Annotated in this window: 54 protein-coding genes and 2 tRNA genes; 22 read left to right on the forward strand and 34 right to left on the reverse strand. The window is 62.4% G+C overall.

The window, feature by feature from the left end; all coding sequences use genetic code 11:
- Positions 1–227: 227 nt before the first annotated feature.
- Positions 228–304: transfer RNA gene (locus ACGYLA_RS05395), tRNA-Asp, on the forward strand.
- Positions 305–429: 125 nt separating this feature from the next.
- On the opposite strand, the gene ACGYLA_RS05400 is transcribed toward ACGYLA_RS05395, so the two are convergent.
- Both ACGYLA_RS05400 and ACGYLA_RS05405 read right to left on the reverse strand, forming a co-directional pair.
- The gene (locus ACGYLA_RS05400; RefSeq protein WP_394430917.1) at positions 430–1,800 is read right to left on the reverse strand and encodes a M20/M25/M40 family metallo-hydrolase; all 1,371 of its coding nucleotides are present in this window, start codon (positions 1,798–1,800) and stop codon (positions 430–432) included.
- Positions 1,801–1,881: 81 nt separating this feature from the next.
- Positions 1,882–2,958, reverse strand: a complete 1,077-nt coding sequence (locus ACGYLA_RS05405; RefSeq protein WP_394430919.1) for a sensor histidine kinase — start codon at positions 2,956–2,958, stop codon at positions 1,882–1,884.
- Positions 2,959–3,180: 222 nt separating this feature from the next.
- Here ACGYLA_RS05405 and hemA point away from each other — a divergent pair, with 222 nt between their 5' ends.
- From hemA to ispG, 3 genes are all read left to right on the forward strand, one after another.
- On the forward strand, positions 3,181–4,404 hold the full coding sequence (gene hemA / locus ACGYLA_RS05410) for a 5-aminolevulinate synthase (protein WP_067265045.1): 1,224 nt from the start codon (positions 3,181–3,183) through the stop codon (positions 4,402–4,404).
- Between the two features lie 120 nt (positions 4,405–4,524).
- The gene (locus tag ACGYLA_RS05415; protein WP_394430921.1) at positions 4,525–5,826 is read left to right on the forward strand and encodes a helix-turn-helix domain-containing protein; all 1,302 of its coding nucleotides are present in this window, start codon (positions 4,525–4,527) and stop codon (positions 5,824–5,826) included.
- 88 nt (positions 5,827–5,914) lie between these two features.
- Positions 5,915–7,039 carry a flavodoxin-dependent (E)-4-hydroxy-3-methylbut-2-enyl-diphosphate synthase gene (ispG, locus tag ACGYLA_RS05420; protein ID WP_394430923.1) on the forward strand — a complete coding sequence of 375 codons (1,125 nt, stop codon included), beginning with the start codon at positions 5,915–5,917 and terminating at the stop codon, positions 7,037–7,039.
- Positions 7,040–7,168: 129 nt separating this feature from the next.
- On the opposite strand, the gene ACGYLA_RS05425 is transcribed toward ispG, so the two are convergent.
- Positions 7,169–7,660: a disulfide bond formation protein DsbA gene (locus ACGYLA_RS05425; RefSeq protein WP_394430925.1), complete on the reverse strand. Its 492-nt coding sequence runs from the start codon at positions 7,658–7,660 to the stop codon at positions 7,169–7,171.
- 2 nt (positions 7,661–7,662) lie between these two features.
- The gene (locus ACGYLA_RS05430; protein ID WP_394430927.1) at positions 7,663–8,412 is read right to left on the reverse strand and encodes a DsbA family protein; all 750 of its coding nucleotides are present in this window, start codon (positions 8,410–8,412) and stop codon (positions 7,663–7,665) included.
- Between the two features lie 96 nt (positions 8,413–8,508).
- Between ACGYLA_RS05430 and ACGYLA_RS05435 the strand changes: the two genes are divergently transcribed.
- The 5 genes from ACGYLA_RS05435 to ACGYLA_RS05455 all read left to right on the forward strand — a co-directional run bounded on the left by ACGYLA_RS05435 (position 8,509) and on the right by ACGYLA_RS05455 (position 16,325).
- Positions 8,509–9,651 carry a pyridoxal phosphate-dependent aminotransferase gene (locus tag ACGYLA_RS05435; protein WP_394430929.1) on the forward strand — a complete coding sequence of 381 codons (1,143 nt, stop codon included), beginning with the start codon at positions 8,509–8,511 and terminating at the stop codon, positions 9,649–9,651.
- Positions 9,652–9,710: 59 nt separating this feature from the next.
- Positions 9,711–10,931, forward strand: a complete 1,221-nt coding sequence (locus tag ACGYLA_RS05440; protein WP_394430931.1) for an N-acetylmuramoyl-L-alanine amidase — start codon at positions 9,711–9,713, stop codon at positions 10,929–10,931.
- A gap of 128 nt (positions 10,932–11,059) precedes the next feature.
- Positions 11,060–13,615, forward strand: coding sequence for a penicillin-binding protein 1A (locus ACGYLA_RS05445; protein WP_394430933.1), 2,556 nt, complete (start codon positions 11,060–11,062; stop codon positions 13,613–13,615).
- Between the two features lie 126 nt (positions 13,616–13,741).
- On the forward strand, positions 13,742–14,866 hold the full coding sequence (prfB, locus tag ACGYLA_RS05450; RefSeq protein ID WP_067268656.1) for a peptide chain release factor 2: 1,125 nt from the start codon (positions 13,742–13,744) through the stop codon (positions 14,864–14,866).
- A gap of 49 nt (positions 14,867–14,915) precedes the next feature.
- The gene (locus tag ACGYLA_RS05455) at positions 14,916–16,325 is read left to right on the forward strand and encodes an amidase (protein ID WP_394430935.1); all 1,410 of its coding nucleotides are present in this window, start codon (positions 14,916–14,918) and stop codon (positions 16,323–16,325) included.
- A gap of 6 nt (positions 16,326–16,331) precedes the next feature.
- On the opposite strand, the gene ACGYLA_RS05460 is transcribed toward ACGYLA_RS05455, so the two are convergent.
- Positions 16,332–17,129 carry a helix-turn-helix domain-containing protein gene (locus ACGYLA_RS05460; RefSeq protein ID WP_271693498.1) on the reverse strand — a complete coding sequence of 266 codons (798 nt, stop codon included), beginning with the start codon at positions 17,127–17,129 and terminating at the stop codon, positions 16,332–16,334.
- Between the two features lie 217 nt (positions 17,130–17,346).
- Here ACGYLA_RS05460 and ACGYLA_RS05465 point away from each other — a divergent pair, with 217 nt between their 5' ends.
- Positions 17,347–17,706, forward strand: a complete 360-nt coding sequence (locus ACGYLA_RS05465) for a hypothetical protein (RefSeq protein ID WP_394430938.1) — start codon at positions 17,347–17,349, stop codon at positions 17,704–17,706.
- A gap of 12 nt (positions 17,707–17,718) precedes the next feature.
- Here the strand turns inward: ACGYLA_RS05465 and ilvN are convergent, their stop codons facing one another.
- From ilvN to ACGYLA_RS05495, 6 genes are all read right to left on the reverse strand, one after another.
- On the reverse strand, positions 17,719–18,279 hold the full coding sequence (ilvN, locus tag ACGYLA_RS05470; RefSeq protein WP_067268661.1) for an acetolactate synthase small subunit: 561 nt from the start codon (positions 18,277–18,279) through the stop codon (positions 17,719–17,721).
- A gap of 71 nt (positions 18,280–18,350) precedes the next feature.
- Positions 18,351–20,105 (reverse strand): acetolactate synthase 3 large subunit, encoded by a 1,755-nt coding sequence (locus ACGYLA_RS05475; RefSeq protein ID WP_394430940.1) that lies wholly within the window; start codon positions 20,103–20,105, stop codon positions 18,351–18,353.
- Positions 20,106–20,494: 389 nt separating this feature from the next.
- On the reverse strand, positions 20,495–21,313 hold the full coding sequence (locus ACGYLA_RS05480; RefSeq protein ID WP_394430942.1) for an arginyltransferase: 819 nt from the start codon (positions 21,311–21,313) through the stop codon (positions 20,495–20,497).
- Positions 21,314–21,385: 72 nt separating this feature from the next.
- Entirely contained in the window at positions 21,386–21,823 is a 438-nt protein-coding gene (locus ACGYLA_RS05485; protein ID WP_067268666.1) for an RDD family protein, read from the reverse strand.
- 60 nt (positions 21,824–21,883) lie between these two features.
- A complete protein-coding gene (locus tag ACGYLA_RS05490) occupies positions 21,884–22,291 on the reverse strand; it encodes a DUF2852 domain-containing protein (protein WP_394430944.1) in 408 nt (135 codons plus the stop codon).
- A gap of 133 nt (positions 22,292–22,424) precedes the next feature.
- A complete protein-coding gene (locus ACGYLA_RS05495) occupies positions 22,425–22,898 on the reverse strand; it encodes a YbaK/EbsC family protein (protein WP_394430946.1) in 474 nt (157 codons plus the stop codon).
- A gap of 115 nt (positions 22,899–23,013) precedes the next feature.
- On the opposite strand from ACGYLA_RS05495, the gene ACGYLA_RS05500 reads away from it, so the two are divergent.
- The 4 genes from ACGYLA_RS05500 (at position 23,014) to ACGYLA_RS05515 (ending at position 27,915) form a co-directional block, all read left to right on the forward strand.
- Positions 23,014–25,815, forward strand: a complete 2,802-nt coding sequence (locus ACGYLA_RS05500) for a glutamine-synthetase adenylyltransferase (RefSeq protein WP_394430948.1) — start codon at positions 23,014–23,016, stop codon at positions 25,813–25,815.
- Positions 25,812–26,075, forward strand: a complete 264-nt coding sequence (locus ACGYLA_RS05505; RefSeq protein WP_394430950.1) for a hypothetical protein — start codon at positions 25,812–25,814, stop codon at positions 26,073–26,075. The genes ACGYLA_RS05500 and ACGYLA_RS05505 overlap by 4 nt, the downstream gene beginning before the upstream one ends.
- A 62-nt stretch (positions 26,076–26,137) precedes the next feature.
- Positions 26,138–27,364 (forward strand): RSP_2647 family RNA methyltransferase, encoded by a 1,227-nt coding sequence (locus tag ACGYLA_RS05510; RefSeq protein ID WP_394430952.1) that lies wholly within the window; start codon positions 26,138–26,140, stop codon positions 27,362–27,364.
- Positions 27,364–27,915, forward strand: coding sequence for an RSP_2648 family PIN domain-containing protein (locus tag ACGYLA_RS05515; RefSeq protein WP_394430954.1), 552 nt, complete (start codon positions 27,364–27,366; stop codon positions 27,913–27,915). Before ACGYLA_RS05510 ends, ACGYLA_RS05515 begins: the two co-directional genes overlap by 1 nt.
- 1 nt (position 27,916) lies before the next feature.
- On the opposite strand, the gene ACGYLA_RS05520 is transcribed toward ACGYLA_RS05515, so the two are convergent.
- The 6 genes from ACGYLA_RS05520 to ACGYLA_RS05545 form a co-directional block, all read right to left on the reverse strand.
- On the reverse strand, positions 27,917–28,600 hold the full coding sequence (locus tag ACGYLA_RS05520; protein ID WP_271693509.1) for a M48 family metalloprotease: 684 nt from the start codon (positions 28,598–28,600) through the stop codon (positions 27,917–27,919).
- Positions 28,601–28,672: 72 nt separating this feature from the next.
- On the reverse strand, positions 28,673–29,104 hold the full coding sequence (locus ACGYLA_RS05525) for an OsmC family protein (RefSeq protein ID WP_394407430.1): 432 nt from the start codon (positions 29,102–29,104) through the stop codon (positions 28,673–28,675).
- Positions 29,105–29,175: 71 nt separating this feature from the next.
- Complete coding sequence (locus ACGYLA_RS05530) at positions 29,176–30,363, reverse strand: VWA domain-containing protein (protein WP_394430956.1); 1,188 nt, start codon at positions 30,361–30,363, stop codon at positions 29,176–29,178.
- Positions 30,363–30,533 (reverse strand): apolipoprotein acyltransferase, encoded by a 171-nt coding sequence (locus ACGYLA_RS05535; protein WP_067262001.1) that lies wholly within the window; start codon positions 30,531–30,533, stop codon positions 30,363–30,365. Before ACGYLA_RS05535 ends, ACGYLA_RS05530 begins: the two co-directional genes overlap by 1 nt.
- Positions 30,534–30,560: 27 nt before the next feature.
- The gene (locus ACGYLA_RS05540; protein WP_394430958.1) at positions 30,561–31,931 is read right to left on the reverse strand and encodes a DUF2927 domain-containing protein; all 1,371 of its coding nucleotides are present in this window, start codon (positions 31,929–31,931) and stop codon (positions 30,561–30,563) included.
- Between the two features lie 223 nt (positions 31,932–32,154).
- A complete protein-coding gene (locus tag ACGYLA_RS05545; RefSeq protein ID WP_394430960.1) occupies positions 32,155–32,994 on the reverse strand; it encodes an AAA family ATPase in 840 nt (279 codons plus the stop codon).
- Between the two features lie 169 nt (positions 32,995–33,163).
- Here ACGYLA_RS05545 and dksA point away from each other — a divergent pair, with 169 nt between their 5' ends.
- Complete coding sequence (gene dksA, locus ACGYLA_RS05550; protein ID WP_067262021.1) at positions 33,164–33,586, forward strand: RNA polymerase-binding protein DksA; 423 nt, start codon at positions 33,164–33,166, stop codon at positions 33,584–33,586.
- 59 nt (positions 33,587–33,645) lie between these two features.
- The gene (locus ACGYLA_RS05555) at positions 33,646–34,812 is read left to right on the forward strand and encodes an FAD-dependent monooxygenase (RefSeq protein WP_394430962.1); all 1,167 of its coding nucleotides are present in this window, start codon (positions 33,646–33,648) and stop codon (positions 34,810–34,812) included.
- Positions 34,813–34,845: 33 nt separating this feature from the next.
- On the opposite strand, the gene ACGYLA_RS05560 is transcribed toward ACGYLA_RS05555, so the two are convergent.
- From ACGYLA_RS05560 to ACGYLA_RS05575, 4 genes are all read right to left on the reverse strand, one after another.
- On the reverse strand, positions 34,846–35,895 hold the full coding sequence (locus ACGYLA_RS05560; protein ID WP_394430964.1) for an ornithine cyclodeaminase: 1,050 nt from the start codon (positions 35,893–35,895) through the stop codon (positions 34,846–34,848).
- A 14-nt stretch (positions 35,896–35,909) separates the two neighbouring features.
- Complete coding sequence (gene rocF / locus ACGYLA_RS05565) at positions 35,910–36,833, reverse strand: arginase (RefSeq protein WP_394430966.1); 924 nt, start codon at positions 36,831–36,833, stop codon at positions 35,910–35,912.
- A 132-nt stretch (positions 36,834–36,965) separates the two neighbouring features.
- Positions 36,966–37,433: a disulfide bond formation protein B gene (locus tag ACGYLA_RS05570; RefSeq protein WP_394430968.1), complete on the reverse strand. Its 468-nt coding sequence runs from the start codon at positions 37,431–37,433 to the stop codon at positions 36,966–36,968.
- Complete coding sequence (locus ACGYLA_RS05575; RefSeq protein ID WP_209218107.1) at positions 37,430–38,008, reverse strand: YqaA family protein; 579 nt, start codon at positions 38,006–38,008, stop codon at positions 37,430–37,432. The genes ACGYLA_RS05570 and ACGYLA_RS05575 overlap by 4 nt, the downstream gene beginning before the upstream one ends.
- Positions 38,009–38,134: 126 nt before the next feature.
- Between ACGYLA_RS05575 and ACGYLA_RS05580 the strand changes: the two genes are divergently transcribed.
- Positions 38,135–38,218, forward strand: a tRNA-Leu gene (locus tag ACGYLA_RS05580).
- 70 nt (positions 38,219–38,288) lie between these two features.
- Here ACGYLA_RS05580 and ACGYLA_RS05585 read toward each other — a convergent pair.
- A complete protein-coding gene (locus tag ACGYLA_RS05585; protein ID WP_394430970.1) occupies positions 38,289–39,230 on the reverse strand; it encodes a glycoside hydrolase family 113 in 942 nt (313 codons plus the stop codon).
- 270 nt (positions 39,231–39,500) lie between these two features.
- On the opposite strand from ACGYLA_RS05585, the gene ACGYLA_RS05590 reads away from it, so the two are divergent.
- Positions 39,501–40,046, forward strand: coding sequence for a YaeQ family protein (locus ACGYLA_RS05590; RefSeq protein WP_394407444.1), 546 nt, complete (start codon positions 39,501–39,503; stop codon positions 40,044–40,046).
- Between the two features lie 60 nt (positions 40,047–40,106).
- Here ACGYLA_RS05590 and ACGYLA_RS05595 read toward each other — a convergent pair whose 3' ends face one another.
- The gene (locus ACGYLA_RS05595; RefSeq protein WP_394430972.1) at positions 40,107–40,673 is read right to left on the reverse strand and encodes a carboxymuconolactone decarboxylase family protein; all 567 of its coding nucleotides are present in this window, start codon (positions 40,671–40,673) and stop codon (positions 40,107–40,109) included.
- A gap of 99 nt (positions 40,674–40,772) precedes the next feature.
- Between ACGYLA_RS05595 and ACGYLA_RS05600 the strand changes: the two genes are divergently transcribed.
- Complete coding sequence (locus ACGYLA_RS05600; RefSeq protein WP_394430974.1) at positions 40,773–41,345, forward strand: TetR/AcrR family transcriptional regulator; 573 nt, start codon at positions 40,773–40,775, stop codon at positions 41,343–41,345.
- 13 nt (positions 41,346–41,358) lie between these two features.
- Here ACGYLA_RS05600 and ACGYLA_RS05605 read toward each other — a convergent pair whose 3' ends face one another.
- Positions 41,359–41,973, reverse strand: coding sequence for a hypothetical protein (locus ACGYLA_RS05605; RefSeq protein WP_394430976.1), 615 nt, complete (start codon positions 41,971–41,973; stop codon positions 41,359–41,361).
- Positions 41,974–42,095: 122 nt separating this feature from the next.
- Here ACGYLA_RS05605 and ACGYLA_RS05610 point away from each other — a divergent pair, with 122 nt between their 5' ends.
- The 3 genes from ACGYLA_RS05610 to arsH are packed head-to-tail and all read left to right on the forward strand — an operon-like array spanning position 42,096 to position 44,263.
- Complete coding sequence (locus ACGYLA_RS05610) at positions 42,096–42,425, forward strand: helix-turn-helix transcriptional regulator (RefSeq protein WP_209218923.1); 330 nt, start codon at positions 42,096–42,098, stop codon at positions 42,423–42,425.
- Between the two features lie 29 nt (positions 42,426–42,454).
- Complete coding sequence (gene arsB, locus ACGYLA_RS05615) at positions 42,455–43,513, forward strand: ACR3 family arsenite efflux transporter (RefSeq protein ID WP_394430978.1); 1,059 nt, start codon at positions 42,455–42,457, stop codon at positions 43,511–43,513.
- Positions 43,514–43,552: 39 nt separating this feature from the next.
- Positions 43,553–44,263, forward strand: coding sequence for an arsenical resistance protein ArsH (arsH, locus tag ACGYLA_RS05620; RefSeq protein WP_394430980.1), 711 nt, complete (start codon positions 43,553–43,555; stop codon positions 44,261–44,263).
- 65 nt (positions 44,264–44,328) lie between these two features.
- On the opposite strand, the gene ACGYLA_RS05625 is transcribed toward arsH, so the two are convergent.
- From ACGYLA_RS05625 to ACGYLA_RS05670, 10 genes are all read right to left on the reverse strand, one after another.
- The gene (locus tag ACGYLA_RS05625) at positions 44,329–45,768 is read right to left on the reverse strand and encodes an aldehyde dehydrogenase family protein (RefSeq protein WP_271693590.1); all 1,440 of its coding nucleotides are present in this window, start codon (positions 45,766–45,768) and stop codon (positions 44,329–44,331) included.
- 174 nt (positions 45,769–45,942) lie between these two features.
- Positions 45,943–47,079, reverse strand: coding sequence for a sensor histidine kinase (locus ACGYLA_RS05630; protein ID WP_394430982.1), 1,137 nt, complete (start codon positions 47,077–47,079; stop codon positions 45,943–45,945).
- Complete coding sequence (locus tag ACGYLA_RS05635) at positions 47,079–48,089, reverse strand: ATP-binding protein (RefSeq protein WP_394430984.1); 1,011 nt, start codon at positions 48,087–48,089, stop codon at positions 47,079–47,081. Before ACGYLA_RS05635 ends, ACGYLA_RS05630 begins: the two co-directional genes overlap by 1 nt.
- Positions 48,086–48,526 (reverse strand): ATP-binding protein, encoded by a 441-nt coding sequence (locus tag ACGYLA_RS05640; protein ID WP_394417941.1) that lies wholly within the window; start codon positions 48,524–48,526, stop codon positions 48,086–48,088. Before ACGYLA_RS05640 ends, ACGYLA_RS05635 begins: the two co-directional genes overlap by 4 nt.
- Positions 48,498–48,851: an STAS domain-containing protein gene (locus ACGYLA_RS05645; RefSeq protein ID WP_271687493.1), complete on the reverse strand. Its 354-nt coding sequence runs from the start codon at positions 48,849–48,851 to the stop codon at positions 48,498–48,500. The genes ACGYLA_RS05640 and ACGYLA_RS05645 overlap by 29 nt, the downstream gene beginning before the upstream one ends.
- Before the next feature lies 1 nt (position 48,852).
- Entirely contained in the window at positions 48,853–49,728 is an 876-nt protein-coding gene (locus tag ACGYLA_RS05650; RefSeq protein ID WP_271687490.1) for an STAS domain-containing protein, read from the reverse strand.
- A 249-nt stretch (positions 49,729–49,977) separates the two neighbouring features.
- The gene (locus ACGYLA_RS05655) at positions 49,978–51,021 is read right to left on the reverse strand and encodes a glycine betaine/L-proline ABC transporter ATP-binding protein (RefSeq protein ID WP_394430987.1); all 1,044 of its coding nucleotides are present in this window, start codon (positions 51,019–51,021) and stop codon (positions 49,978–49,980) included.
- An 8-nt stretch (positions 51,022–51,029) separates the two neighbouring features.
- Positions 51,030–52,055, reverse strand: coding sequence for a proline/glycine betaine ABC transporter permease (locus tag ACGYLA_RS05660; RefSeq protein ID WP_271693596.1), 1,026 nt, complete (start codon positions 52,053–52,055; stop codon positions 51,030–51,032).
- A gap of 256 nt (positions 52,056–52,311) precedes the next feature.
- Complete coding sequence (locus tag ACGYLA_RS05665; RefSeq protein ID WP_067268365.1) at positions 52,312–53,280, reverse strand: ABC transporter substrate-binding protein; 969 nt, start codon at positions 53,278–53,280, stop codon at positions 52,312–52,314.
- 298 nt (positions 53,281–53,578) lie between these two features.
- Positions 53,579–53,851, reverse strand: coding sequence for a DUF1127 domain-containing protein (locus tag ACGYLA_RS05670; protein ID WP_169306066.1), 273 nt, complete (start codon positions 53,849–53,851; stop codon positions 53,579–53,581).
- Positions 53,852–55,106: the final 1,255 nt, after the last annotated feature.

The raw sequence follows: 55,106 nt of genomic DNA on the forward strand, positions 1-55,106 counted from the left end.
CGGTTGTAGCTCAGTTGGTTAGAGTACCGGCCTGTCACGCCGGGGGTCGCGGGTTCGAGCCCCGTCAACCGCGCCACCGCTGCCTGAAAAGGGGACCTCTTTGAGGTCCCTTTTTTCGTTTCAAATCCCCCTAAAATGCCGCGCAAAAACTTCTGTTCAGAAAGCGCATTTTCTCGCGCGAATGCGCTTGACGCCCCGCGCCCCGTGGCCTATTCCGCCCACATCGCGCGGTTGTAGCTCAGTTGGTTAGAGTACCGGCCTGTCACGCCGGGGGTCGCGGGTTCGAGCCCCGTCAACCGCGCCACTTTCCCCCTCACTACAGTAGACATACACTGCGGCCAAAGTTGCTGCTCCGATGGCGCGTGCCGAGGGTTTTGCCTTGTCCAAGGCGGTATAGTGGCGACCGGGCAGGCCCGATCGCCAGCAGGGTTAGGTCAGCGCATCAATGATGCGCGCCCAAGACCGGATGCCTTTGTGAAAGCTCTCCATGTCGTATTTCTCGTTCGGGGAGTGGATCTGGTCGTCGTCCTTGCCGAAGCCGATCAGCATCGGCTCAGTGCCCAAAATCTTCTGGAAATGCCCTGCGATCGGGATCGACCCGCCGCAGCCGATATAGGCCGCAGGCACCTGCCATTCGTCGCTGAGCGCTTGGCGGGCGGGTTCGAACATCGCATGGCCAATGTCCACCCCCGAGGCTTGGCTGGCGCCATGGCCTGAGAACTCTACCGTGCAGTCTTCGGGCAGCATCTCAGCCACCATCTTGCGGAAGTTCTCGCGGATAGCGAGCGGGTCTTGCGTGCCGACGAGGCGGAAGCTGATCTTGGCATGCGCCTCGGAGGGCAGCACCGTTTTAAAGCCATCGCCGGTATAGCCGCCCCAGATGCCGTTGACCTCACAAGTCGGGCGCGACCAGATCATCTCAAGCGGGGTGCGGTCCTGCTCACCCGCCGGTTTGCTGAGCCCCACGTCGCCGAGGAAGGCGCTATGGTCAAAGGCGAGGCCCTGCCACTGCGCTTCCAAATCCTCGGGCAGGTCCGGCACGCCGTCATAGAAGCCGGGGATGGTGATGCGGCCCTCGTCGTCATGCAGTGCGGCGATCACCTTGCTCAGCGCGCGGATCGGGTTCATCGAAATGCCGCCATACATGCCCGAATGCAGGTCTTTCGACGGGGCGGTGACGGTCAGCTCTTCGCCCAAGAGCCCGCGCAGCATGGTGACGATGGCAGGGGTCTTGCTCTCGAACAGTCCGGTGTCGCAGATCATCGCCACATCGGCTTTCAACTCCTCCGCGTTCTCCTCCATAAATGGGACGAGGGAGGGGGAGCCGGATTCCTCTTCGCCTTCGAGGAAGAAGGTGATGCGGCAGGGCCAATCGCCTTTCACCTCTTTCCACGCGCGCAGGGCTTCGATGATGGTCATCAACTGGCCCTTGTCATCGGCGGCCCCGCGGCCCCGGATCACGCGGCCCTTCTTCGTCTCCTCAACCGCCGGATCGAAGGGGTCGCGGTCCCAAAGGTTCAGGGGGTCGACCGGCTGCACGTCATAATGGCCATAGAACAGTAGATGCGGCTTACCTTCGCCGACATGGCCCACGACCATCGGATGCCCCGGCGTGGCGCGTTTTTCGGCTTCCACGCCCATGGATGTAAGGTCGGCCACCAGCCAATCGGCGGCGCGGTCGCAATCGGCCTTATAGGCCGGATCGGTCGAGATTGACGGGATGCGCAGTAGGTCCAACAGACGGTCGGTGGCGGCGGGCAGATCGTTGTCGATCCGGGCGAGAACATCGTCGAGGGACATGGGCATAATTCCTTGCGCTTGTGAATTTGGCGCGAAGGTATCAGGCGGGCAGGGCGTGTCCAGTGGCCGCAGGGCCCGCGTTCAGAAGGTGAGCGAGAGGCGGCTGCCCTCGGCGGTAAGCTGGCTGTCGACCTGCGCATTGAGCTGCGAGGCCGCCGCCGCCATCAAGGTCTGCCCAATGCTGTCGGCTCGCCCTTTGCCTTCGTTCGCGGCCCCGATGCCATCGTCTTTGCACTCAAGGTGGAAATGCCCGTCCCGCAGGCTGAGGTCGATTTCGATATGGCCGGGCGCGCCATTCGGGAAGGCGTGTTTGATCGAATTGGCGGCAAACTCGCTAATGATCAGCCCCAAGGATGAAGCCGCGCTGGAGCGCAGGGTCACAGGGTCCGACCGGTAGCTGATTTTGACATGCCCCGGTGCGGTTTCCTGCAAAAGCTCCAGGACCCTGTCGAGGTATTTGCCCGCATCGACCTCATCGCGCCCGTGCCCGGATTGCAGTTCACCATGGAGCGTTGCCATCGCGTTGACGCGGCGCTGGATGTCGTTCAACACATTGACCGTGTTCATATCGTCCAACTGGCGGCTGTGCAGCCGCACCATGGCCGACAATGTCTGAAGCGAGTTCTTGACCCGGTGGTCGGCCTCGCTCATCAGCGTCGCTTGGCTGCGCAGGGAAAGGCGCAGGTCGAGCTGTTTCATCACCTGACGGGACAAGACAGAGATCGCCTTGCGTTGCAGCGCGGTCAGCCTGCGGGGTTTGGTGTCGAGGATGCACAGCGTGCCAAGCGGCAGCCCGTTGGACGCAATCAGCAGCGCACCTGCATAAAACCGCAGCCCGTCGCCTGCGGTGCACAGCGGGTTGTCGGCCATGCGCGGGTCTTTCAGCGTGTCGGGAATCTCAACGAAGCGCTCTTCCAGAATCGCGTGAGAGCAGAGCGAGGTTTCGAGCGGCGTCTCGCGCGCACCCAGACCCACTTCGGCCTTGAACCACTGTCTGTCCTTGTCGATCAGGTTGATCACTGAAATCGGCGCGTCACAGATCTCAGCCGCCAGTTCGACGATCTCGTCGAACTCCTCCTCGCGCGGGGTGTCGAGAATATCGTAATTATAAAGCGTCCGCAGGCGCTGGTCCTGCTGGGGATGTGGAGTGGCGCGCAAAACAAACTGCCCTTTCTGGGTTGGTCCTTTGGAAACATGAAAGCGGCTGGCAATACAAGCGAACAATCTTAAATCGAGCGTAGAACGCGCAGCGCCTGCGACAGTTCGCCCCGCAAAGGGGCCGGGATAAGAGATTGAAGCTTCGGCTTTGGATCTGTAATCATTCTAAAAGCTGAATATGGAGGGGCCCCCTCCTGTTCGCGCCAAAAGATGGAGACGCGCATGGACTATAACGAGAAGCTCGACGCGGCGATTGCGCGCCTGCATGACGAAGGACGCTACCGGACCTTCATCGACATCGAGCGTCGCAATGGTCAGTTCCCCCATGCCGTCTGGACCAAACCCGACGGGTCGCAGCAGGATATCACCGTTTGGTGCGGCAACGACTATTTGGGCATGGGGCAGAACCCCGTGGTGATCGAAGCCATGGAAGAAGCGCTGCGCGCCACCGGCGCAGGCTCTGGCGGGACGCGCAACATCTCGGGCACGACGGTCTATCACAAGCAGCTAGAGGCCGAACTGGCCGATCTGCATGGCAAGGAAGCGGCGCTGCTGTTCACCTCGGCCTATATCGCCAATGACGCCACGCTCTCGACCCTGCCCAAACTCTTTCCCGGGCTGATCATCTATTCCGACGCGCTGAACCATGCCTCCATGATCGAAGGTGTGCGCCGCAATGGCGGGGCCAAGCGTATCTTCCGCCACAATGATGTCGCCCATCTGCGCGAGTTGATGGAGGCGGATGACCCTGCCGCGCCCAAGCTGATCGCCTTTGAATCGATCTATTCGATGGATGGCGATTTCGGCCCCATCGAAGAGATCTGCGATCTCGCAGATGAATTCGGCGCGCTCACCTATATCGACGAGGTGCACGCGGTTGGCATGTATGGCCCGCGCGGGGCAGGGGTGGCGGAACGCGACCGGCTGATGCACCGGCTCGACATCATCAACGGCACGCTGGCCAAAGCCTACGGCGTGATGGGCGGCTATATCGCCGCCTCGGCCAAGATGTGCGACGCGATCCGTTCCTATGCACCGGGGTTCATCTTTACCACCTCGCTGCCGCCTGCCGTCGCTGCGGGGGCCGCCGCTTCGGTCGCCTATCTCAAACGCGCGCCCGAGCTGCGAGAGAAACACCAGCAGCAGGCCAAGGCGTTGAAATTGCGGCTGAAGGGGCTAGGCTTGCCGATCATCGACCATGGCAGTCACATCGTGCCCGTCATGGTGGGCAACCCGGTGCACACCAAGCTTCTGTCGGACATGCTGCTCGAAGATCACGGGATCTATGTTCAGCCCATCAACTTCCCCACCGTGCCGCGCGGCACGGAGCGGTTGCGCTTCACGCCCTCGCCGGTACATGGGCCTAAAGAGATGGATGCACTTGTCCGGGGGATGGACGTGCTCTGGTCGCATTGTGCGCTGAATCGTGCCGAAGCTGCGGGCTAACGCAGCGCTATTCGTGTTTTCCGTTGTCTTGTGGTAGCCTTTTGTCAAGAAAAGGCTACATCCGAATCGTTGGGGCGTGTTTGGATCAAAGCTACAGGCTAACAGGGACAGGGCATATTGATGATCGGGCGATGGGCCTCCAGAACCGCTGAGGACGAAACAGTCGAACCCAAAGGGTTCGATGCATTCGAATTGCGGTTGGGAGATGTCATGCGCGGCGAACGGGCCACGCTTGGTAAATCCCTGCTCGACGTGCAGCGCGAATTGCGCATCAAAGCCTCCTATATCGCCGCAATCGAAAACTGTGATCCCGGCGCATTTGACACGCCCGGCTTCATCGCGGGCTATGTGCGCTCCTACGCGCGCTACCTCAATATGGACCCCGATCAGGCCTTTGCCGCCTTCTGCAAGGAATCCGGTTTTGCCGTGGCCCATGGCATGTCCGCCGAAGCCTCTGTGGTCAAAAAGCCGAGCTTTGAGGAGCGCCGCAAGTCCCCGAAAGAAGACGATCTTTTCGCCCGGCCCAACACGCCCTTCGTGCCCACGGGCGACGGGTTGCTCAGCCGGATTGAGCCGGGGGCGGTTGGCTCTTCGCTGGTGCTAATCGCGCTGATCTCGGCCATTGGTTTTGGCGGCTGGACCGTGCTGAAAGAGGTGCAGCGCGTGCAGGTGGCCCCGGTGGATCAGACCCCGATCGTGCTTTCCGATCTCGACCCGCTGGATGGGGCACTGGCCAGCGCGCCTGACGCAGAAGACGATTCCGCCGCGCCGCAAAGCGTGGAAAGCCCCCGGGGCGAGGCGCTGGACCGGCTTTATCGCCCACAAGCGCTCGACGTGCCGGTGCTGGTGGCGCGTGACGCGCCGATTGCTTCTATCGACCCGCGCTCTGTCAGCAATTTCCCGACGCCGGACCGCCCCGATACCGCCGCGCAAGGCACCGTGGTGGCCGAGGCGACGGAGGGCGATGACAGCATCACCAGCGCCATCGACGAGGCGGTGATGCTCGCCAATGCCGATACCGACCTGCCCAAACCGCAGGTTGTGGAGCCTTTGGGCGAGAAAGTGCGCATGGTCGCCGCTTACCCCTCTTGGGTCCGAGTGCGCGCGGCTGACGGCACAGTGATTTTCGAAGGCGTGATGAACAAGGGCGACACATGGGATGTCCCCGTCACTGAAGAGCCGCCCTCCCTTCGGACGGGCGAATCCGGTGCGCTATATTTCGCCATGGCGGATGGCTGTTTCGGCCCCGTTGGGCCGCGCGGAGCAGTGACCTCCAACGTGCCGCTCCACGCGCAGGCTCTGGCTGAGCTTTATGAGCCGGTCGATCCGACGGCGGAGCAATCGCTCAGCCGGATGTTTGCCGATCTCGAAGGCTCGCTCGACCCCTCCGCTCTGGCGGCGATGCCCTGTCAGGGCAGCTAAACGCGCGGGCCGCCGCTTCCCATTGCACATGAGGCCCCGGCTGAATAGGTAGGGGGCCAAAGCCCCTGATCCCGCGAAAGGTGTCTTCATGTCGCTTCATTCCATTCGCCCTTGGCGTGATATTCCGCGTCGCAAGTCCCGGCAGATCATGGTGGGCAATGTGCCGGTGGGCGGTGACGCGCCGATCACCGTGCAGACCATGACCAACACGCTGACCACTGATGTCTCCGCCACCATCGCACAGGTCCAAGCCGCCGCTGACGCAGGCGCCGATATCGTGCGCGTCTCGGTCCCAGATGAGGACTCGTCCAAAGCCCTGCGTGAGATCGTGCCCGAAGTGTCGGTGCCCATCGTTGCGGACATCCACTTTCACTACAAGCGCGGGATCGAAGCCGCCGAGGCCGGTGCCGCCTGTCTGCGCATCAACCCGGGCAATATCGGCGATGAAAAGCGGGTGCGTGAGGTCATCAAAGCCGCGCGGGACCACAATTGCTCGATCCGCATCGGCGTGAACGCGGGCTCGCTGGAGCGGCATCTGCTGGAGAAATACGGCGAGCCATGCCCCGATGCGATGGTCGAAAGCGGGCTGGATCACATCAAAATCCTGCAAGACAACGATTTCCACGAGTTCAAGATTTCCTGTAAAGCCTCGGACGTTTTCATGGCCGCGGCGGCCTACCAACAGCTCGCCGATGCCACCGACGCGCCCATCCACCTCGGCATCACCGAGGCGGGCGGGCTTATGTCGGGCACGATTAAATCGGCCATCGGACTGGGCAACCTTTTGTGGAGTGGCATCGGCGATACCATCCGCGTCTCCCTCTCCGCCGATCCGGTGGAAGAGGTGAAGGTTGGCTATGAAATTCTCAAATCCCTCGGGCTGCGGCACCGAGGGGTGAACATCATCTCCTGCCCCTCCTGCGCGCGGCAGGGGTTCGATGTGATCAAAACCGTCGAGACCTTGGAGAAACGGCTGGAGCATATCAAGACGCCGATGAGCCTGTCGATCATCGGTTGCGTGGTGAACGGCCCCGGCGAGGCGCTGATGACCGACGTGGGCTTTACCGGTGGCGGGGCCGGGTCTGGCATGGTCTATCTGGCGGGCAAACAGAGCCATAAGCTCGGCAATGAAGGTATGATTGACCATATCGTCGAGCAGGTCGAGGAACGCGCGGCGCAGATTGAGGCTGAGGCGGTAAAGGCGGCTGAGTAGGTTGGGGGCTGGGCCGCTGGCGCTGTGTTGGTTGAGAGGCTGGGCAGAGGTATTTTTAAAAGGATGAAGATGATGGGAAGCGCGTGAGCCGGGAGGTTGGCGCGCTTTATCTGTTGTTGGAATGGGTTATTAATCAGTGGGTTGGGGAGTGGTCTTCAGCTTGTTTGGGGTGAGGTGTTTTTCGAGGACGATGGGCGGCATGTACCCGTTGAGGATCATTTCGGGCAGCACGTAGAAGGGGGCGTCGATGAGCTCTAGGGTGGCGGCCCAGCGGGCGGGCTGGGGGTGGCTGAGATCGTGTTGGATGAAGGTGATGCCGTAACGCTTTGTGACCGCGGTCAATTCTTTGGCGGCGGCAGCGCAGGTTTCGCAGTCTTCTGCGGTAAAAAGCGCGATGGGGTGGCCCCCCAGAAGGTCGGGAGCGAGCTGTTCGAGCAGAGACAGGTCGTTTTGGATATGCCGTTGCATCTGCGTTGGGCCGGCCAAGGCTTTGGCGATGACATCGCCATTGGCTAGGATCGCGGCGCGGAGTTCGGTTTCAAACGCATCTCGCGCGGACGGTTCATCGGCCCCGGCGGGCTGGGCCAGCGCGAGCGCGGCCAAGACTGCCAGGGCGCGCATCTTTAGCCGCGCTTTTCTTCTACCAGTGCCATCATTTGATCATAGGGCAGGTAGCCGCGCAGCATTTCGTCTTGCATGACGAAGGTGGGCGTGCCGGTAATTTGCAACTTTTGGGCCAGCGCGCGGGTTTGGGCGATCTCTTGCGTGACCGCGTCGCTTTCCATCTCGGCCTCGATTGCCGCGACATCCAGATCGAAGCTTTCGCCCAAGCGGCGGAGGGCGGGGAGGGTGACCGCTCCGTTGAAGGCCATAAGCGCATCGTTCAGTTGTTTGTAAGCGTCATCGCCCGCGACCTGTTTGGTCGCCACGGCAAAGCGCGACGCCAGCAGCGATTGCTCCCCAAGGATCGGGAGCTCTTTGACGATCAGTTTGATGTTGCCGTCCGTTTCCAGCAGTTTGGCAACTTCGCCATGGGCGCGTTTGCAGTAGCCGCAGCGGTAGTCGAGGAATTCGACCAGCGTGATGTCCCCCTCCGGGTTGCCGCCGACCCAAGAGTAGCCATCGTCGAAAATCTCATCAGCATTGGCCGAGACCAGATCGAAATCCGCCTGCATCTGCGCTTGGGCCTGACGGTTTTGCATCTGCTCCACCGCTTGCAGGATCACTTCGGGGTTTTCCATCAGATAGGCGCGGACCTCGGCCCGGAACTGCGCGCGTTCGGCGTCCGTAAGCTCGGTCAGGTCCATCGCCCCGGCGGGGGCGGCAAGGGTGACTGCACCGGCAAGGGCGGGGGCGAGGAGGCGGGCGAACATGGGCGGTCCTTTCGGTAAAGCTGCGAAATAGGGGCCAAGGGTTGACGCCCGGCATCAGGCGCGGTGAAAGCACATGCCGACAGTAGGAGCAAGCCCATGCGCAATTCAACCAGGTCCGCCGTTGATCCCTTTATCGTGATGGACGTGATGCAGGCCGCCAGCGCCGCCGAAGAGGCGGGCCGTCACATCATTCATATGGAGGTTGGCCAGCCCGGCACGGGCGCGCCGAAAGGGGCGGCGGCCGCGCTGGCCAAGGCGATGGGTGAGGGGGCCTTGGGCTATACTGTGGCGCTTGGGCTGCCTGCTTTGCGCGCGCGGATCGCGCAGATGTATGGCGAATGGTATAACGTCGATCTCGATCCGGCGCGGGTGGTGATCACCCCCGGGTCCTCGGGCGGGTTTCTGCTGGCCTTCACCGCGCTTTTTGATTCCGGGGACCGGGTCGGCATCGGCGCGCCGGGCTATCCCAGCTACCGTCAGATCCTGCGCGCCTTGGGGATGCAGCCCGTCGATCTGCCCGCCGCGCCCGAGAACAGATATCAGCCAGTCGCGGCGGATTTTGCGGGGCAAGACCTGCACGGTTTGCTCGTGGCCTCCCCTGCCAATCCTTCGGGTACGATGCTCGACCGACCCGCCTTGACGGCGCTGACGGATGCCTGTGCGGCCAACGACATGTCCTTCATCTCGGATGAGATTTACCATGGCATCGAATATGACAAGAAGGCCGTGACCGCGCTGGAGGTCACCGATGACTGCTATGTAATCAACTCCTTCTCGAAGTATTTCTCGATGACTGGCTGGCGCGTGGGCTGGATGGTGGTGCCCGAGGATCAGGTGCGCGTGGTCGAGCGGATCGCGCAAAACATGTTCATCTGCGCACCCCATGCCAGCCAGATCGCCGCGCTGGCGGCGATGGACTGTGACGACGAATTGCAGGCCAATCTGGCGGTTTACCGGCGCAACCGCGATTTGATGATCACCGGTTTGCAAGAGGCGGGGTTTACCGACATCGCCCCGCCCGATGGGGCGTTTTACGTCTATGCCGATGTTTCGCGCTTTACCGATGACAGCCGCGCCTTTGCGGCGGAAATTCTGGAGAAGGCTGGCGTCGCCGTGACCCCCGGGCTCGATTTCGACCCGGCGCGGGGGCATAAGACGCTGCGCTTTTCCTATGCGCGCAGCACGGCGGATATGGAGGAGGGCATCGCCCGGCTCAAAGCCTTCATGGCGGCGCGCTGAGTGCTGGTTTGGCCGCGCGGCAGGTGGTAGAAGGGCGAAAACGGGCAGGGTGGTCGATCATGCGGGCAATTCTTAGAGGACTGGCAGTGGCGCTGGCCTGTGCGGGGCCGGTCACCGTCGCGGCGCAGGAATTGACCGCGCTGGCGCGGGTCGATCCGGTCGAAAGCGCTGTGAGTGATCGCTGGTTTGGCAAGACCGACCTGACCGTGGCGCTGAGCCAGGGGGTGCCTTTCCGTGTTTTTCTGCTGGATGATCCCGCCCGCCTGATCGTCGATTTCCGCGAGGCGGATTGGTCAAATGTCGCCCGGGGAGATCTGTTGGGAAAACCGGGCCGTATCTCGGCCCTGCGGTTTGGCGCGTTTCAGCCCGGTTGGTCGCGTCTGGTGGCGGATTTGGCCGAGCCGATGGTTCCCGCCGAGATTGGCATGCCGGTCGATGCAAGCAGTGGCAAGGCGCGGCTTGAGATTACCTTGGAAGTCGTCGAGTCGGAGGTTTTTGCCAAGGCCGCGGGCGCGCCGGTGGACCCTGATTGGACCACCGCGCTCACCGCGCCGCCGAAACCTGCGGTGGCAGACAAAGACAGTTTCACCGTCGTTCTAGACCCCGGCCACGGCGGCATCGACCCCGGTGCGCAGCGCGAGGGGTTGGACGAGAAAGACCTGATGCTCAACTTCGCCCGCGACCTGCGTGATGCGCTGCGGCGCAAGGGTGTGGATGTTTTGCTGACCCGAGACGAGGATATCTTTGTGGCTTTGGAGCACCGGGTGGCCATCGCCCATCAGGCTGAGGCCGATCTGTTTATCTCGCTCCACGCCGACAGCCTGTCGCAGGGCGGGGCGAGCGGGGCGACGGTCTATACCCTTTCCGATGATGCCAGCGATGTGGCGACCGAACATCTGGCCGCGCGACATGACCGGTCGGACATCATCGCGGGGGCGGATTTGACCGGCTCAGATGATCAGGTGGCGGGCATCCTGTTGGACCTTGCCCGGCAAGAGACCGAGCCGCGCTCAGATCCGCTGGCCGAGATTTTGGTCGAGGGCATGGGCGCAGCGGGCGGGCCGTTGAACAGCCGGCCTCTGCGGCGGGCGGGTTTCTCGGTCTTGAAGTCTGCCGATATTCCTTCGGTTTTGGTCGAAGTGGGGTTCCTGAGTTCCAAGCGCGATCTGACCAATCTGCGCGATCCGGTGTGGCGCGCGTCGATGGTGAGCGCGATGGCGGATGCGATCGTGACATGGCGTGATCAGGACGCGGCGCTCAAGCCTTTGATCAGAAAGTAAATTAGAAAGATATGGCTGCTTTGGCGATGGGCGAAGATTCGCCCCCGCTGGCGGCCATGTGTTTTGACCCGAGCCGGTGCATCCTGTATAGGCTCGGAACTGTCTCTAGCCAATGGTGGTCCGCGCGCGTGTTTCGATTTGTTCTGTCCTTTTTCGGGGGGATCTTTACCACCCTGACCCTGAGCGTCGGCATGGTGGCTTTGACCATCGGAGCGGTGTTCTGGATGTATGGCCGGGATTTGCCCAGCCATGAGTCGTTGGCGCAGTACACGCCACCGACGATCAGCCGGATTTACTCAGGCCAAGGCCGTCTGATCGACGAATTCGCCAAGGAACGTCGTCTTTTCGCCCCGGCCAATACCATTCCGGATCTGGTGAAACAGGCCTTCATCTCGGCAGAGGACAAGAACTTCTACACTCATGAGGGCTATGACCTTCGCGGCATCGGTGCGGCGGCGGTGGATGCGGTCAAATCGCGCGGGCGCGATGTGCGCGGGGCTTCGACGATCACCCAGCAGGTGATGAAGAACTTCCTGTTGTCGGGCGACCGCCGGGCCGAGCGTAAAATCAAGGAGATCATCCTTGCCTCGCGTCTGGAAGAGACCCTGAGCAAAGAGAAAATTCTCGAGCTCTATCTGAACGAGATTTTCCTCGGCCAGAACTCCTATGGCGTGGCGGCGGCGAGCCAGACGTATTTCAACAAGACGCTGAGCGAGTTGGCCCCGCATGAGGCGGCCTTCCTCGCCTCGCTGCCCAAGGCACCCTCGGATTACCACCCGGTGCGCCGCAAGGACCGCCTGCTGGCACGGCGGAACTTCGTGCTGCGCGAGATGAAAGAGAACGGCTATATCTCGGAAGCGGTCTATGAAACCGAAGTGGCGCAGCCGCTGCGCTCGGTCCAGAACGGTGATTTCGAGAGCTTCAAGGCCGAACTGCCGCCGCGGGATTACTTCACCGACGAAATTCGCCGCCAGTTGAGCGAGGATTTCGGTGAGGGGGAGTTCTTTACCGGCGGTCTGACCGTGCGCGCGACCATCGACAACGAGATGCAGCCCATCGCCGCCAACGCCCTGCGCCGTCAGCTGGAGCAATATGACCGCGGGCAGGGCATCTGGCGCGGGACACGCTTCGAGATCCCCGCCGATCAACTGGACAGCGAAGAGAAATGGCGTGCAGCACTTGCGGACCTGCGGGTGCCGCGCGACATCGATCTGGAGAACCAGTGGTATCCGGCGGTGGTGCTTGAGGTCGGCAGCAATGACGCCCGCATCGGGATCGAAGGCGTCGAGGATGACGAAGACGGCCACTGGATTCCGGCCAAGGACGTGCAATGGGCGCGCAAACGGCTGGATGACGGCTCTCTCGGGCGCAAGGCTCAGGTGGCGGGCGACCTGCTTGAAGTGGGCGAGGTGGTCTTGGTCCGGCGCATGACCTCGGACAGCGACGGCTCATTCATCCGCTGGACATTGCGGCAGGTGCCAGAGGTGCAGGGCGGTTTCGTCGCGATGGACGTGCACACGGGCCGCGTGATCGCGATGCAGGGTGGCTTTTCCTATCAGGCGAGCGTGTTCAACCGCGCCACACAGGCCAAGCGCCAGCCGGGGTCAAGCTTCAAGCCCTTTGTCTATGCCTCCGCGCTGGACAGCGGCTATAGCCCCGCGACCATCGTGGTCGATGCCCCGATTGAGATCAACACGCCGCAGGGCGTTTGGCGACCGCAGAACGCCTCGCATAAATTCTATGGTCCGACGCCCCTACGCACCGGGATCGAACAGTCGCGCAACCTGATGACCATCCGTCTGGCGCAAGAGGTCGGGATGGATGTGGTCGGCAGCTATGCGGAGCGTTTCGGCGTCTATGACGACCTCGCGCCCTTGCTGTCGAACGCGCTCGGCAGTCAGGAAACCACGCTTTATCAAATGGTTTCGGCCTATGCGATGTTCGCCAATGGCGGTGAGCGGGTGCAGCCCACTTTGGTCGACCGGGTGCAAGACCGCTATGGCCGCACCGTCTACAAACATGATGAGCGCAAATGCTACGATTGTGAGCAGATCAACCTCGCCCCCGGCGAAGCGCCGCGGATCATTTCCAACCGCGAGCGGGTGATGGACCCGGTGACGGCCTATCAGCTGACCTCCATGATGCGCGGCGTGGTCGAGCGTGGCACGGCGCGTAATGCGGTGAACCTGCCCGTTCCGATCGCGGGCAAGACAGGCACCACCAACGATGAGAAAGACGCGTGGTTCGTGGGCTTTTCGTCCAACGTGGTGGCGGGCTGCTACATCGGTTTCGACACGCCGCGCCCAATGGGCCGGGGCGCGGGCGGTGGGCGGCTGTGTGCGCCAGTGTTCCAGCGCTTCATGAGCCAAGCGATCAAGAAATACGGCGGTGGTGACTTCACAGTCCCCGACCAGTGCCGCTTTATCAAGATCGACCGTTTCACAGGTGCGCGGCTGAGCGACAGCGCCACCGGCGCCAATGTCGTGTCGGAATGTTTCCGCGATGGGGAAGAGCCGCTCTTTGGCATCTCTTTCGACGGTGGCTTTGCGATGGGGGCGGATCTGCCGCTGGTCGAAGAATTGGGTGGCTCCTCCTCGCGTGAGGTCACCACATCGACCGGCAAGAAAGCCACCGTTGGCCCCAAGGCAAGCTTTGGCACGCTGAGCTCGGGCGGTCTTTACTAATCAGGCCAAAGGGGGCGGGGCAAAGCTGCGCTTTGCCGCCCCCCACTTGCCGCCGCTGGCGGGCTGGTCTATCTCTCGTGCGGCTCCGGTTTTCGGGGCCGCATTACTTATCAAAGGCAGGCACACATGCGCGCAGAGGCACAGAATACCGCGGACCAGATCAGCAAATCGCTGGAATTGCTGGCCCAGCGACTGGATGTGGAGACCGCGCCCTACCGGCTGGAAGAATTCAACGCCCGCGTCGAAGACCCGAACCTTTGGGACAACCCCGATGCGGCGCAAAAGCTGATGCGTGAGCGTCAGTCGCTGGTCGATGCCATCGACACCTATGAGGGCATCAAACAAGAGTTGGCCGACAATCTTGAACTGATCGAACTGGGCGAGATGGAAGAGGACGAAGAGGTCATCTCTGACGCCGAGGCCGCGCTGAAGGCGCTAGCCGAAAAGGCCGCGCAGAAGGAACTCGAAGCGTTGCTGAACGGTGAGGCCGACAGCAACGACACCTTCCTTGAGATCAATGCAGGCGCGGGCGGTACGGAAAGCTGCGACTGGGCCAGCATGCTGGCGCGGATGTATGTCCGCTGGGCCGAGAAGAAGGGCTATAAGGTCGATCTTCAGGCCGAAAGCCCCGGTGACGAGGCGGGCATCAAATCCGCGACCTATAAGATCGAAGGCCATAACGCCTATGGCTGGCTGAAATCCGAAAGCGGTGTGCACCGTCTGGTGCGCATTTCGCCCTTCGACTCGGCAGCCAAGCGGCACACCTCTTTTACCTCCGTGAAGGTCTACCCGGTGGTCGACGACAATATCGAGATCGAGGTGAACCCCTCCGATATCCGCATCGATACCTACCGGTCCTCCGGCGCGGGCGGTCAGCACGTCAACACCACCGACTCGGCGGTGCGGATCACCCACCACCCCACTGGCATCGTCGTGACCTCTTCGGAGAAATCGCAGCACCAGAACCGCGACATCGCCATGAAAGCGCTGAAGTCGCGGCTCTATCAGATGGAGTTGGACAAGCGCTCGGCGCTGGTGAACGAGGCGCATGAGAATGCAGGCGACGCGGGCTGGGGCAACCAGATCCGCTCCTACGTTCTGCAGCCCTACCAGATGGTCAAAGACCTGCGCACCAATTACGAGACCTCGGACACCAAAGGCGTGCTCGACGGCGATCTCGACGGGTTGATGGGGGCGACGCTGGCGCTGGCGGTCTCGGGCAAAAGCCGGGCCGAGGCGCAGGGCGACTGAGCCCATGACGTCCCCTTCATGGAATGACAGTGATCAATAGGGGGACATGATGGAATTGCTAAATTGGGACGCCTCAGAACTGTCTGAGGCACTGGCCGCGCGAAAGATCTCCGCGGTCGAGTTGATGCAGGCGACATTGGCCCGGATCGAGGCGGTGAACGGCAGGGTGAATGCCGTCGTCTCCCTCCGCGATCGCGACGCTTTGCTGGCCGAGGCTGAGGCCGCTGACGCGGCCCCACGCAAGGGCTGGCTGCACGGCATTCCCATGGCGATCAAGGATTTGGCGGATGCGGAAGGACTGCCCACCTCGCAGGGCTCGCCGCTGTTCGGCGCGGCCCCGGCCACGCGGGATCACCCGGCGGTGGCCCGTCTACGGGCCGCCGGGGCGATTGTGATTGGCAAGACCAACACCCCGGAGTTTGGCCTTGGCAGCCATACGTTTAACCCGGTGCATGGGGCGACCTGCAACCCCTATGACCTCGGTCGCTCGGCTGGCGGCTCCTCTGGCGGGGCGGCGGCGGCGCTCGCGGCGCGGATGGTCGCCGTTGCCGATGGGTCGGACATGATGGGCTCCCTGCGCAATCCGGCGGGGTGGAACAACGTCTACGGCATGCGGCCCAGCTGGGGCACGGTGCCTTCGGGCAATGACGGCGATCTCTTTCTGCACCAGCTTTCGACCTTGGGGCCGATGGCGCGCAGCCCGCGTGACCTTGCCGCCCTGCTGGACGTGATGACGGGCTATGATCCGCGCGAGCCGCTGACCCGGTCCACACCCGACACCGCGCCGCAGATCGACGCGGCATTGGCCCCCCAGCGGATCGGCTGGCTGGGTGACTGGGGCGGTGCCTTCCCCTGTGCGCCGGGGATCATCGACCATAGCGAGGCGGCGCTGAAGCACTTGGCCGACCTCGGCCATGCGGTCACGCCTTTGGCGGCACCCTTTGATGCGGAGGCCATGTGGGAAAGCTGGATCACCCTGCGGTCCTTTGCCGTGGCGGCCTCTCTCGGGACGATCTATGACGACCCCGCTCGGCGCGAGGGGCTGAAACCCGCCGCGCAATGGGAGGTCGCACGGGGGCAGGGGTTCTCGGCCTCTGACATCCAGCGTGCCAGTAGCATCCGCTCCGATTGGTTCCGCGCGGCGGATGCTCTTTTTGAGGAAGTCGATGTGCTGGTGCTGCCCTCGGCGCAGGTCTGGCCCTTTGCAGTCGAACAGGTGCACCCGACTGAGATCGACGGCCAGCCGTTGGATACCTATCACCGTTGGATGCAGGTGGTGGTCCCGGCCAGCCTGATTGGCCTGCCGGTGGTCAACATCCCCGCGGGTTTCGACGCGCGCGGTCTGCCCTTGGGTCTGCAACTGATCGGCAGGCGCGGCAGTGACGCGCGTCTGCTCCAATTGGCCCAAGGTTGGCATGAGGCGACGGGCTATCCGCAGGCGCAGCCGCCCCAGCTCTAGCGGGGCTCAGTTAAAGGGCGCGTCGGGCTGAAGCAGGCGGCGGTGGTAGGGCATCAGCGCGTCGATGTCGGTGAACCCCGCCTGCCGCGCGGCGGGCAGAACGGTTTTGGGGTCTCTGCCGATATACTCATAGGTCAGCCGGGTCACCCGCGTGCCCGCGGCGCTTTCGGGGGCGGTGCGGGTGACGTAGCCCACCCAAAAGTTATTCTCGAAAGAGGCGACGCGGTTGAGGTAGTTGAACGACCCGGTCAGCGTGCGACGCCGCGAAACGACGATGGAAACCCCATTCTCTTGTCGTGAGACGATGCCGCGATATTCCCGCGCCATCGGGTTGGTCGGCAGCTCTTGTGCGCGCAGCGATGGCGCACTCTCATAGCCGCGCAGGAAGGTGCTGCTGCCATGGCGCGTGATAAAAACCACGCCGGTCACGAACCTGTCCTGATCCAGAAAAGACCGCCGCGCGAAACGGTAAAAACCGCTTGGGAAATCCGCCTCGGGCACGTTCTGAACCCCGGTGCCCAGAAAGTCGCGCAAGAAGCTGTTGTTGATCGGATCTTGGTTCAGGGAAATCTCGGTTACCGGCTCCAGCAGCACCCGCGCGTCGATCTCGAAAAAGCGGCAGATCCGGGCCAGTACATCGGGCCGGGGGAAGCTTTCGCCCGAGAGGTAGCGGTTGAATTGCGTGCGATTGATGCCAAGCTGCCGGGCAAGGTCAGAGATCGAGGGGTAATCCGCTGCCAACTGGCGCAGATTGGCGCCGAACATGCTACGAAGTTCAGAGGGGGAGCGGTTGGGAGCGGACATGCAGCCTCGTTCTGATTTGCGTCGCGGCCTTAGAATAAAAGCCGTTATGGCCAGATGGTTAACAGACTGACGCGAAGGCGCGTCAAAGCTGACGCTGATTTGTAGCTGACCCTACTGGAACCGACACAAAATGCAAGCGGACGTTGCATTTTAATCTATGTTGCACCCCTTTCGATTGTCGCAGAATGGAGAACAAACATCGAAAGCGGGGTGTACTATGATTGGTGTAGTTCTGTGGAGCGATAATAGCGCCGGAAAAGCGGTTTTCTGGTGCGAAGATCAAGGCGATCTTGCCTATTACGAAGAGCCGGCGATCCGTGTCGGGCAGGGGGCGGGGTTTGACACGGGCGATATGGTGCAGTTCGACGTCTCAGTACATCGCAAGCTGCGTATCGCGGACAACCCCCGGCTGGTGCAGGAGAAAGCGGCTTCGCATCTGCCCGAGGCGCTGCGGCAAGATAACCCCGTGGCGGCAGAGCCGGAGGCAGAGGGAAAGCGCCAGCAAGGCGCCCAGATCATCCCCTTTACCGCCAAGCCCGGACCGCGCCAATTCCGCGCGGCCCAGCTGAAAGCTTAAACGCCCCGCGTGTCAGACACCACGGGCGAGGGCGGCCACGCCGGTGCGGGCGACATCAGCCAGCCCCAGCGGGCGCATCAACTCGGCGAAAGCGTCGATCTTGTCGGGCGCGCCGGTGATCTCGAAAACAAAGCTTTCGAGCGTGCTGTCGACCACATTGGCGCGGAAGATATCTGCCAGCCGCAATGCTTCGACCCGATGCTCGCCCTTGCCGACGACTTTGAAAATCGCCAGTTCCCGCTCCACGCTTGGCCCTTCGACGGTGAGGTCATGCACCTCATGCACCGGCACGATGCGACCGACCTGCGCCTTGATCTGCTCGATCACCTGCGGCGTGCCGCTGGTGACGATGGTGATGCGCGACAGATGCCCGGTGTGGTCCACCTCGGCCACGGTCAGACTGTCGATATTGTACCCCCGGCCTGAGAACAGGCCGATCACCCGCGCCAGCGCGCCGGGCTCGTTCTCGACCAGCACGGCCAGCGTGTGTTTTTCAACCACATCCGAGAAGTTGGGCCGTAGGTTATAGGCGGAATGCGAGGTCGCACCTTTTTTGATTTTTAGGGCAGCCATGTCTTCGTCCTTCTTCATCTTCGCCGGAAACTTCAACAATTTCCGGGACGTTTTCTTTTAAAGAAAACGGGTTACACCAACACCGATCCTTTTGCGTCGATCACACCTTGAGTCTCATGATCGCCGGGCAACAGCATTTCGTTATGCGCCTTGCCGCTTGGGATCATCGGGAAGCAGTTCTCATGCTTCTCGACCAGACAGTCAAAGATCACCGGCCCGTCGTGGTTGATCATCTCCATGATCGCATCATCAAGGTCATCGGGGTCCGAGCAGATGATCCCCTTGGCGCCAAAGGCTTCGGCCAGTTTGACGAAATCGGGCAGGGCTTCGGACCAGCTTTGCGAATAGCGCTCACCATGCAGCAGTTCCTGCCACTGGCGCACCATGCCGAGCCGTTCGTTGTTGAGGATGAACTGTTTCACCGGCAGGCCGAATTGCATCGCCGTGCCCATTTCCTGCATGTTCATCAGCCACGAGGCTTCACCCGCCACATTGATCACCAGTGCCTCGGGGTGGGCCATCTGCACGCCGATGGAGGCGGGGAAACCATAGCCCATGGTGCCAAGGCCGCCCGAGGTCATCCAGCGGTTCGGCTCCTCAAAGCCGAGGTATTGCGCGGCCCACATTTGGTGCTGGCCCACTTCGGTGGTAATATAGCGGTCATGATCCTTGGTCAGCGCTTCGAGCCGTGCCAGCGCGTGCTGCGGTTTGATCACCTTGCCGGTCTGGTTGAACTTGAGGCAGTCGATGCTGCGCCATTCTTCGATCTGCTGCCACCATTTCGCCACCGCCTCGCTATTGGTTTTGCGGCCGCGCGATTTCCAGACCTTCAGCAGATCTTCGAGCACATGGGCCACATCGCCGACGATCGGAATGTCGATGCGGATCACCTTGTTGATCGACGATGGGTCGATGTCGATATGCGCCTTGGTGGATTTCGGGCTGAAACTGTCGATCACGCCGGTGATCCGGTCATCGAACCGCGCGCCGATGTTGATCATCAGGTCGCAGTCATGCATCGCCATATTGGCCTCGTAGAGCCCGTGCATCCCGAGCATCCCAAGCCATTTGTCACCCGACGCCGGGTAGGCGCCGAGGCCCATCAGGGTGGAGGTGATGGGAAAGCCGGTGGCATCGACCAATTCGCGCAGCAACTGGCTCGCCGCCGGGCCGGAGTTGATGACCCCGCCGCCGGTGTAGAAAATCGGACGCTTCGCCGTCTCCATCGCCGCGACCAGTTCGGTGATCTCGGCCATGTCGCCCTTGACCTGAGGCTGATAGCGCGAGGTGGAGGGTTTGGGGGACTCGTAGTGGCCAGTGGCGAATTGCACGTCCTTGGGGATGTCGATCAGCACCGGGCCAGGGCGGCCATGGGTGGCGACATGGAAGGCCTCGTGCAGAGTGGCGCCAAGGGTGTCGGTCTCTTTCACCAGCCAGTTGTGCTTGGTGCAGGGGCGGGTGATGCCCACGGTGTCGGCCTCTTGAAAGGCGTCGGAGCCGATCATGAAGGTCGGCACCTGACCGGTCAGCACCACCAGCGGAATGGAGTCGAGCAGCGCATCCGTAAGGCCCGTGACCGCATTCGTGGCACCAGGGCCGGAGGTCACCAGCACAACGCCCGGCTTCCCAGTGGAACGGGCATAGCCTTCGGCGGCGTGCACCGCCCCTTGCTCATGGCGCACCAGAACGTGCTTGATCGAATTCTGCTGAAAGACCTCGTCGTAGATCGGTAGCACCGCGCCACCGGGATATCCAAAGACGGTGTCCACACCCTGGTCAATCAGGGCTTGGACGATCATTTTCGCTCCGGTCATCTGGCGTTTCATCTTGGGTGCTCCGTAAGGCAGGTTATTGCGATTGGCATAAAAAAACCCCCGGTCTGACGGGGGCGCATGGGAAGGATTATGGTCTACCGTTACCGGCCCATGCGCGTGTGTCTTACAATAATGACTAGGTCGGTCATCTTAAGGGTCCTTTAAGCGTGGCGTGAGATTAGGAGGGGGAAAGAGGGGCGTCAACAGAGAAATGGCGAAAATCTTGTGCGCCGGGCGGGATTGTTTGTAGGTTTATTTCGCAATGCGTCTCATCTTGGTTATTTTCGGAAAGATTTGATCGGCGTGGCGTACTTTCCTGCATTTCCGGCACGGTATCGCACAAAGCAAAACGGGCCGCCCAAGGGGCCGCCCGTTAATAGTGCCAAAATCAATAGGTTTTCTCAGCGCGGGCTGACATCCGGCAGGGTAATATTGGCCACCTGTTCGGCGATGGGATCGTTGCTGAGCGGGTGCTGGTCGGGCACGAAACCCTCAGGATCGCGCAACTTTTGCCACTGCCCGCCCATATAGACCTCTAGCCCCGAGAATTTAGCCTTATACCCCATCTTCTGGCTGCCGGGCACCCAATAGCCCAGATAGACATAAGGCAGCCCCGCCGCGCGGGCGATTTCGATATGGTCGAGGATAATGTAATTGCCCAGCCCGTTGCGGGGCCGGTCGGGGGTGTAGAAGGAATAGACCATGCTCACCCCGTCGCCCAGCACATCGGTCAGGCAGACGCCGACGAGGGCATTGTCGGCCTCGGGGTCGGTATATTCTATCACCCGGCTGCGGATCGGCGTTTCCTCGATCATGGCAGCGAATTCGAACACATCCATATCCGCCATGCCCCCATCCGCATGGCGGCTGTCGAGGTAGCTGCGGAAAAGGTCATATTGCTCTTCCGTGGCCCAAGGCGATGTCGCGCGGCGTTCCAGCCCCGCGTTGCGCTTCAGGATGCGGCGCTGGCTTTTGCTGGGGCGAAAGGCGGCCACGTCGATCCGCGCGGAAAGACAAGCGGCGCAATCAGCGCAGGAGGGGCGGTACAGAACATTTTGCGAGCGGCGGAAGCCTTGGCTCGACAGGCTGTCATTCAGGCGTGCGGCATTATCGCCCTGAAGGGCGGTGAACAGCTTGCGCTCCATCCGGCCTTCCAGATAGGGGCAGGGTTGCGGCGCTGTGACATAGAATTGTGGTGTCAAAGGCAGTGTATGTCGCATGGGCTTCCAGCATTTATCGGGGGATGCTATCAACCACCCCCCGCTGCGCCAAGGGCAAATTTGCGTGATGCCCTAGCGGCTGAGGCGGCGGTTCACCGGCACGGTGCCAAGCGCCATGTCCGTGAGGCTCTGCCGGCGGGCGGTGGTGCAGATCAACACGGCCGAGACGACCTGAATGATCGTGACCGTCATCGACAGCGAATAGCCGATAGTATGCAAAAGCGCGGTCATGAAATCAAAGGGCCGGTCGCGGTGGTCGCGCAGCTCCATCGCCATCAGGCGCATCCCCCATGTGGCCGAGCCGCTGGTCAGCGTGGCAACCCGGTAGGCAAAGCCCACCACCAGCGTCAGGAAGGGGAAAAAGAACAGCCCCGTAAAGGCCGTGAACGGCAGGATCAGCACGCAAAAGAGCAAGACAAGGGTCACATCGATGACCCAAGCCAGCAGCCGCTTGCCAGCGATGCCGTCATAGAATTGCGGGTGTAGGTCGGGGTCTGGGGTCTGGGTCATGTCTTGTCCTGCGAAAGGCCCCCCGGGCGGGATGCCGGGGGGGCGGGGGTCAGGGTGCGATCAGGCGTTTGTAGCCGTTTCGTCCCGCTTGGCACGCTCGTCCATGAACTGGTCGAACTCGGCCTTGTCCTTGGCCTCGCGCAGACGCTCAAGGAAGGCTTCGAAGTTGTGCTGCTCTTCCTCCAAACGGCGCAGGGTGTCGGCCTTATAGGCGTCGAAGGCGCGGTTGCCGGTGCTGCGCGACATCATCGCGCGGTTGGATTTGTGGCTGCAAGATTTCGAAGAGAACATGCGTTTGCTCCAAGTCATATAGGCGAGAAGGGCGAGGCCGAGGGGCCAGAAGAAGATGAAGCCAAGGACCATGGCGGCGATCCATGCGCCTTTGCCACGCGCGTCCATCCACGCTTCGGTCCGGGCCAGCCAGCTGCCGCGGGGGGAATAGGTCGGGTCGGTGGTCACTGTCGTCATTGTTGAGCCTTTCGGTCGTGACGGGCCTGTCGCCGGCCCGGGCGTTTCGGATAATGTGAATGTCTTTCACATTGAATAGATCGGAACGCCGAACCCGTTTCGCAAGGGGCTATGTGAATGTTTTTTACATTATTTAGGAAGCGACAGTGAAATCAGCGACTTGCGCGCCCGAAAGCTGCGCCATTCTCTGCGGTTCAAGACAGAAAACGTGATGCGGCGTGCCCGCAGCGGCCCAGACCAGCGGGAATTGCAGCAGGTTGCGGTCAAACCAAGCGCGCGGCGGCGTGATATGCCCCAAAGGCGCGACGCCGCCGATGGCAAAGCCGGTCTGCGCTCGGACCAGCGCGGCATCGGCCTTGCCCAAAGGCTCCCCGGCAAGCGCTGCGGCCTGTTCTAGATCGACCTGCTGCGCGCCCGCGGTGATGAAGAGCAGCGCCGCCCCACTGTCTTCGCCGCGCAGAACGATCGATTTCGCGATCTGGTCGACCGCGCAATCAAGCGCCGTGGCCGCATCCACCGCCGTCCGCGCCAAAGCCGTTTCGCGGATTTCCGGCGTCACCCCTTCGGCCTCCAGCGTGGCGCGGACCCGTTTCAAACTCTTGCTCATTCTCTGCCCCTTGTCGCATCGCGCCCCCTCAGGGCGCGCGCCAAAGTCGTAGCAAGCCCGTGCCCTGCCGCAACCCCCATTGACGCCGCTTGGATCAGCCCGCAAAGCTGGCCCCATGACAGACCCATCTCTCGCCGCCCGGATCACCCGTTCCCCCCGTGTCTACCACCGCGAACGTGCGCAGGATGCGGCGGCGCTGCTGCCCGATCTCGCGCCGGAGTTGCGCGAAATGATCTCGGCTGCGGCCTCGACCGCGCCCTATTTGATGGCGCTTTTGGAGAAAGAGGCGGGCTGGCTGAGCGCGGCGGTGGCCAATCCCGAAGCCGCTCTGGCCGAGAATTGCGCGGCAGCGGCGGAACTGGCCCCTGACCGGCTTGCCGATGGGCTGCGGCAGGGCAAGCGGCGCATGGCTCTGCTGACCGCGCTGGCCGATCTGGGCGGGGCATGGTCGCTGGAAGAGGTGACAGGTGCGCTGACGGATTACGCCGATGCCGCCTGCGGCGCGGCCCTGCGGGCGGGGCTGGCGGCACAGATCAAACGCGGCAAGCTGCCGGGCATGACGATGGACGATCTTTCCGATTGCGCCGGCATGGTCGTCTTTGCCATGGGCAAGATGGGCGCGGGGGAGCTGAACTATTCCTCCGACATCGACCTGATTTGCCTTTTCGACGAAAGCCGTTTCGCGCCCGATGATTTCCACGCCGCCCGCAGTGCCTTCGTCAAAGGCACGCGCGCCATGTCTGCCACGCTGAGCGAGAATACTGCCCAAGGCTATGTCTTCCGCACCGACCTACGCCTGCGCCCCGACCCGGCGGTCACCCCCGTCTGCATCGCGATGGAGGCGGCGGAGCGCTACTACGAAAGCCTTGGCCGCACATGGGAGCGCGCGGCCTATATCAAGGCCCGCCCCGCAGTGGGCGACATCGCGGCGGGCGAGGCGTTTTTGCAATCGCTTCGCCCCTTCGTCTGGCGCCGTCATCTGGATTTCGCCGCGATCCAAGACGCCCATGACATGCGGCTGGCGATCCGTGAGCACAAGGGCTTGGGCGGCCCGATCACCCTGCCGGGCCATGACATGAAACTGGGCCGGGGCGGCATCCGCGAGATCGAGTTTTTCACCCAGACCCGGCAGCTCATCGCCGGGGGCCGGGATGCGGACCTGCGGCCCCGGGGGACGATGGCGGGATTGCGCGTGCTGGCCGAGAAGGGCTGGGTGCCCGAGGAGGTGGCCGAGACGCTTGGCGATCACTACCGCGCGCATCGCACGGTCGAGCACCGATTGCAAATGGTGCAGGACGCCCAGACCCACACGCTGCCCCGAAACGACGCCGATTTTGACCGGCTGGCCGCCATGATGGATATGGATGTCAAAGACTTACATGCCGATCTTCATGAACGTCTGCAAGCCGTACACGACCTGATCGAGAGCTTTTTTGCCGCCACGAGGGAAGAGCCCGAAGCCGCCCGCCCGGCGCATCAATTCGACACGTCGGTGCTGGACCGCTGGCCCAGCTATCCCGCGCTGCGCTCGGAACGGGGGGCGGATATTTTCGGGCGGCTGAAGCCACTGCTGCTCGACCGTCTGGCGCAATCCGCCAAGCCGGATGAGGGGCTTTTGGCCTTTGACGGTTTTCTCGCGGGGCTGCCCGCCGGGGTGCAGCTCTTCTCGCTTTTGCGGGCCAATCCGCAACTGGGCGATCTCTTGGTGGACATCGTCGCCACATCGCCCGCGCTTGCCACGCATCTGTCGCGCAACTCCGGCGTTTTCGACGCGGTGATCGGTGGGGATTTCTTCTCGGACTGGCCGGGCCAGACCAAACTGACCGAGATGCTGGCGCAGCATCTGGCGGGGGAGGCGGACTATGAATTGCGCCTTGACGGCACCCGCCGTTGGGCGCGCGAATGGCATTTTCGGATCGGCGTGCATCTGCTGCGCGGGTTGATCGACGCGGCCACCGCCGGGCGGCAGTATGCCGAGCTTGCCCAAGCCGTTTTGCAGGCGCTCTGGCCCGTGGTCGTCGATCAATTCGCTACCCGCCATGGCCCGCCGCCGGGGCGCGGGGCGGTGATCCTTGGCATGGGCTCGCTCGGGGCCGGGCGGCTCACGCCGACTTCGGACCTCGATATGCTGGTGATCTATGACGCCGATGGGGTGGAGAGTTCCGATGGCCCCAAGCCCCTCGCCACGCGCAGCTATTACGCGCGGCTGACCCAAGCGATGATCACCGCGATGACCGCGCCGATGGCCCAAGGCAAGCTTTATGACATCGACATGCGCCTGCGCCCTTCGGGAAATCAGGGACCGGTGGCGACCAGTCTCGCCAGTTTTGAAAGCTATCAGAAAGAGCAGGCGTGGGTGTGGGAGCATCTGGCCCTCACCCGCGCGCGGGTGATCGCGGGGGCCGAGGATCTGGGCCGTGATGTCGAAGCGCTCTGCAAAGATATCCTTGGCCGTGCCGCCCCGCGCGACAAGGTGCTGAGCGAGGTCGCCAAGATGCGCCGCCGCATTGCCGCCGCCCGAAGCCCCAGCGGGCCGCTCGACGCCAAGACCGGCGCGGGCCGATTGCAGGATATCGAACTTTTCGCGCAGGCGGGGGCGCTCATCGGCGGCACTGGCGCGCGTGAGATCGACGCGGGCCTTGCCGCCGCGCGCGACGAAGGGGTGATCGACACCGAAGGGGAGGCGACCCTCTCCGCCGCCTATACCGACGCTTGGACCCTGAACTGCGCCGCGCGGCTGCTCTCGGCCAATCCGATCGAGGCAGGGGCGATGGGGCAGGCGGGGGCAAGCTTCCTTTGCCGTGTGCTAGCCTGCGACGACCTCTCGGCGTTGGAGCGCAAGATGCAGGAGGATTACGCGACGGCTGCCGAGATCATCGACGCAGCGCTGCCAGCGGCGGGGCAGGAGGAAGCATGAGCGATCCCGATGACCCAAAGGGCCTGATCCGCGAATCCTACCGGATGGAGGGGATCGGTGCCGCCGAATGCCGCAGCATCTTTCTCGACTGGGCCCTGAGCCTGCCCGACGGACACGACAGCAGCGCCGCCATTACCCGATTGCTGGAACAACACCGCGCCACCGCCGATCACCCGATGACCCAAGTGCTGCGCGAGGGGCAAACGACGCTGACCACCCCGCGCCGCCGGGGCGGCTGGCGGGGCAGGGCGCGCAACTGACCGCCGATCGGGGCTTGCGAAACCTCTTTCCCCAGCCGCGCGAACGCAGTACGAGGGGCGCTATGACAACGCCCCAAACCCCCTCCGCCCCGCAGCCTGCCACACGTCCCGTGGTGCGCCTATTGCCCAAGGCCAACGCCCGCGCCATCCGCCACGGCTTTCCTTGGGTCTATGCCAATGAATTGGTCACCGACCGCCGCACGCGCGGGCTCGCCCCCGGCACGCTGGCGCTGTTGGAGGATGCCGAGCGCAAGCCCATGGGGCTGGTCGCGGTCAATCCGAATTCCAAGATCATCGCCCGGATGATCGACCAAGACGCCGAGACGCAGATCGATCAGGCCTGGTTCGAAGCCCGCCTCGATCGCGCCCTTCAACTGCGCAGCCAGCTTTACGATCAACCCTATTACCGCCTGATCCACGCCGAGGCCGATGGCCTGCCGGGTGTCATCATCGACCGTTTCGGCGATACCTGTGTGATCCAACCCAATGCCGCTTGGGCCGATGCGCTGATCGAACCGCTCGTCGCCGCGCTGCAATCCGTGACGGGCGTGCACAACGTACTCAAAAACGCCTCAGGCCGGACCCGCAAGCTCGAAGGGCTCGACGATGCCTCGTCCACGTTGGCGGGCGAAGCGCCCGAGGGGCCGCTGCCGGTGCCGATGAATGGCGCGACCTATATGGCCGACCTCACCGGCGGGCAGAAAACCGGCCTGTTCTATGACCAGCGCCCGAACCACGCCTTTGCCGCCAATCTTGCGCGAAATGGTGCGCGGGTGCTTGATGTCTTCTCTCATGTCGGCGGCTTCTCCCTCGCAGCACTTGCGGGCGGCGCGTCCTCGGCGCTGGCGGTGGACGGCTCCGCCCCCGCGCTGGAACTGGCCGAGGCCGGGGCGACGGCGATGGGCATGCAAGACCGTTTCGCCACCCGCCAAGGGGATGCTTTCGACGTGCTCACCGCCCTGCGGGACGAGGGCGAGACTTTCGACGTGGTGATCTGCGACCCGCCCGCCTTTGCCCCCTCGCGCCAAGCGGTTGACGCAGGGCTTCGTGCCTATGAACGCGTCGCGCGGCTCTCTGCGCAGCTGGTGGCAGAGAATGGCATTCTGGGGCTCTGCTCCTGCTCACACGCCGCTGATCTGAACCAATTCCGCACTGCTTCGGTGCGCGGCATCGGTCGGGCCGGACGCCGCGCCATGCTGCTGCACACCGGCTTCGCCGGGGCGGACCACCCGCAACTGCCGCAGCTTGCGGAAAGCGGCTACCTCAAATCGCTGTTCTTCCGCCTGTGATGAAAGCGCGCCCCCGCGTGCTGATCGACGCTTGCGTGCTTTACCCCACGGTGATGCGCGAAATGGTGCTCGGCGTGGCCGCAGGGGGCGCGTTCGAGCCGATTTGGTCGGCGCGTATCTTGGAGGAATGGGCCCGCGCGGCGGTCAAGCTTGGCCCCGCGGGCGAAGCGCAGGCACGGGCCGAGATTGCGCTGTTGCGCGGCAAATGGCCGGGGGCCGAGCGCGAGGCTTCCCCCGGTCTGCAAGCGCGGCTTTGGCTGCCGGATGAGAATGACATCCATGTGTTGGCCGTCGCCGTGGCCAGCAGTGCCGATATGATCCTGACGCTGAACGCCAAGGACTTCCCGCGCCAAATCCTCGCCGAAGAGGGGCTGAGCCGGGCCGATCCCGACAGCTACCTGCATGGCATCTGGCAGGCGACGCCGGAGATGGTCGCCCCCGTGGCCGAAGCCGTTCTGCAAGAGGCGCGGCGGCTTTCCGGTGAGCCATGGGAAATGCGCGCGCTGCTGAAAAAGGCGCGGCTGCCGAGGCTGGCAAAGGCTTTGGGCTAGGTCAGCCGTCCCACCGCAACTGCATCTGGCGCAGCTTGTCGATCCGCTCTTCCGTCTTTGGATGGCTCAGCAACCACGCAGGCGGACGGTTGCCGCCAGATTGGCTCAGCGCGTCGAGTTTTTCAAACAGGGAGATTTGCGGGCCAATGCCGATCCCGGCCTTGGTGAGCAGGGCGGCGGCATAGGCGTCGGCCTCATATTCATCGTTACGCGACAGCCGCGCGGCAAGCAGGCTGGTCAGCCCGCTGGCGATCCAGACGCCGATGCCGGGAATGAGCCGCCCGAGCACCATCGCAAGGGCCGTGCGCAGGGCGTTTTGGCCCGAGAAATCAATCATCCGGCGGCGCGAATGGCCAAGCGCGACATGGCCCAATTCATGGGCGATGACGCTTGCCAATTCTTCAGCCGTTACAGCACCTTGGCGGAATTTGTTGTAGAAGCCGCGGGTGATGAAAATCCGCCCATCGGGGGCCGCCAGCCCGTTTACGGGTTCGATCTCATAAAGATGCACCTTGATGCGCGGCAGGTCGAGCGCGCGGGCCATGCGGTTGCTGATCTCGTTTAACTTCGGATCGACCAGCGGCGTCGATTTCGCATCCAACTCCCGCGCCGTGCGCCAAGCCGAGAAACGGTACATCGCCAGCGCATAGAGGATGGCGAGAAGGATGGGGATAACGCGGATCATGCGCTCAATATGGGGAGCGGGGGGACCGGGGGCAAGCGGCCATGGCCTGCGCCCCGGTCGTATTCTTGGCGATCAGACGAGTTTCGCGTCCATCGTGATCTCTGCCGTCAGCAGCTTAGAGATCGGGCAGTTCTCCTTGGCGGTTTTCGCCGCCTTGTCGAAGTCCTCTTGGCTCGCGCCGGGGATGCTGGCCTCAACCGTCAGATGCACCTTGGGCACATGAAAGCCGCCGTCTTTCTCTTCCAGATGGACCTCTGCCTTGGTCTCGATACTGTCGGGCGTCAGGTCGCTTTGCCCGAGGATCATCGACAGGGCCATGGAAAAGCAGGAGGCATGGGCCGCACCGATCAACTCTTCGGGGTTGGTGCCTTGCTTGCCTTCGAAACGGGTGTTGAAGCCATAGGGCTGGTCGGACAGCACGCCGCTTTCGGTCGAGACATGGCCATTGCCCTCTTTGAGCGAGCCTTCCCATTTCGCGCTGCCGGATTTGATGATCGGGGACATTCTATTTCCTTCCACATTGCTTGCCTTCGCCCCCTGAGGTGGCGCGGCGCGGCAGGCTGTCAAGGAAGGGGTCAGCGCGTCATGGTCTTAATGCCACGGCTCAACCCTTCGAGCGTCATGGGCACCATTGCCTCGGGGCCGAAAATCTCTTGGATCATGGCGATGGATTGGGTGTAGCCCCACTGCCGTTCGGGGACGGGGTTGATCCACAGGTGGTTCGGCCATTGGTCCCGCGCACGCGCCAGCCATGTGGCTCCCGCCTCGGCATTCCAGTGCTCATTCGCGCCGCCCGGATAGGCGATCTCATAGGGCGACATGCTGGCATCGCCCACGAAAATGCATTTGTAGTCAGAGCCATAGCTGCGCAGCACCTCATGGGTGGGGATCTGCGCATCCCAGCGGCGGCGGTTGTCGCGCCACACGCCTTCGTAGAGACAATTGTGGAAGTAGAAATGTCCGAGATGCTTGAACTCACCTTTCGCGGCGCTGAAGAGTTCCTCGACCACTTTCACATGCGGATCCATCGAACCGCCGATGTCGAGAAACAGCAGCACTTTCACCGCATTGCGCCGCTCGGGCCGGGTTTTAACGTCGAGATAGCCATGTTCCGCCGTGGCGCGGATCGTGCCGTTGAGGTCAAACTCCTCTGCCGCGCCATCGCGCGCCCAACGGCGCAGGCGTTTCAGCGCCAGTTTAATATTGCGGGTGCCGATCTCGACATTGTCGTCGAGGTTGCGGAATTCGCGCTTATCCCAGACCTTGACCGCGCGTTGGTGGCGGCTTTCCTTCTGGCCGATCCGCACGCCCTCGGGATTGTAGCCATAGGCGCCGAAGGGCGAGGTGCCCGCCGTGCCGACCCATTTGGAGCCGCCCTGATGCCGGCCCTTCTGTTCCTCCAGCCGCTTTTTCAGCGTCTCCATCAGCTTGTCGAAACCGCCCATGGCTTCGATCTCGGCCTTTTCCTCAGGCGTGAGGTGCTTTTCGGCCATCTTGCGCAGCCAGTCTTCGGGCAGGTCCACGGCGTCGAGCACATCGTCGAGGCTGATCTTCTCCAACCCTTTGAAGGCGGCGGCGAAGGCGCGGTCGAACTTGTCGATGTTGCGCTCATCTTTGACCATCGACACACGGGCGAGATAGTAAAACGCCTCAACGTCATAGGTCGCAAGCCCCGCTTTCATACCTTCGAGAAAGGCCAGAAATTCCCGCAGGGAGACCGGGACATTGTGGCGGCGCAGCTGATCGAAGAAGGGCAGAAACATCAGACGCTCAATGCGCGGTCCAGCAGAACCGTGGCGATCATGCCGACGATGAGAAAGGCCATGCCATAGCCCGCGGCATATTGCGCGATGTCCTTGCGGTTGCCGCCGCGTTTGCGCGCGGTCAGCCCGCCGATAATCGCGCCGATCAATGCCAATCCGAGTGCTATCATAACCTATTGCCCGTTTGTTTTGCGGGCCTATCCATTGCGCGGGTTTAGGCTTGCGATCTCGCGCAGCTTGGCCCGCACGGCCCAGTCAGGGCCAAAGCCGTATCGCGCCCAGCCGATGCTGTCCAGCCTGACGCGGCGCGCCTCAATGCCGCGGCCTTCGATCTCCAACGCTTCGGCCTTGAGCAGCATGAGTGTGGCCAGAAGGGCGGCGTTTTCGCTGGCTTCGGCCACGGGCAGATGCGGCGCGATCAGCGCCAGCGCGCCTGCGCCGTCGCCGATGGTCACCGCATAGCCTGCTCGCTGGGTGGCGACATAGGCGCGGTGCAGCGTGGTGCCGGGGGTGCGGGCATAGAGGGCGTCGGCGGTTTGGTAATGCGCCTGTGCGGCGGCGGGTTCGGTCATCTGGATGACCCGGCCCATGGCGTAATGCGAAAAGGCGTGGCGGTTGTCCTGCCAGCCCTGCGTCTCGGCGATGCGCAGCGCATCGCGGGCGGCCTTCAGCCGGGCGTTGCGGCCCACGTCGCGGCCAAGGGCGGTTTGGATCGCGCGGCTCCAGACCTGCGGCGTGGCGCGGGCGGGGCGGGGGGCGACGGTGCCGCCTGCGGGGTTCACCCGGGCCAGAATGCCCGGCAGACGGGCGGCCACCTCCTCGCGGTTCATGCCCGAGCGCAGCGCGGGGTCATAATAGATGCGCAGCACCAGCATGTCGAAACCGGTCAGCACCGTATGCACATTGTCGTCGTTAAACACCGAATCCGGCAGGCGGTAGAGATCGTTCAGCGGCCCAAGCGCTTGGGCCAGTTCCTCATGCAGGCAGTCGCGGCTTTCCTGCGGGCTCACGTCATTGGGCAGGAAGATCGCCAGCTTGCGCCGCTCGGTCAGGCGGGTCCAATCGGTGGCGGGCGAGCGGCGCGCGCGGCGGTATTCCTCAAGCGTGCTGACGTTTGGCACTACGAAACAGGCCGCCTGCGGCAAGAGCCGCCGGATCTGGCTGCGGTTCACCGCTTGAATGGTGATGCTTGCCTCTCCGCCCGTGACCTCACGCAGTTCGATCCCGGCCTCGCGGCGCAGACGGGCCAGCAGTCGCGCAAGGTCCGGCCCCAGCGTGGCGGGCGGCTGGCCCAGCACGCGCAGGGTGATCGGCCCCTCGAAACGGGTCAGAACGGGCAGGGCGCGGCCACTTTCCATCCGGAAGGACAGGTCGAGGAAATCCTCCGCCAGCGCGGCATTCGACACATGCGGCTGAGCGGGGCGGGCTTGGGTGAACTGTTTCATCGGGGGCAGGGTGCTGTCGGCGATGACCGCACGGGTTGCCACTTCGGAATGCGAGGCGGGCACGCAGGCGTTCAGCAGCAGCATCAGCGGCAGGATCAGCCGCGCCTTCACGCTGCGTCTCATGCGCCGGGGCCCCATGCGCCCGGGCCTCTCTGCCTCCCTGCGTGGGCTGCTCTATCCCAATATGCGCGTGGCGCGGTTGCTGATTGTCCTTGCATCTGCCTGCCCCATCGGTCGTTTCAACCCGGGTCTTTGCGCCCGTGATTGACCTCAGCCTAGGCAGGCGAAAAATCAAAAGCGAGGAAAATACCCGCTTTTGACGTAAAGTGGCATTTGTGTTGCCGCCCTACCGCTGGCGACGCGCCATGAAGGCCAGCCGCTCGAACAGATGCACGTCCTGTTCGTTCTTCAACAGCGCGCCATGCAGCTTGGGCAGGGCGTTGGGGCCGTCCTTGGCCAGATCTTCGGCGTCCATATCCTCGGCCAGCAGCAGTTTCAGCCAGTCCAGCACTTCGGAGGTCGAGGGTTTCTTCTTCAGCCCCTGCTGTTCGCGGATCTCGTAGAACTGCGTCAGCGCGGTGGTCAGAAGCTGTTGCTTGATGCCCGGATGGTGCACTTCGACGATCTGTTTCAGCGTCTCCATGTCGGGGAATTGAATGTAGTGGAAGAAACAGCGGCGCAGGAAGGCGTCGGGCAGTTCTTTTTCGTTGTTCGAGGTGATGATGACGATGGGGCGCTGCTTGGCCCGGATCGTCTCACCCGTCTCATAAACGAAGAATTCCATCTTATCGAGTTCCTGCAACAGGTCGTTGGGAAACTCGATGTCGGCCTTGTCGATCTCGTCGATCAGCAGCACGACCTTCTCGTCCGCCTCGAAAGCCTGCCAAAGCTTGCCCTTGCGGATGTAGTTCTTCACGTCATGAACCCGCTCGTCGCCCAACTGGCTGTCGCGCAGACGGTTCACGGCGTCATACTCGTACAGGCCCTGCTGTGCGCGGGTGGTCGATTTGATGTTCCATTCGATCATGCGCAGGCCCAAAGCGTCGCTGACCTGCCGCGCCAACTCGGTCTTGCCGGTGCCGGGCTCGCCCTTCACCAGCAATGGCCGCTCCAGCGTCACCGCCGCATTGACGGCAATTTTCAGGTCATCGGTGGCGACGTAGTCTTTGGTGCCTTGGAATTTCATCTTGTTTTCAACCTCGTGTGACGGGCGCTTGATCCTTGGCCTTTAACCAAAAATCAAAGGGATTGTGTAGTGACAATTGTTACCCGCTCAGATAGACGCTGCGGCAGGGGACGATGTCGGGAGACAGGCCTTTTTAATGTCTGAATTGAAAAACGCCGGGGAAAAACAAATGAAGCAGGAAATCTTCCTGCCGGACGACTATCGTCCGGCCGAGGACGAGCCATTCATGAATGACCGTCAGCTTGAGTACTTTCGGCGCAAGCTGATCAACTGGAAAGCGGAACTGTTGGCAGGCAGCCGCGACACCATCGAAACACTGCAAGACGGCACCCGGAACATCCCGGACGTGACCGACCGCGCCTCGGAAGAGACCGACCGCGCTTTGGAACTGCGCACCCGGGATCGGGCGCGTAAACTGGTCGGCAAGATCGACGCGGCGCTGCGGCGGATCGACGAGGGAGAGTTCGGTTACTGCATGGTCACCGGCGATCCGATCTCGCTCAAACGGCTGGACGCGCGGCCCATCGCCACCATGACCCTTGAGGCGCAAGAGCGTCACGAGCGGCGCGAGAAAGTCCACCGCGACGACTGACATCACCTGAAACATCACGCGCCGGGGCAACTGCTTCGGCGTTTGTGGTTGGGGCGCGAATGAAACCTTCCAATGCGATTGTCGTGGGCGGCGGTATCGGCGGGCTGGCGCTGGCCACGGCACTGGCGCGGCGGGGCGTCGCCGTGACCCTGCTCGAACAGGCCGCGCGCTTTTCCGAGATCGGTGCCGGGCTTCAGATCAGCCCCAATGGCCTCGCCGTCCTGCGCGGGTTGGGGCTTGAGCGTGGGTTGGCGGCACGCGGTGCGGTGCGCGGGCAGGCGGTACGGCTTTGCGATTATGCCAAAGGCGGCCAAGTGGCGCGGCTGGACCTGACCCGCCTGCCGGAGGACCAGCGTTATTATTTCCTCCACCGTGCCGATCTGATCGACCTTCTGCGCGAGGCCGCACAGCGCGCCAATGTTAGTTTCGAGACTGATGCGCAGGTCGCCTCCATCCATCCCGGTGCGCTGCCGCAGGTACAGATGGCCCGCGGCGGGCGGCGGCGGGCAGAGCTTGTGGTGGCCGCCGATGGCATCCATTCGGTCGGGCGGGTGCAGTTGAACGGGGCGGATCAGGCCCGTTTCTCGGGGCAGGTCGCATGGCGGGCGCTCATTCCCAACGTGGTCAATCATTTACCCGAGGCGCGGGTCACCATGGGGCCGGGGAAACATCTGGTCAGCTATCCGCTGCGCGAGGGGCGTATGGTCAACCTCGTGGCCGTGGAAGAGCGTGACGATTGGGCCGCCGAGGGCTGGCACCATCGCGACGATCCCGCCAACCTGCGCCGCGCCTTTGCCGGTTTCGGCGGTGAGGCCGCGCAGATGCTGGAGGTGGTGCAGGACGTGACCCTCTGGGGGCTGCACCACCACCCCGTCGCCGCCGATTGGCAGGCGGAGGGTGTTGCGCTTTTGGGCGATGCGGCCCATCCGACGCTGCCCTTCTTGGCGCAGGGAGCGAATATGGCGTTGGAGGATGCATGGGTTTTGGCCGATTGCCTGACCCGCCATCCTCGCGACGCCGCCCTCATCGCCTATCAGGCCGCGCGTATCGACCGGGCGCGGCGCATCGTGAAAACCTCCGAGGGCAACGCCACCCGCTATCACCTGCGCTCAGGTCCGATCCGCTTTGCCGCCCATACCGGCCTGCGCATCGCCTCAGCGCTGGCCCCCGGTGCCATGCTGCGGGCCTTCGATTGGCTCTATGCCCATGACGTGACGAAAGGGTAGAGGCCGCCGCGGAAGAACGGCGGCCCCAAACACTCAACCCGCGCGTTGCAGCATGCCAAACAGGTCGCGCGGATCATCCGGGTCGGCCAGAAGGTCGAGCGGCTGGAACAGCCCGGTTTCGGCAATCTGGTCGCGGACATAGCGCAGGGCCGAGAAATCTTCGATCGCGAAGCCCACGGAGTCGAACAGGGTGATCTGTTGCGCATCGCGGCGGCCCTCTGCCTGACCGGTCAGCACCTGCCAGATCTCGGTCACCGGGTGGTCAGGCTCAAGCTGCTGGATTTCGCCCTCGATGCGAGTCTGCTCGGGGTATTCCACGAAGATGGCCGAACGGTGCAGGATCGCGGGCGCCAGTTCCGTCTTGCCCGGACAGTCGCCGCCGATCGCGTTGATATGCACGCCGGAGCCGACCATATTGTCGGTCAGGATCGTGGCATATTGCTTGTCCGCGGTGCAGGTGGTGATGATCTGCGCGCCCATGATCGCGTCTTCGGCGGTGTCGCATTCCACGACCTTCAGCCCCGAGCCCGCCAGATTGCGCGCGCATTTCGCGGTCGCCGCGCGGTCGATGTCGTAAAGCCGCACCTCGTCCACGCCGCAGATCGCCTTCATGGCGAAGCTTTGGAACTCGGACTGCGCGCCGTTGCCGATCATCGCCATGACCCGGCTGCCCTTGGGCGCCAGCAGCCGCGCCACCACCGCCGAGGTCGCCGCCGTGCGCAGGGCGGTGAGGATCGTCATCTCGGTCAGCAGCACCGGGTAGCCGTTGGCCACATTGGCCAAAAGGCCAAAGGCGGTGACGGTCTGGAAGCCAGTCTTGGTATTGTCGGGATGGCCGTTGACGTATTTGAAACCGTAAACATCGCCGTCAGAGGTCGGCATCAATTCGATCACGCCCTTCTCGGAATGGCTCGCCACGCGCGGGGTCTTGTCGAAAAGCTCCCAACGTTTGAAATCGGCTTCGATGTAGTCGGCCAGCCCGCGCAGCATCTCTTCGACGCCAACATGGTGGATCAGCTTCATCATCTGGTCGACGGAAACGAAAGGCACCAGCGCCTTGTCGGAGGGTTTGAGGTTGGTCATCTTGGGGTCTCCAATCAATATGCGCGTGTGGGGCGGTCAAAGACGCGGCGGCCAAAGGCCGAGGCGGTGAGGTCGACCATCAGCTGCGCGGTGCGCCCGCGCTCATCGAGGAAGGGGTTCAACTCGACCAGATCGAGCGAGGTCATAAGACCGCTGTCCGAGAGCATCTCCATCACCAGATGGCCCTCGCGCACGGTGGCACCGCCCGGCACGGTGGTGCCCACGGCGGGCGCGACCGATGGGTCGAGGAAATCGACATCGAGCGAGACATGCAGCATCCCGCCCGCCGCGGCGACCTTGTCGAGGAAACGTTGCAGCGGCTTGGCGATGCCGCTCTCATCGATCTCGCGCATGTCGACGTAGGTGACGGTGGTTTCCTGCAAGGCGGCACGTTCGGCGGCATCGACGGAGCGCAGCCCGATCATGGCGATATTGTCATGGGGCAGGGGGCTGTCGATTTTTGGGAAGCCGTCAAACCCCTCGCGCCCGGTGACATAGCCCAAAGGCGTGCCATGCAGATTGCCGCTGTCGCTGGTCTGGGGCGTGTGGAAATCCGTATGCGCATCGAGCCAGAGCACGAAGAGCGGGCGGCCCGCCTTCTCGGCGTGGCGCATCGCGCCCAGCACGGTGCCGAGCGCCAACGCGTGGTCGCCGCCCATGAAGATTGGCAAGCCGTCGTCCATCGCCGCATCGGCGGCGGCAGCGAGGCTCTCGGTCCAGGCGATGGTCTCTTCCAGCGCATGCAGCTTCTCGTGCTCCTTGGCGTGGAAGGGGGCGGGGGCCACGTTGCCGCGGTAGGTCACGCTATGGCCGAGGTCGCGCAGCGCGCGCTCCAGCCCCGCGGTGCGGTAGGCGTCCGGCCCCATCAGGCAGCCGCGACGGCGCTTGCCGCTGTCCAGCGGAACGCCCAGCAAAATACAGTTCTGTTGGTTCGACATGGGGGACTCCTGAGATGTTTGATCTCAGATAATCCGCGCATCTGTCGAACGACAAGCCGTCAAACTGTCCGTTTCGGGGGTGTTTTTGACAAACTGGAAGGTCACCTGTCCAGTTTGTCCGGTTCTCGTTCTTCAGGCCGCCTTCCGCGCGGCGGCGACCCAAAGGCCGACCAAGATGAAAGAGAAAATCGCGTTCCACCCGGCCATCGACAGGCCCAGAAACTGCCAGACGATCTCATCGCACATGACCAAGCCGCTGGGGCCTTCGGTCGACAGCAGCGACCCGCCATCGAGGCTGCCCAAATCCATGCCGCCGCCAGTGCAGGAACTTGGCCCCGGCCACCAGCCCCATTCCACACCGGCATGAAAGACGCCGATCAGCGCGGTCACCGCCGCCGCCAAGGCGCCGAGCCAAGCCAGCATGCGCGGCCCGCCAAAGAGTACGATTGCCCCAATCAGCACCGCCGCCGCATGGGGCCAGCGCTGCCAAAGGCACATCTGACAGGGCGCGTAGCCGCCCAGATGCTGAAACCCGAAAGCCCCCAGCAACAGCGCGGCCGAACCGAGCGTCGCGAGCAAAGTCAGCGTCTTACCCGTCATAGAACCTTCACCACCATGAAGCCGCCGATCAGCAGGGCGACGGCCAATGTGAACATCAAACCCAAGCGCCGTTCAATGAAGTCTCGGATCGGTGCGCCAAAGCGCCACAGCAGCCCCGCGACGACAAAGAACCGCAGCCCGCGGGCGAGGATCGAGGTCATGATAAAGGTGCCAAGGGGCATACCCGTCCAGCCCGACATGATCGTGATGACCTTGTAAGGGAAGGGGGTGACCCCGGCGACCAGCACCGCCCAAAAGCCCATGTCATTGAACCGGGTCGAGAATTCCGCCATCGCATCGGTCTTGCCCAGACTTGCAAGGATCGGCTGGCCGAGGTTCTCAAAGGCCAGCGCACCGATGGCATAGCCCAAAAGCCCGCCCAAGACCGACGCGAGCAGCGCCACCCCGGCGATCAGCCAAGCGCGATTTGGCCGCGCGATGATCATCGGGATCATCAGGATGTCAGGGGGGATCGGAAAGAAGGAGCTTTCGACAAAAGCGACAACGGCAAGCGCCCAGAGGGCATGGCGATGTTGGGCCAGGCCCAGGGTCCAGTCATAAAGGCGGCGGATCATTATCGGGGGCTCCGGCTGTTTTGAATGCCTCACCATGTCGCGCGTCCAAGGTCAAGCAACTGGTCGCGCAGCACGGGTGAAAATCCACTTGCTCCTGCCGCTTTTGCAGGCTACATCGCCCTACGTGCCCAAGTGGCGGAATGGTAGACGCAGGGGATTCAAAATCCCCCGCCGCGAGGCGTGCCGGTTCGAGTCCGGCCTTGGGTACCACCTTTTCCAAAAGGTCTTCCGCATATTCGTATGAACGATCCCGGTGCTTTGCGCCTCCTAAGCCCGTTCATTATTCGCGCCAAAACCCTGCGATCACCTCCTGTGCCACCTTATTCTGCACTGTAAAATCAGTGTCTCCCGCGCCGCCGCCTTCGGGGTTGGTGAACCAACGCCAGATCCAGACGTCACGAATCCCGCGGGCCTTGAGGGCGCGGAGCCAGTGATCCAGCACCTCCGCCTGAAGCGCCATGTCGGCGGTGGCGGCGCGTTCTTCGGCGCTTTCCCATGGGCGCGCGGTCGCGCCTTCGGCGGAGCGGAGGCCGATTTCCGCGATCCAGATGGGTTTTGCATATTTTCGCGCCACGGCGGCGACCCGGTCCAGTTCTGCGGTAATGGCGCGGTCCCAATCGGTCGGCGCGTCCGGGGCGCCTAGAACGGGGTAGAGGGATACCGCCACGGCATCCAGTTCGGGCCAGAAGGTGATCTTCTCGGCCTCATCGGCGCCATGGGCGACAGAGGTGAGCTTTCCGCTGAAAAGCGCGCGTATCTCGGCGATGGTGTTGACCCAATGCGCCGCCCCCGATACGCCGCGCAATTCGGTGCCGAGGACGAGCACGTCGGCGCCGTTGCGCTCTGCCGTGAGCGCGATGGCGCGTAAAACCTCCGCATAGGCGGCGTGCCATGCGTCTGCGCTGTCCGGCTCCGGGGCAATCGCGCCGGCCCAGCTTTCGGGCACCCAGACATGGGGTTTGACGATGGCGGCGAGCCCCGCGGCGTGCAGCTGGGCGATCCCGGCGGCGATCCTGTCATGGGGCAGCGCATCCCCCATGACGATGGCGCTGGAGCTGGGCGAAGGCTGCCATAGGAATGGGATCACCGTCGCCGCCGTCGCGCCTGTGTCACGCAGCCGCGCGATGCTTTGGGCGGCGGCGGGGCTGCCGAAGGGGGCGTTCGGCGTCTCGATCAGGTTGAACCCGCGTAGGGCGCCACCCGCCTCTCGCGAAAACGCCACTGTCGCAGTCAAAGCGGTAGGGCCGAGGGCCCAGAGAAGCGTGCGACGGTCGATCATGGGGCTAGGGTAGGGCGACTTTCCCTGTCGCACAACGGCATGCTGGCGAAGATGCTTGGCCTTTTGGTCGCCGCCGCGGGCTGAATAACGCCAATTTCGCGCAAAATTGGCGGGCTTTCATCTGCTGGACCCGCGCAAAGCCCAGTGACAATTCCCTTTCCCCGCTCGGCCCAAAAGCGTAGGCAGCGCCTACCTTGGAAAACGAGACATATCATGGCGCAGAATGCCACCATCTACAAAGTCGAGCTTTCGGTCTCGGACATGGATCGTCATTATTACGAGACCCATAAGCTAACCATCGCCAAACACCCCTCGGAAACCGATGAGCGCCTGATGGTGCGGCTGGTGGCCTTTGCCCTTAACGCCCATGAGCATCTGGAGATGACCAAGGGCCTCTCTACGGATGATGAGCCGGACATCTGGCAGAAGAGTCTGAGCGGCGAGTTGGACGTTTGGATCACGCTCGGCTTGCCGAGTGAGAAGGTCCTGCGCCAGTCCTGCAACAAGGCGGCGAAGGTCGTGGTCTACCCCTATGGCGGCAAAACGGCGGAGGTCTGGTGGGATAAGGTCAAGAACGGCACCACCCGTTTTGACAATCTGGACGTGGTGAACCTGGCCGAGGGTGACACCAAGGCGCTGGCGGAACTGGCCAGCCGGGCGATGAAGCTTCAGGTGATGATCCAAGACGGCGAGGTGACGGTGAACCTTGATGAGGCGATGGTGACCCTCACGCTCGACCGTTGGAAGACCGGCCGGTAGAGGACGGCGCGCTTAAACGCTGTTGGAAAAAGGCGCGCCACTCTGGGCGCGCCTTTCAAATTATACGTCGAGCTTCTTGTCGCCGCGTTTCCATGCCAGCGGCTGGAAAACCTCATCCACCGGGGTTTCGGCAACGTGGTTGACGTAGTTGGAGATGGTTTTCTGCGCCATGCCAAGGATCACGTCCAGCACCGCGCGGTGGCCATAGCCTGCGTCGAAAAACGCCTGCATCTGTGCGTCGGAAACGAAGCCGCGGTTGCGCACCATTTGCACGGTAAAGGTCCGCAGCGCTTCGAGTTTGGGCGTCGGCAGGGCCGTTTCATTGCGCAGCGCGTCGCTGATCTCGTCCGAGACTTTCATCATCTTGGCGATGCCGGTGTGGGCGGGCACGCAGTAGTGGCACTCGTTCTCGACGTTGATCGACTGCCAGACCACGGTCAGTTCTTCGGCGTCAAAGTCAGTCTCGGTGAAAAGCTTATGCAGCACCTGATAGCCCTCATAGGCCTGCGGGCTTTCGGCCAGCACCTTGTGCAGACCCGGCAGGCGGCCAAAGGCCTTTTGCGATTCTTCCAGCAGCGGCTTGGAGGCTTCGGGCGCGGTGTTTTGGTCGTGGGACGGGAATGTCATGGTTTCTACCTTTGTAAATCGTCGATATCCGTCATTTAGGCTTTCTTGAACGATCACTCAAGTATATATTTGAGTGATCGTTCAACATATGGTGATCTCATGCCCCGCAAACCGAACCACGACCGAGCCGAGTTGATCGACCGCGCCCGCGATCTGTTCTGGCGTCAGGGCTGGGCGGGCACGTCGCTGAAAGACCTCGAAGCGGTGCTGAAGATGAAGCCCGGCAGTTTCTACGCGGCCTTCGGGTCAAAAGAGGCGCTGTTTGAAATCGCTTTGGACAAATATGCCGAGGATGGGGCCGGGCGCTTGGCCGAATTGGTCGCGGAACATGGTCCGATGGCGGCGCTGAAACGCTATCCCGAATTGGCGATCTGCCGCGAGGAAGCTCCGGCCAAAGCCTGCATGCTCTCCAAAACCTTGTTGGAGCTACAGGCTCATGGCCACCCTTTGGCGAAACGGGCCAGCGCGCATCTTATGGGGATGGAAGAGCAATTCGCGGCGCTTTTCGCGCAGATGCAGCGGGACGGGGAAATCGGCGCGGAGCATGACCCGAAAGCGCTAGCACGCCGCTATCAGAGCGACCTTCTGGGCCTGCGCGTCTCGGCCGAGCGGGAGGGGATCGACGCCCATGCCATTGCCCGCGAGATCGCGGAAGGGCTGGAACGGTTGTAGCCCCCGGCGGGCGCTATTCGATCTGTTCTTCCAACATCGTGGTGATCTTGCGCCGTTGAAAGATATTGCGGATCTGACGCGCCATGATCCGTTCCGGCACGAAATAGGGTTTGCCGTCTTTCCATTCCGCCCGGAACTCATGGCGCGCGGCGATCAGCCTTGTGGTATGCCCATCCGCGGCAGCGACCGTGAGGTCCATCTGCCGGACCTTGTCAAAAAGCCCCTCGGTCCCGATCCGCGTCTCGGCCCGGCGCAACAGATCGAGGAAACTGCCGATGTCGATGAAATCGCCGCTCTTGATCGGCCCTTGATTGGTGCGGGTCAGGGGGTTCTCCACATCGTTCAGTGCCACCTCTTCGCGTTCGGTGACCTTGACGTGGTAGGTTTTGTCATCCGTCACCACCCGTGCCATGACCTCCAGCAGGTAAATCGGCTCGGCCCCCATATTGGTCACGAAGCAATGGGCATTCTCATCCCGGGCAATCGATCGGTTGATCAAGATCACCGGCTGTCGCTGCCGCCGAAAGTTGAGCCACAGGATATGCAGATAGGCCAGCCAGACCACTGCCGTAAAAAGGCTCACCGCCACTTGCAACGTGCCGGAATTCTCTGCGATCCAATCGAGCATTCTGTCTCTTCCTTACCAAGCCTGCGGGAGTCGCGAGATTAACGCGCAGGGCGGCGCTTCGTTGCACAGAGATTGGCGGGGCGGGGTTGACCGGGCGGTATTATATCAATAATTCGCGATATATGGATAATGAAAACGCCCTCCAAGCCTTCGCCGCCTTGGGTCAGCCGACCCGGCTGGATGTCTTTCGCCTGCTGATCAAAGCGGGCGGTAAAGGCATGTCGGCGGGCGAGATCGGCACCGCGCTTGATGTGCGGCAAAATACGATGTCGGCCAACCTCTCGGTGCTGGCCCGCGCGGGGCTGATCCGCAGCAAGCGCGAAGGACGCAGCATTCGATATTTCGCCGATATGAACGGGCTGCGCGCGCTGCTGGGCTTTCTCTTGGAAGACTGCTGCGGCGGCCAGCCTGAACTGTGCCAACCGCTGCTGGATGAGTTGACCTGCTGCTAACCCCCGAACCCCCAACACGAAAGACCGTCATGACCAATACCGCCGATCCCGCAACCGCTGGCCTTGGGGCCTTTGAACGCTGGCTCTCGCTCTGGGTGGCGCTGGCCATTGGGGCGGGGCTTTTGCTGGGCAATCTCTTTCCCGGCATCTTTGGCGCGCTGGCGGCGCTTGAAGTCGCCTCAGTCAACCTGCCGGTGGCGGTGCTGATCTGGGCCATGGTCTTTCCGATGATGGTCGGCGTCGATTTCGGCGCGTTGCGACAGGTAGGGGACAAGCCCAAAGGGCTGGTGGTGACGCTGGTGGTCAATTGGCTGATCAAACCCTTCACCATGGCTGCGCTTGGGGTGCTGTTCTTCAATCATGTCTTCGCCGGGCTGATCCCGCCCGATGACGCGCAGGCCTATCTGGCGGGGGTGATCCTCTTGGGGGCCGCGCCCTGTACCGCCATGGTCTTTGTCTGGTCCAACCTCACCCGCGGCGACGCCACCTATACGCTGGTGCAGGTCAGCGTGAACGATGTGATCATGGTCTTCGCCTTCGCGCCGATCGTGGCTTTCCTCTTGGGCGTGACTGACATCACCGTGCCTTGGGATACGCTGCTGATCTCAGTCGGCCTTTACGTCATGATGCCGCTGCTGGCGGGCTACCTCACCCGCGGGCGGTTGGTGGCCAAGGGCGGTGAGGCGGCGGTCGACGCCTTCAAGGCTCGGGTGCAGCCCTTTGCCATCATGGGGCTTTTGCTGACGGTCGTGTTGCTCTTTGGCTTTCAGGGCGAGGTGATCCTCGACCGCCCGCTCGTGATCGCGCTGATTGCCGTGCCGCTGTTGCTGCAATCCTACGGCATCTTCTTCATCGCCTATGGCGCCGCGCGGGCTTGGGGCATTCCCTTCAACGTGGCCGCCCCCTGCGCCTTGATCGGCACGTCGAACTTCTTTGAATTGGCCGTCGCCGTGGCGATCAGCCTTTTTGGGTTGGGGTCGGGTGCTGCCTTGGCCACCGTTGTAGGCGTCTTGGTCGAAGTGCCGGTTATGCTCTCCCTCGTGGGCTTTGCCAACCGCACGCAGCATTGGTTCCCCGCCGCCAAATGAATCACGCCCGATAACCCACTGCCGCCTAAGGAAATTCCCGTGACCGATACGCCGAACATCCAAGAAGACCACTTCAATTCCATCGACGAGAGCCGCCTCCTGTCGCCAAAGCGCGCCACCCACGGCCCGCGCATTCTGCTGCTCTACGGCTCGCTTCGCCCGCGGTCCTTCAGCCGCCTGATGACCGAGGAGGCCGCTCGCATCCTCACCCGTCTCGGGGCCGAGACGCGGACCTATAACCCCACGGGCCTGCCGCTGCCTGACGATGCCGCGCCTGAGCATCCCAAGGTGCAGGAACTGCGCGATCTGGTGTCATGGTCCGAGGGCATGGTCTGGTGTTCGCCCGAACGCCACGGCGCGATGACGGGGATCATGAAGACCCAGATCGACTGGATCCCCCTGTCGCTCGGCGGGGTGCGTCCGACACAAGGCAAGACTTTGGCGGTGATGCAGGTCAGCGGCGGCTCGCAAAGTTTCAACGCGGTGAACCAGTTGCGCATTTTGGGCCGCTGGATGCGGCTGCTGACCATTCCCAACCAATCCTCGACCCCCAAAGCTTTCTTGGAGTTTGACGAGGATGACCGGATGAAACCCTCACCCTTCTATGACCGCGTGGTCGATGTGATGGAGGAGTTGGTGAAATTCACCCTGCTGACCCGCGACAATAAGGATTATCTGCTCGACCGTTATAGCGAGCGTAAGGAAAGCGCCGAGGAACTGTCGAAACGGGTCAATCAAAAGGCGATCTGACCGCCAAAATGCAAACGGCAGGGCCACTCTTGGCCCTGCCGCATCATGCTTGCGCTAAAAACCGATCAGTCGTTGGACCAGCCGGACACTGCTTTGATTTCGCAGAAGTCCTCGATCCCCCAAACGCCGCCTTCGCGCCCGTTGCCCGAGCGTTTCATGCCGCCGAAGGGCGCGCCTGCGCCACGGCTTTCGCCGTTCATCTCAACCATGCCGGAACGCAGCTTGGTCGCCAGACGGTTGCGGCGGGTGCCATCGCTGGATTGAACATAGTTGGTCAGGCCATAGACCGTGTCATTGGCCATCTCGACGGCCTGATCCTCGCTCTCGAACTTCATGATCGACAAGACGGGGCCAAAGATCTCTTCGCGGGCGATGGTCATATCGGGCGTTACATCGGCGAAAACGGTGGGTTTGACATAAAAACCCCGGTTCAGATGCTCGGGCCGACCGGTGCCACCGGCCACCAGCCGCGCGCCTTCGTCGATGCCTTTCTGGATCAGGTCTTGGATCTTGCCCCATTGCGCTTCGTTCACGACCGGGCCGATGTGGCGGCCCTCTTCGCTGGCGGGGCCGACTTCGACCTTATTGGCCACTTCGGCTGCCGTCTCGACCGCTTGGTCATAGACACTGGCCTCGACCATCATCCGGCTGGGGGCGTTACAGCTTTGGCCGGTGTTGTTCATCATATGCAGCACGCCGCGTTTGACGGCCTTGTCATCGGCATCGGCGAAGACAAGGTTCGCGCCCTTGCCGCCAAGCTCCAGATGGACCTTCTTCAGCGTATCCGCCGCGTTCTTGGAAATCGCGATGCCGGCGCGGGTGGAGCCGGTGAAGCTCACCATATCCACATCCTCATGGCCGGTCAGGGCGGTGCCCACGGTCGCGCCGTCGCCGTTCACAAGGTTGAAGACACCGGCGGGGAAGCCTGCCTCATCCATCATCTCGGCAAAGATCACCGCGCTCAGCGGGCTTTCCTCAGACGGCTTCAGCACCATGGTGCAGCCCGCGGCAACAGCGGCGCCGACTTTCAGCATCACTTGGTTCATCGGCCAGTTCCACGGCGTGATCATCGCCACGACGCCAACCGCCTCGTGAATGATCCGGTCGTTCGGCGCGTGATCCCCCAAGGGCTTTACGAATTTGAAATCTTTCGCCGCTTTGATGAAGTTCTTTAGGTGGCTGTAGCCCGCCCCCCATTGGGAGCTGCGCGCCATCTCGATGGGCGCTCCCATCTCGGTGCTGATTGCCTGCGCCATGTCCTCGGTGCGGGATTTATAGACCTCGGCCAGTTTCTCCATCAGCGCGATACGCTCTTCGGGGGCGGTGGCCATCCACGCGGGCAGGGCGGCCTTGGCCGCGGCCACGGCGGCGTCCACATCCTTCGGCCCGCCGAGCGAGATCACGGTGCAGGGTTCTTCGGTCGAGGGGTTGATGACCTTATGTTCACTGCCCTCAAGCGGGGCGACCCATTTGCCGTCGATATAGAAATCACGTTTTTCGATCATGCTCTGTCTCCGTTATTGGCCAGGCGGGCGATGTTCTTGCCGCCTAGAAGTGTCCGGGAATCGCCGGCTCCCGATATGCCTAGGACAATTTTACGGGGCGGAAAAGTTCGGAGGTGATTTTTGATCAAAAAGACGGGCGCGGCGGCTTGAAACCTGCGGGCGGGTAGGGGGCGCTCAGCCCTGCGCCGGGAAGCTGATTTCGACACAAAGCCCGTCTTGGCCTTCGACCTTCAGCGTCGCTTCGTGTTGGAAGGTCAGCGTGCGGATCATGCGCCAGCCCAGCGAATCCGACCTCTCGGGCCGTTTGGCGTCCTCGGGCAGGCCGACGCCATCGTCATAGACCTTGAGCGTGAGCCCTTCGTCATCCTCTTGCGTGACTTCGATGGTGATCACCCCTTTGTCGCGCCCTTTGAAGGCGTGTTTATAGGCGTTGGTGATCAACTCCCCCACGATCAGCCCGATGTCGACCGCCAGTTTGTTGTCCATCTTGAGGCTGGGGCAAATTAGCTTGATCGCGATGCTCTGACGATCTCCGGTAAAGGCGCGTTCGGCGTTCTTGGTGACCTCATCCAACATATCCGCGAGATCGAGATCGGTGCTGTTGGTTGAGCGTTGCATCAACTCATGCGCCTTGGAGAGCGAACCCACCCGGGTCTCCAACTCGCGCAACACTTGGCGGGTCTCATCCTCTTTGGCTTGGGTCTTGCTCATCCGGATCAGCGCCACGATCAGGGCAAGGTTGTTGCCCGTGCGGTGGTGAAGCTCCTGCATCAAGAGATCGCGGTCGGCGATGCCTTCACTGAGTTCGCGGTTCTGTTCGGTCAGCGCGGCGGTCGGGTCTTTGGCGTTATAGGCCTCCAGCGCCGCGAGGGCATCGGCCTTGATCTGCTCAACCGCGCTTTGCGGGTCGGGCAACAGGAATTCCGCATGAATCCGCGTGCCTTCTTGCCCGGTGTCCACATCAAAACGCGCCGCGATCCGCTGCACGCCCCGCAGGCCCAGCCCCATGCCCGTCTCTGACACGATGGCGCGGTTAGGGTCGAGCTTGTCCTCTTCGATCCCACGGCCCTGATCGATCACCGTCAGCCCAAGGGCGGGCTTGCCGTTGACATCGGTCAACGAAAAGCGCGCGCGGCCCTTCTGCCCGTGCTCGATGGCATTGCGGCCCAGTTCCACGGCGGCGGTCACGGTGCGCGTCCGCTCGAATGAGGTAAAGCGCATGGCTTCGGTCAGGGTCAGGGCGATCTGGCGCAGGGCTGCGATATCGCCGCCCTTTTCAAGGTTCACCGATGTGAGGTTCGTTGCTTTCATCAGTCCGCGTCCCGTGCAATGCGTATGACCACGATGGAGGCGTCATCACGCCCGCGAAATGCCCGGTCGAGCAGGTAGCCAGCGATCAAAAGCGGAGATTTCCACAATAGACCCTGTGGGAGATAGCTGTCGCGCAGGGTTTTCAACCCGTCGCTGTGCAGGATCATCAGATCCCCCGGTTCAAGGTCAAAGGTGTCCTCATAGCCTCGCGTGGCGCGGGCACCGATCCGCCCGTCACGCACCGGCAGGCGTTTGACCGCACCGTCGCGGACCCGCAGCGTGGCGATATTGCCCAAGGCGGCATAGCGCAGGACCATCTGCGGCTGCGCGATATGCACAAGTGCCGCTACCGCGCCGCGCTTGCCGATCAACTGCTCGGTCACCTCATACATCACCGCGCCCGGCTCGCTGTTGAAGCTGCGCGTGGCTTTGACGGCATCGGTGACCTCCAGCGATGCGGCTGCGGCCTCGGGGCCATGGCCCAAGCCGTCGCACAGCAGGATGTCGGTGGCTTTCGGCGTCTGCCGCAGCATGTAATCGTCGCCGCATTCCTCTTCGTTCGGATGGCAGACCCGCAGGCCCACGGCCTCGACCCCATGGGTCGGGCAGGGGGCGCTGTTTTTGACAAAGCTGCAAACGATGGTGGTGCCCACCTCCGGCCCGCTGAAAATGTCGAAATCATTCGACAGGCGGCGGATCGCACCAAGCCCCAGCCCGGCAGAGCCGCCGCTGCTCATGCCGTCCTGAAACATGTGATCCATATCGCTGATGCCGGGGCCACGGTCGGTAAAGATCATCACGATCTTATCGCCCTTGCCCTCGGCCGGGGCATTGATCAGCGCGCGGCCCTTTTCGGCGTAGCGCAGGATGTTGGTGGTGGCTTCGGTGGCGACGATGGCCAATTCGTCGGTCCGGTGTTTGGGCCAGCCGTGTTCAGCGGCCAGACGACGCGCGGCGCGGCGCACCACGGCGATGGCGCTTTGGTCCTGCACTTCGACCCACTGTATCATAGGTTCACACTCATCAACACGCTGGTGCCCCCGCCAACGGCGGTGCGGATTTCAAATTTCTGGGCAAGCCGCTGTGCGCCGCCCAAACCCCGGCCAAGCCCGCCGCCCGAGGTATAGCCGTCCGTTAGGGCCAATGCCACGTCCTCGATCCCCGGTCCCTTGTCCCAACAAACCACGCTCAGCCGCTTGGCTTTCGGGTCGACATAGATGGAAAATTCGCCGCCGCCAGCATGAACGATCGCATTGCGCGCGATTTCACTGACGGCGGTGGCGAAACGTGTGATATTCAGCGCCGAGGCGCCATGTTCTTTCATGTAGCGCGCCACGGCTTGGCGCACTGTAACCGCGTCGCCGCTGGTCTTTAGTTTGAACTGAGAGAGAAGAACCTGCGCCCCAAGGTCCTTTTCATCAAACGCGTCGTAGCTGGGTGAGGGCATGGGTCAGGCTCAAGGCGGTGCGGATTTCTGGCAAGTACATGCCAAGCTCAACCAGCGTGACCGCCACCGTGGGGCGCATGCCGACCACATAGGTATCCGCCGCCAGCAGGCGAGAGATCCCCGCCAACTGCGCAATCACCCGCCCAACGAAAGTGTCCACGATCTCAAGCGCCGAGATATCGAGGATCACCCCATCGATGCGATTCTGGGATATCTTGTTCGACAGCCGATCCTGAAGCTCCAAAATCTCCGTGTCCGTGATGTCATCCTGTATCGAAACGAGGAGCGCATGTTCGACCAGATTAATCGACGTGACACCGGCCACCTTATTGGCCCTCGGTCTTCTTGATCACATAGCCGACGGTCATCAGCGCATCCGACAGGGCGGTGCGAATGCTGGACCGGGTCGAGACAGTGCCCACGTCGATGCCAAGCTGCACCATGGTCTGGGCGATCATCGGGCTGATGCCGCTGATGATACATTCAGCCCCCATCAGACGCACGGCGGCGGCGGCGCGCAGCAGGTGTTGCGCCACCTGCGTATCGACAGTGCCGACGCCGGTGATGTCCATGATGACCACTTCGGCCTGACGCTCAAGAATGGTCTGCAGCAGGTTCTCCATCACCTCTTGGGCGCGGGCGGAATCCAGCGTGCCGATCAGCGGCAGGGTCAAAACGCGGTCCCAAAGCTCGACCACGGGGGTCGAAAGCTCCAGCATCTCTTGGCGCTGGCGATCAATGATCTGCTCACGCTCGAGAATAAAGATTTCGTTGGTGTAGATGGCAAAGGCATCGACCAAACGGGTGACCAGCATCACGTCGCGGATCAGCATCGCGTGGTCGCTGTCCAGCATCGTCTCAAGCCGTTTGAACAGCGGCGTTTTCAACGCCAGCACAAAGGTCGCCATCTCGGTCGGGGTCACGCCCCGGTTGACCCGCTCGCGGCTGACATCGGTCAGAACGGCGCGCAGATCGTCCCATTGGGTATCGTCAAAGTCGAAATCCTCGCCGGTGACCCCATCGCGCACACCTTTGGAGAAGGCTTTGAGCAATTCGCGGTTCTGGTTACGGCTCTCCGCATCGGAGAACAGGTCAGAACGCTTTACGCCTTCTTTGACCTGCGTTCCCAGCCACTCCTCGATGATACCTTTGAAATCGGTGTCGAGAACAGTCAGAATATTGGCCGTAGCAGATTGCGGCATCTTGAACCCCAGTATTTATTTCACCCCCCATAGGCCAATCGTGGGGGTGAGTGTCAATAGGACGCAGGGAGTTTGATCGGCGGTAAAGCGCCGTTTTACAGAATGAAATGGCGCGTAAGTGGCTGTTTTTAAGCAGGCTCTCGCGGCGAAACGTAAGGGTCGCGTGCAAAAAGGGCAGCAACGGCGCTCTGGCCGGGTGCTGCCCCTTTCCTGGTCTCGTCTTGCGGCTGTCAGGTTGCCGCGAGGTTATTACGCCGCCTCGCCGGGGTGACGCGGCACCAGCGCGCGCACCAGATCGCGCATATGCAGCACGCCGACCTGTTTGCCTTCGCGCATGACGCGGTAGTTGTTGGTGGTGTCCCCGCCGGAAACGGCAATGATGCTTTCCAGCGTGTCGTCGAAATCAACCTCACCGGCGACATCCGTGGGCGGTACATCGGTCTTCTCCATGACCGAGCGGACGCGCAGCACGCGGGCGCGGTTGATGTCGCTGACGAAAGCTTCGATATAGGGATCGTTGGGGTTCAGCAGGATATGCTGCGGCTCGCCCTGTTGGACGATGAACCCGTCTTTGAGGATCACCAGATGATCCGCCAGTTTCAGCGCCTCGTCCAGATCGTGGGTGATGAAGATCACGGTCTTATGCAGTTCTTCCTGCAATTCGATCAGCAGATCCTGCATGTCGGTGCGGATCAGCGGGTCGAGTGCCGAGAAAGCCTCGTCCATCAGCATCACGTCCGAGTTCGAGGTCAGCGCGCGGGCGATGCCCACCCGCTGCTGCATCCCGCCGGAGAGCTGTGCTGGATATTGCTCCCCTTGCCCTTCCAGCCCGACGCGGTTGAGCCATTTGGTGGCCTCATCCGCGTATTTGCTGCGGCTTTTGCCTTCGATCTCCCAGCTTAGCCCGGTGTTTTCCAGCACCGTGCGGTGGGGCAGCAGGGCGAACTTCTGGAACACCATCGACATGTCGTGCTTGCGCAACTGGCGCAGGCGACGCTCGTTATAGTCAAGGATGTTCTCGCCGTTCACGATGACCTCACCCGCCGTGGGGTCGATCAGCCGGTTGAGGTGGCGGATCAGCGTCGATTTGCCCGAGCCCGACAGGCCCATGATCACCGTCGTCTTGCCCGCAGGCATATCCACGTTAATGTCATTAAGGCCCAGCACATGGCCCGTCTCGGCCTGAAGGTCGGCTTTGCTCATCCCCCCGCGGACTTTCTCCAGCGCCATTTTGGGGTCGTCGCCGAAGATCTTATAGAGGTTGCGGACGGAAATCTTGATGTCGTCTGTCATGTCTGGCCTCACTTCTGCGCCGCGTTGATCCGCGCGAGCGCGGCTTTGGTGACCCGGTCAAGGATGATCGCAAGCAGCACGATCCCCAGACCCGACAGGAGGCCCACGCCCAACTCAAGGCTGCGAATGCCGCGCAGCACCAGCACGCCAAGGCCGGGGGCGGACACGAGCGAGGCGATCACGACCATGGCAAGGCTCATCATGATGGTCTGGTTCACACCGGCCATGATGTTGGGCAGCGCCAGCGGGATCTGCACCTTGTAGAGCTTTTGGCGGTTGGTCATGCCAAAGGCGTCGGCGGCCTCGATCACGTCTTTATCGACCAGGCGGATGCCGAGGTCAGTCAGGCGCACCACCGGGACGATGGCATAGAGGATGATCGCGATGCCGTAGAGCTTGGGCTCGGTCACCGAAAAGAGGAAGATCAGCGGGATCAGGTAGACGAAGGGCGGCAGGGTCTGGAGCATGTCCAGCACCGGGATCATCGAGCGTTGCACCCTGTCACTGCGCGACATGGCGATGCCGATGGGCACGCCCAAAAGTACGCAGATGAAGGCGCAGACAAAGATGATCGCCAGCGTCTGCATGGTGTGTTCGTAAAAGTCGATGAAGGCGAGGAAGCCAAAAACCAGCGCCACGAGACCCACCAGCTTGAGCGAACGGCCCACGGCATAGGTGATTGCCATCAAAAGCGGGATCATCACGAACCACGGCACCGATTGCATCAGCCAAAGCGCGTTCTCCAGCGCCCAGCTCAGCGGCTGTGTCAGCGGGTCGACAACAACTTTGAGACTGTCCTTGATGGCAAGGAAGCCTTGCTCCAGCCCTTGGGTCAGGTCGCGCGATTGTGGGATGGCGTCGCAACTGTCGTGCAGCGCATCCAGAGAGGGGAAGGGCATGTCCCAAAGCGTGGTGTCGGTATCACCGCCCGCTTGGCCCATGAGGTCGGCCATGGAGCTGAGCCCGCCGCCTTGATCGTCGCCGCACCAGTCCCGCAGGCCGAGCGTGTCAAAGAGATTGTCGTAGGTTGCCATCTGTCGCTTTCCCGGCCTGCATCAGACCGTTTGCTTTCGGGGAGGGGGCCGGGGCGCCGCGCAGGCCGCGCGGCGTCGGGCTGCCCCATGCAGTGGCGGCAATCCAAACCTATGTCCTTACAAAGGAACTGCGCATCGGGCCAAAGGGGCCAAGGTGCAGTCGGTATGAAAAGACGTAAGTCTAGCCGCCGGTCATCGAAACGAACGGGCGGGAAACCCTGATGAGTTCCCCGCCCGTCGTTTCGGTCAGTCTGTCTTACTGCTCAAGCAGCTTGGACAGGTTGCCACGGGCGTCATCGCTCAGCCATTCGGCCCAGACGTCCTTGTTGTTTTGCAGGAAATACACCGCCGCTTCCTCGTTGGAGGCGTTGTTTTCACCCTGCCATGCCAGCAGCTTGCTCATCTCGTCGGTCTTGAAGGTCACATTGCCGATGAACTCCGCGATCTCGGGGTTCTCGTCGTGGAAATCCTTGGTCATGACGGTCAGCACCGGCGCGGTCGGGAAGGCCGAAGGCTTGGGGTCCGGCGTGTCGGCGTTCTGGTTGGCGTTATGCGCGGCTTCGTCATATTCGCCCAGATCGACGCTGGTCATGTCGTATTTGCCAAGCGGGGTGGTGGGCGCCCAGTAGTAGCCGAACCAAGGCTCTTGGCTCTCATAAGCCGACGCCATCGAGGTCACCATCGTCTCACCCGAGCCGTGGTTGAAGACTTCGATGCCGTTGCCTTCGAGGTCATAGGCCCGCGCGAGGTTGTCGCTCACCACGCGGCAGCCCCAGCCATCGGGGCAGTTGTTGAACATGCCGCCGACCAGTTCGGGGTTTTCCAAGATGCCTTCGATGGTCTTCAGCTCGGGGTGCTCTTCGGCCAGATAGGTGGGGATCCACCAGCCTTCGACGCCACCGGGATCGAGCACGGAAGTCAGCTCAACAATCTTGCCGTCCGCTTTCAGCTTTTTGTAAGCGTCACCGGCGGAGTTCGGCCACAGTTCGGGCACGATGTCCGGCTCGTTGTTCTCGGACAGGGAGGTCACGGCGGGAGTGGTGTCCGAAGGCACCACGGTCACGTCGCAGGAATAGCCCTGTGTCAGCAGGAATTCGGTGACGGCGGTGACGATCTGCGCCGAAGCCCAGTTCATTTCCGCGATCGAGACTTCGCCACAGTCCTGTGCGGCGGCGGCCATCGGGGTTGCAACGGCAAAGGCCGTGCCAAGCAAATAGCGTTTCATAGTGATATCTCCTCTATTGTATCCGCAGTGTCGCGCAGCCGCGCACCGCTGATCTTTGCCCCTTTCCATCAAGAAGGAGCCGGTCGCGCGATAGGCGCGGCAGCTTTCGATGGGTGGGTTTGCTGGAGATATGAAAACAAATCATGCGCCCCTGTGCAACACGATTGCCGGGCGCAAGACGCAAGAACGGGCACCGCGCCGGGCCTGACGCGATGCCGCTATATCCGGCGTTCCCATGCAGAACGCCATATTTTTAAGGGTCGGCATGGCCCCTCACGCGGGGCGCGGGCCAGAGCATTCAGCGGCGGGAAAAACTTTCCATGTCGCGGATGTGCTGGGGGATGTCTTTGCGGTTCAGGCCGATATCCTGAAGCAGACGGTCGTCCATCGCGTTCAAGGTCGACAGCGTGCGGTTACGCTCCCAGCGACGTGCGGTGTCGCGCAGCGCACGGCGCAGCATGGCAACAAGGGCCAAACCCTCGGCATTGGCGACTTGACCGATGCTGCCGTTAAAGGCGGTTCCGGGCATCCCGGCGATCTGGTTGGTGTTTTTCAGCAGGCGGAAATGCATGGCATGCTCCATATCAAAAAGGTCGAAGTGGGAAGGATCCGCAAGAGACGACGGTCAGTGCCAGAAGGCCGGGCCGGGTCGGTTGTGTGGGTCTCATCCCGAGTGTGATCCGGAAAGTCAGTTGGAACCCCGATGGTCTAAACAGGCGGATCGGCCTGTCCGACCGGGGTTACCGGCGGTTCAGCAGCGTGCCCGGTTTGCGCGGGCGCCTCTTATGAACAGCATACATCAACATGCCGCGCATTTGGTCCACCCGAGCGAGCTTTGCAATAGGGTGAAATAGGGGTGCGACACCCTGCCGCATGTGCGGGGCGCAGAGCCCACTATGGCTGAGGTTTCCGCCCGCCCGGCGCGGTGTCGTTTGTAGCATCTGAAATGTCGTTTTGAGAGTCGGATTTGGCGCATTTTGGCGCGGTCGATCGAACGGAAAGGGGCGGTTGTTTGGGTGGCCTTCGCGGCTGGCAATTGCATTTTCTCCGCGGTCTATCTCGGCACGGGATGACGGGCGGAGCGCTCACCATGAATCGCCCGTGACGCGCGCGGCCTTCGCCCCCGCGCGCGCTCAATGCCGCGAGGAATCGATTCGGCGGGAATAAGGCGGGTCGCCTGTGGTTTCGTCACCAGTTCCGCAGGTTTGCGGGCGATTGGTTCCAGCCGGTGAACAAGCAATCGAAAAGAATGACGAAAACAAGGCGGCGCAGATGCGGCTGATTTGCGGCGGCATTGTCGCGCAATGCGAAACAGTCTTGACCGAGGGATCGATGCAGTCGTCCCGCGCAGGCGTTAATTCACCTTAATTCTATGGCGATTCGGGATTCCGGCGCGGGGTGCGCCGGAAACAATCCCGCCCGAAAGTCGCGCTAAACCACCTGAATTGCGGCAAAACTTCAATTGGTTCCGGCAATTTTCAAACATTTTTTGCTTTGTCCATTCGTATAGGAGGGCTATTCCTATAGGTGCCCAACTGGGGGGCATAGAAGTCTGTAGGTCACGGGGGCGGCCGCATTAGGCGCATCAGGGATGCGGGAAATGTGGATACGCCGCAAGTTTGCGACCGTAAGCACAACATACCGAAGCGCGCCGCGCCTCGGCTGTGGGCCATGTTCCGGCTCTTCCCCTTCGTTGCGCAGGATGCGTGCCGCTCGATCTGGATTTCTGCCAGCGGGGCGCGTGTGAACGGAGGGAGAGACGAGATGATACATAAGCGACAGGCCCTGCCACTGGCCTTCTGCGGGGCAAGAAATGCCCGGTTCGA

Origin of the sequence: Sulfitobacter sp. 1A13679 (assembly GCF_043557115.1) — a bacterium.
GTDB classification, from domain to species: Bacteria; Pseudomonadota; Alphaproteobacteria; order Rhodobacterales; family Rhodobacteraceae; genus Sulfitobacter; species Sulfitobacter faviae.

What these genes read in the sequence shown, in the direction of transcription:
- ACGYLA_RS05400 (WP_394430917.1), bottom strand. Translation starts at nt 1,800, where the DNA reads ATGTCCCTCGACGATGTTCTCGCCCGGATCGACAACGATCTGCCCGCC.
- hemA (WP_067265045.1), top strand. Translation starts at nt 3,181, where the DNA reads ATGGACTATAACGAGAAGCTCGACGCGGCGATTGCGCGCCTGCATGAC.
- ACGYLA_RS05415 (WP_394430921.1), top strand. Translation starts at nt 4,525, where the DNA reads ATGATCGGGCGATGGGCCTCCAGAACCGCTGAGGACGAAACAGTCGAA.
- ispG (WP_394430923.1), top strand. Translation starts at nt 5,915, where the DNA reads ATGTCGCTTCATTCCATTCGCCCTTGGCGTGATATTCCGCGTCGCAAG.
- ACGYLA_RS05425 (WP_394430925.1), bottom strand. Translation starts at nt 7,660, where the DNA reads ATGCGCGCCCTGGCAGTCTTGGCCGCGCTCGCGCTGGCCCAGCCCGCC.
- ACGYLA_RS05430 (WP_394430927.1), bottom strand. Translation starts at nt 8,412, where the DNA reads ATGTTCGCCCGCCTCCTCGCCCCCGCCCTTGCCGGTGCAGTCACCCTT.
- ACGYLA_RS05435 (WP_394430929.1), top strand. Translation starts at nt 8,509, where the DNA reads ATGCGCAATTCAACCAGGTCCGCCGTTGATCCCTTTATCGTGATGGAC.
- ACGYLA_RS05440 (WP_394430931.1), top strand. Translation starts at nt 9,711, where the DNA reads ATGCGGGCAATTCTTAGAGGACTGGCAGTGGCGCTGGCCTGTGCGGGG.
- prfB (WP_067268656.1), top strand. Translation starts at nt 13,742, where the DNA reads ATGCGCGCAGAGGCACAGAATACCGCGGACCAGATCAGCAAATCGCTG.
- ACGYLA_RS05455 (WP_394430935.1), top strand. Translation starts at nt 14,916, where the DNA reads ATGGAATTGCTAAATTGGGACGCCTCAGAACTGTCTGAGGCACTGGCC.
- ACGYLA_RS05460 (WP_271693498.1), bottom strand. Translation starts at nt 17,129, where the DNA reads ATGTCCGCTCCCAACCGCTCCCCCTCTGAACTTCGTAGCATGTTCGGC.
- ACGYLA_RS05465 (WP_394430938.1), top strand. Translation starts at nt 17,347, where the DNA reads ATGATTGGTGTAGTTCTGTGGAGCGATAATAGCGCCGGAAAAGCGGTT.
- ilvN (WP_067268661.1), bottom strand. Translation starts at nt 18,279, where the DNA reads ATGGCTGCCCTAAAAATCAAAAAAGGTGCGACCTCGCATTCCGCCTAT.
- ACGYLA_RS05475 (WP_394430940.1), bottom strand. Translation starts at nt 20,105, where the DNA reads ATGAAACGCCAGATGACCGGAGCGAAAATGATCGTCCAAGCCCTGATT.
- ACGYLA_RS05480 (WP_394430942.1), bottom strand. Translation starts at nt 21,313, where the DNA reads ATGCGACATACACTGCCTTTGACACCACAATTCTATGTCACAGCGCCG.
- ACGYLA_RS05485 (WP_067268666.1), bottom strand. Translation starts at nt 21,823, where the DNA reads ATGACCCAGACCCCAGACCCCGACCTACACCCGCAATTCTATGACGGC.
- ACGYLA_RS05490 (WP_394430944.1), bottom strand. Translation starts at nt 22,291, where the DNA reads ATGACGACAGTGACCACCGACCCGACCTATTCCCCCCGCGGCAGCTGG.
- ACGYLA_RS05495 (WP_394430946.1), bottom strand. Translation starts at nt 22,898, where the DNA reads ATGAGCAAGAGTTTGAAACGGGTCCGCGCCACGCTGGAGGCCGAAGGG.
- ACGYLA_RS05500 (WP_394430948.1), top strand. Translation starts at nt 23,014, where the DNA reads ATGACAGACCCATCTCTCGCCGCCCGGATCACCCGTTCCCCCCGTGTC.
- ACGYLA_RS05505 (WP_394430950.1), top strand. Translation starts at nt 25,812, where the DNA reads ATGAGCGATCCCGATGACCCAAAGGGCCTGATCCGCGAATCCTACCGG.
- ACGYLA_RS05510 (WP_394430952.1), top strand. Translation starts at nt 26,138, where the DNA reads ATGACAACGCCCCAAACCCCCTCCGCCCCGCAGCCTGCCACACGTCCC.
- ACGYLA_RS05515 (WP_394430954.1), top strand. Translation starts at nt 27,364, where the DNA reads ATGAAAGCGCGCCCCCGCGTGCTGATCGACGCTTGCGTGCTTTACCCC.
- ACGYLA_RS05520 (WP_271693509.1), bottom strand. Translation starts at nt 28,600, where the DNA reads ATGATCCGCGTTATCCCCATCCTTCTCGCCATCCTCTATGCGCTGGCG.
- ACGYLA_RS05525 (WP_394407430.1), bottom strand. Translation starts at nt 29,104, where the DNA reads ATGTCCCCGATCATCAAATCCGGCAGCGCGAAATGGGAAGGCTCGCTC.
- ACGYLA_RS05530 (WP_394430956.1), bottom strand. Translation starts at nt 30,363, where the DNA reads ATGTTTCTGCCCTTCTTCGATCAGCTGCGCCGCCACAATGTCCCGGTC.
- ACGYLA_RS05535 (WP_067262001.1), bottom strand. Translation starts at nt 30,533, where the DNA reads ATGATAGCACTCGGATTGGCATTGATCGGCGCGATTATCGGCGGGCTG.
- ACGYLA_RS05540 (WP_394430958.1), bottom strand. Translation starts at nt 31,931, where the DNA reads ATGAGACGCAGCGTGAAGGCGCGGCTGATCCTGCCGCTGATGCTGCTG.
- ACGYLA_RS05545 (WP_394430960.1), bottom strand. Translation starts at nt 32,994, where the DNA reads ATGAAATTCCAAGGCACCAAAGACTACGTCGCCACCGATGACCTGAAA.
- dksA (WP_067262021.1), top strand. Translation starts at nt 33,164, where the DNA reads ATGAAGCAGGAAATCTTCCTGCCGGACGACTATCGTCCGGCCGAGGAC.
- ACGYLA_RS05555 (WP_394430962.1), top strand. Translation starts at nt 33,646, where the DNA reads ATGAAACCTTCCAATGCGATTGTCGTGGGCGGCGGTATCGGCGGGCTG.
- ACGYLA_RS05560 (WP_394430964.1), bottom strand. Translation starts at nt 35,895, where the DNA reads ATGACCAACCTCAAACCCTCCGACAAGGCGCTGGTGCCTTTCGTTTCC.
- rocF (WP_394430966.1), bottom strand. Translation starts at nt 36,833, where the DNA reads ATGTCGAACCAACAGAACTGTATTTTGCTGGGCGTTCCGCTGGACAGC.
- ACGYLA_RS05570 (WP_394430968.1), bottom strand. Translation starts at nt 37,433, where the DNA reads ATGACGGGTAAGACGCTGACTTTGCTCGCGACGCTCGGTTCGGCCGCG.
- ACGYLA_RS05575 (WP_209218107.1), bottom strand. Translation starts at nt 38,008, where the DNA reads ATGATCCGCCGCCTTTATGACTGGACCCTGGGCCTGGCCCAACATCGC.
- ACGYLA_RS05590 (WP_394407444.1), top strand. Translation starts at nt 39,501, where the DNA reads ATGGCGCAGAATGCCACCATCTACAAAGTCGAGCTTTCGGTCTCGGAC.
- ACGYLA_RS05595 (WP_394430972.1), bottom strand. Translation starts at nt 40,673, where the DNA reads ATGACATTCCCGTCCCACGACCAAAACACCGCGCCCGAAGCCTCCAAG.
- ACGYLA_RS05600 (WP_394430974.1), top strand. Translation starts at nt 40,773, where the DNA reads ATGCCCCGCAAACCGAACCACGACCGAGCCGAGTTGATCGACCGCGCC.
- ACGYLA_RS05605 (WP_394430976.1), bottom strand. Translation starts at nt 41,973, where the DNA reads ATGCTCGATTGGATCGCAGAGAATTCCGGCACGTTGCAAGTGGCGGTG.
- ACGYLA_RS05610 (WP_209218923.1), top strand. Translation starts at nt 42,096, where the DNA reads ATGGATAATGAAAACGCCCTCCAAGCCTTCGCCGCCTTGGGTCAGCCG.
- arsB (WP_394430978.1), top strand. Translation starts at nt 42,455, where the DNA reads ATGACCAATACCGCCGATCCCGCAACCGCTGGCCTTGGGGCCTTTGAA.
- ACGYLA_RS05625 (WP_271693590.1), bottom strand. Translation starts at nt 45,768, where the DNA reads ATGATCGAAAAACGTGATTTCTATATCGACGGCAAATGGGTCGCCCCG.
- ACGYLA_RS05630 (WP_394430982.1), bottom strand. Translation starts at nt 47,079, where the DNA reads ATGAAAGCAACGAACCTCACATCGGTGAACCTTGAAAAGGGCGGCGAT.
- ACGYLA_RS05635 (WP_394430984.1), bottom strand. Translation starts at nt 48,089, where the DNA reads ATGATACAGTGGGTCGAAGTGCAGGACCAAAGCGCCATCGCCGTGGTG.
- ACGYLA_RS05640 (WP_394417941.1), bottom strand. Translation starts at nt 48,526, where the DNA reads ATGCCCTCACCCAGCTACGACGCGTTTGATGAAAAGGACCTTGGGGCG.
- ACGYLA_RS05650 (WP_271687490.1), bottom strand. Translation starts at nt 49,728, where the DNA reads ATGCCGCAATCTGCTACGGCCAATATTCTGACTGTTCTCGACACCGAT.
- ACGYLA_RS05655 (WP_394430987.1), bottom strand. Translation starts at nt 51,021, where the DNA reads ATGACAGACGACATCAAGATTTCCGTCCGCAACCTCTATAAGATCTTC.
- ACGYLA_RS05660 (WP_271693596.1), bottom strand. Translation starts at nt 52,055, where the DNA reads ATGGCAACCTACGACAATCTCTTTGACACGCTCGGCCTGCGGGACTGG.
- ACGYLA_RS05665 (WP_067268365.1), bottom strand. Translation starts at nt 53,280, where the DNA reads ATGAAACGCTATTTGCTTGGCACGGCCTTTGCCGTTGCAACCCCGATG.
- ACGYLA_RS05670 (WP_169306066.1), bottom strand. Translation starts at nt 53,851, where the DNA reads ATGCATTTCCGCCTGCTGAAAAACACCAACCAGATCGCCGGGATGCCC.